Origin of the sequence: Streptomyces celluloflavus (assembly GCA_000720995.1) — a bacterium.
In the GTDB taxonomy this organism is placed as follows: Bacteria; Actinomycetota; Actinomycetes; order Streptomycetales; family Streptomycetaceae; genus Streptomyces; species Streptomyces celluloflavus.
This window is the reverse complement of record JOEL01000004.1, coordinates 227,807-284,345: the sequence shown is the minus strand read 5'-3', so window position 1 is coordinate 284,345 and position 56,539 is coordinate 227,807. Positions and strand designations below refer to the sequence as shown.

Annotated in this window: 54 protein-coding genes and 1 pseudogene (2 of these 55 cut by a window edge); 36 read left to right on the top strand and 19 right to left on the bottom strand. The window is 73.1% G+C overall.

The features are described 5' to 3' along the window. From IH09_RS06345 to IH09_RS06325, 5 genes are all read right to left on the bottom strand, one after another. On the bottom strand, positions 1 to 111 hold the start of the coding sequence (locus IH09_RS06345) for a thioredoxin domain-containing protein (protein WP_052854889.1). It extends 831 nt beyond the left edge of the window; only the first 111 of its 942 coding nucleotides appear in the window; its start codon is at positions 109 to 111; its stop codon lies off the left edge, out of view. Between the two features lie 60 nt (positions 112 to 171). Beyond that, positions 172 to 894 (bottom strand): hypothetical protein, encoded by a 723-nt coding sequence (locus tag IH09_RS06340; RefSeq protein ID WP_172451260.1) that lies wholly within the window; start codon positions 892 to 894, stop codon positions 172 to 174. Between the two features lie 129 nt (positions 895 to 1,023). Beyond that, positions 1,024 to 1,866: a thioredoxin domain-containing protein gene (locus tag IH09_RS06335; RefSeq protein ID WP_052854885.1), complete on the bottom strand. Its 843-nt coding sequence runs from the start codon at positions 1,864 to 1,866 to the stop codon at positions 1,024 to 1,026. 107 nt (positions 1,867 to 1,973) lie between these two features. Beyond that, the gene (locus tag IH09_RS06330; protein ID WP_052854883.1) at positions 1,974 to 2,633 is read right to left on the bottom strand and encodes a hypothetical protein; all 660 of its coding nucleotides are present in this window, start codon (positions 2,631 to 2,633) and stop codon (positions 1,974 to 1,976) included. Positions 2,634 to 2,781: 148 nt separating this feature from the next. Beyond that, entirely contained in the window at positions 2,782 to 4,170 is a 1,389-nt protein-coding gene (locus IH09_RS06325) for a DUF2252 domain-containing protein (RefSeq protein ID WP_052854880.1), read from the bottom strand. 330 nt (positions 4,171 to 4,500) lie between these two features. Between IH09_RS06325 and dnaE the strand changes: the two genes are divergently transcribed. Then, positions 4,501 to 8,049 carry a DNA polymerase III subunit alpha gene (dnaE, locus tag IH09_RS06320; protein WP_052854878.1) on the top strand — a complete coding sequence of 1,183 codons (3,549 nt, stop codon included), beginning with the start codon at positions 4,501 to 4,503 and terminating at the stop codon, positions 8,047 to 8,049. Between the two features lie 255 nt (positions 8,050 to 8,304). Here the strand turns inward: dnaE and IH09_RS06315 are convergent, their stop codons facing one another. Further along, the gene (locus IH09_RS06315; protein WP_172451262.1) at positions 8,305 to 8,478 is read right to left on the bottom strand and encodes a hypothetical protein; all 174 of its coding nucleotides are present in this window, start codon (positions 8,476 to 8,478) and stop codon (positions 8,305 to 8,307) included. Positions 8,479 to 8,751: 273 nt separating this feature from the next. Here IH09_RS06315 and IH09_RS06310 point away from each other — a divergent pair, with 273 nt between their 5' ends. From IH09_RS06310 to IH09_RS06295, 4 genes are all read left to right on the top strand, one after another. Next, positions 8,752 to 10,050, top strand: a complete 1,299-nt coding sequence (locus tag IH09_RS06310; protein WP_052854874.1) for an NYN domain-containing protein — start codon at positions 8,752 to 8,754, stop codon at positions 10,048 to 10,050. Positions 10,051 to 10,281: 231 nt separating this feature from the next. Further along, positions 10,282 to 11,214, top strand: coding sequence for an ABC transporter ATP-binding protein (locus tag IH09_RS06305; protein ID WP_094795683.1), 933 nt, complete (start codon positions 10,282 to 10,284; stop codon positions 11,212 to 11,214). Between the two features lie 124 nt (positions 11,215 to 11,338). Further along, positions 11,339 to 12,151, top strand: coding sequence for an ABC transporter permease (locus tag IH09_RS06300; RefSeq protein WP_052855119.1), 813 nt, complete (start codon positions 11,339 to 11,341; stop codon positions 12,149 to 12,151). Between the two features lie 68 nt (positions 12,152 to 12,219). Beyond that, positions 12,220 to 12,900, top strand: coding sequence for an ABC transporter permease (locus tag IH09_RS06295; RefSeq protein WP_052854869.1), 681 nt, complete (start codon positions 12,220 to 12,222; stop codon positions 12,898 to 12,900). Between the two features lie 394 nt (positions 12,901 to 13,294). On the opposite strand, the gene ybaK is transcribed toward IH09_RS06295, so the two are convergent. The 3 genes from ybaK to IH09_RS06280 all read right to left on the bottom strand — a co-directional run bounded on the left by ybaK (position 13,295) and on the right by IH09_RS06280 (position 16,292). Next, positions 13,295 to 13,819, bottom strand: a complete 525-nt coding sequence (ybaK, locus tag IH09_RS06290) for a Cys-tRNA(Pro) deacylase (protein WP_052854866.1) — start codon at positions 13,817 to 13,819, stop codon at positions 13,295 to 13,297. A gap of 17 nt (positions 13,820 to 13,836) precedes the next feature. After that, positions 13,837 to 14,583, bottom strand: a complete 747-nt coding sequence (locus tag IH09_RS06285) for an LON peptidase substrate-binding domain-containing protein (protein WP_052854864.1) — start codon at positions 14,581 to 14,583, stop codon at positions 13,837 to 13,839. A 107-nt stretch (positions 14,584 to 14,690) separates the two neighbouring features. Next, a complete protein-coding gene (locus IH09_RS06280) occupies positions 14,691 to 16,292 on the bottom strand; it encodes a hypothetical protein (RefSeq protein ID WP_052854862.1) in 1,602 nt (533 codons plus the stop codon). A 230-nt stretch (positions 16,293 to 16,522) separates the two neighbouring features. On the opposite strand from IH09_RS06280, the gene hisD reads away from it, so the two are divergent. Genes hisD through hisF form a run of 8 tightly spaced genes read left to right on the top strand, consistent with a single transcriptional unit; the run spans position 16,523 to position 22,307 of the window. After that, complete coding sequence (hisD, locus tag IH09_RS06275) at positions 16,523 to 17,845, top strand: histidinol dehydrogenase (protein ID WP_052854860.1); 1,323 nt, start codon at positions 16,523 to 16,525, stop codon at positions 17,843 to 17,845. A gap of 8 nt (positions 17,846 to 17,853) precedes the next feature. Next, positions 17,854 to 18,987: a histidinol-phosphate transaminase gene (locus tag IH09_RS06270; protein ID WP_052854858.1), complete on the top strand. Its 1,134-nt coding sequence runs from the start codon at positions 17,854 to 17,856 to the stop codon at positions 18,985 to 18,987. Beyond that, a complete protein-coding gene (gene hisB, locus IH09_RS06265; protein ID WP_052854856.1) occupies positions 18,984 to 19,577 on the top strand; it encodes an imidazoleglycerol-phosphate dehydratase HisB in 594 nt (197 codons plus the stop codon). The genes IH09_RS06270 and hisB overlap by 4 nt, the downstream gene beginning before the upstream one ends. After that, positions 19,574 to 19,738 (top strand): hypothetical protein, encoded by a 165-nt coding sequence (locus IH09_RS38810; RefSeq protein ID WP_052854854.1) that lies wholly within the window; start codon positions 19,574 to 19,576, stop codon positions 19,736 to 19,738. The genes hisB and IH09_RS38810 overlap by 4 nt, the downstream gene beginning before the upstream one ends. Next, positions 19,729 to 20,376, top strand: coding sequence for an imidazole glycerol phosphate synthase subunit HisH (gene hisH, locus IH09_RS06255; protein ID WP_052854853.1), 648 nt, complete (start codon positions 19,729 to 19,731; stop codon positions 20,374 to 20,376). The genes IH09_RS38810 and hisH overlap by 10 nt, the downstream gene beginning before the upstream one ends. After that, complete coding sequence (gene priA, locus IH09_RS06250) at positions 20,376 to 21,098, top strand: bifunctional 1-(5-phosphoribosyl)-5-((5-phosphoribosylamino)methylideneamino)imidazole-4-carboxamide isomerase/phosphoribosylanthranilate isomerase PriA (protein ID WP_052854851.1); 723 nt, start codon at positions 20,376 to 20,378, stop codon at positions 21,096 to 21,098. The genes hisH and priA overlap by 1 nt, the downstream gene beginning before the upstream one ends. 22 nt (positions 21,099 to 21,120) lie before the next feature. Continuing rightward, positions 21,121 to 21,546: a Rid family hydrolase gene (locus tag IH09_RS06245; protein WP_052854849.1), complete on the top strand. Its 426-nt coding sequence runs from the start codon at positions 21,121 to 21,123 to the stop codon at positions 21,544 to 21,546. A gap of 5 nt (positions 21,547 to 21,551) precedes the next feature. Continuing rightward, positions 21,552 to 22,307 (top strand): imidazole glycerol phosphate synthase subunit HisF, encoded by a 756-nt coding sequence (gene hisF, locus IH09_RS06240; protein WP_052854847.1) that lies wholly within the window; start codon positions 21,552 to 21,554, stop codon positions 22,305 to 22,307. Between the two features lie 34 nt (positions 22,308 to 22,341). On the opposite strand, the gene IH09_RS06235 is transcribed toward hisF, so the two are convergent. The 3 genes from IH09_RS06235 to IH09_RS06225 are packed head-to-tail and all read right to left on the bottom strand — an operon-like array spanning position 22,342 to position 25,737. Continuing rightward, complete coding sequence (locus IH09_RS06235) at positions 22,342 to 23,085, bottom strand: succinate dehydrogenase/fumarate reductase iron-sulfur subunit (protein ID WP_052854845.1); 744 nt, start codon at positions 23,083 to 23,085, stop codon at positions 22,342 to 22,344. Beyond that, positions 23,082 to 25,031 (bottom strand): fumarate reductase/succinate dehydrogenase flavoprotein subunit, encoded by a 1,950-nt coding sequence (locus IH09_RS06230; RefSeq protein ID WP_052854843.1) that lies wholly within the window; start codon positions 25,029 to 25,031, stop codon positions 23,082 to 23,084. The genes IH09_RS06235 and IH09_RS06230 overlap by 4 nt, the downstream gene beginning before the upstream one ends. 1 nt (position 25,032) lies before the next feature. Further along, positions 25,033 to 25,737 carry a succinate dehydrogenase cytochrome b subunit gene (locus tag IH09_RS06225; RefSeq protein WP_052854841.1) on the bottom strand — a complete coding sequence of 235 codons (705 nt, stop codon included), beginning with the start codon at positions 25,735 to 25,737 and terminating at the stop codon, positions 25,033 to 25,035. 95 nt (positions 25,738 to 25,832) lie between these two features. On the opposite strand from IH09_RS06225, the gene IH09_RS06220 reads away from it, so the two are divergent. Next, positions 25,833 to 26,729, top strand: coding sequence for a LysR family transcriptional regulator (locus tag IH09_RS06220; RefSeq protein ID WP_052854839.1), 897 nt, complete (start codon positions 25,833 to 25,835; stop codon positions 26,727 to 26,729). A gap of 61 nt (positions 26,730 to 26,790) precedes the next feature. On the opposite strand, the gene IH09_RS06215 is transcribed toward IH09_RS06220, so the two are convergent. Next, positions 26,791 to 27,423 (bottom strand): TIGR03085 family metal-binding protein, encoded by a 633-nt coding sequence (locus tag IH09_RS06215; protein WP_052854837.1) that lies wholly within the window; start codon positions 27,421 to 27,423, stop codon positions 26,791 to 26,793. Between the two features lie 50 nt (positions 27,424 to 27,473). Beyond that, complete coding sequence (locus IH09_RS38805) at positions 27,474 to 27,638, bottom strand: hypothetical protein (RefSeq protein ID WP_172451264.1); 165 nt, start codon at positions 27,636 to 27,638, stop codon at positions 27,474 to 27,476. A gap of 32 nt (positions 27,639 to 27,670) precedes the next feature. Between IH09_RS38805 and hisI the strand changes: the two genes are divergently transcribed. The 11 genes from hisI to lgt all read left to right on the top strand — a co-directional run bounded on the left by hisI (position 27,671) and on the right by lgt (position 37,198). After that, entirely contained in the window at positions 27,671 to 28,084 is a 414-nt protein-coding gene (gene hisI / locus IH09_RS06210) for a phosphoribosyl-AMP cyclohydrolase (RefSeq protein ID WP_052854835.1), read from the top strand. 11 nt (positions 28,085 to 28,095) lie between these two features. Continuing rightward, complete coding sequence (locus IH09_RS06205) at positions 28,096 to 29,649, top strand: anthranilate synthase component I (RefSeq protein WP_052854832.1); 1,554 nt, start codon at positions 28,096 to 28,098, stop codon at positions 29,647 to 29,649. A 124-nt stretch (positions 29,650 to 29,773) separates the two neighbouring features. Continuing rightward, positions 29,774 to 30,421, top strand: a complete 648-nt coding sequence (locus IH09_RS06200) for a TIGR02234 family membrane protein (RefSeq protein WP_052854830.1) — start codon at positions 29,774 to 29,776, stop codon at positions 30,419 to 30,421. Between the two features lie 85 nt (positions 30,422 to 30,506). Beyond that, positions 30,507 to 30,752, top strand: a complete 246-nt coding sequence (locus IH09_RS06195) for an HGxxPAAW family protein (RefSeq protein WP_052854829.1) — start codon at positions 30,507 to 30,509, stop codon at positions 30,750 to 30,752. Between the two features lie 166 nt (positions 30,753 to 30,918). Continuing rightward, entirely contained in the window at positions 30,919 to 31,356 is a 438-nt protein-coding gene (locus IH09_RS06190) for a DUF2752 domain-containing protein (RefSeq protein ID WP_052854827.1), read from the top strand. Between the two features lie 172 nt (positions 31,357 to 31,528). Further along, entirely contained in the window at positions 31,529 to 32,338 is an 810-nt protein-coding gene (gene trpC / locus IH09_RS06185) for an indole-3-glycerol phosphate synthase TrpC (protein ID WP_052854825.1), read from the top strand. Between the two features lie 17 nt (positions 32,339 to 32,355). Continuing rightward, the gene (gene trpM, locus IH09_RS06180) at positions 32,356 to 32,646 is read left to right on the top strand and encodes a tryptophan biosynthesis modulator TrpM (RefSeq protein ID WP_052854823.1); all 291 of its coding nucleotides are present in this window, start codon (positions 32,356 to 32,358) and stop codon (positions 32,644 to 32,646) included. A 285-nt stretch (positions 32,647 to 32,931) separates the two neighbouring features. Further along, complete coding sequence (gene trpB, locus IH09_RS06175) at positions 32,932 to 34,212, top strand: tryptophan synthase subunit beta (protein WP_052854821.1); 1,281 nt, start codon at positions 32,932 to 32,934, stop codon at positions 34,210 to 34,212. Continuing rightward, positions 34,212 to 35,030, top strand: coding sequence for a tryptophan synthase subunit alpha (gene trpA / locus IH09_RS06170; protein ID WP_052854819.1), 819 nt, complete (start codon positions 34,212 to 34,214; stop codon positions 35,028 to 35,030). The genes trpB and trpA overlap by 1 nt, the downstream gene beginning before the upstream one ends. Before the next feature lie 158 nt (positions 35,031 to 35,188). Beyond that, the gene (locus tag IH09_RS06165; protein ID WP_052854817.1) at positions 35,189 to 35,998 is read left to right on the top strand and encodes a thioredoxin domain-containing protein; all 810 of its coding nucleotides are present in this window, start codon (positions 35,189 to 35,191) and stop codon (positions 35,996 to 35,998) included. Between the two features lie 114 nt (positions 35,999 to 36,112). Continuing rightward, entirely contained in the window at positions 36,113 to 37,198 is a 1,086-nt protein-coding gene (gene lgt / locus IH09_RS06160) for a prolipoprotein diacylglyceryl transferase (protein WP_052854815.1), read from the top strand. 100 nt (positions 37,199 to 37,298) lie between these two features. Here lgt and IH09_RS06155 read toward each other — a convergent pair whose 3' ends face one another. Together IH09_RS06155 and IH09_RS06150 are read right to left on the bottom strand one after the other, a co-directional pair. Next, complete coding sequence (locus IH09_RS06155; protein ID WP_318279395.1) at positions 37,299 to 38,417, bottom strand: HpcH/HpaI aldolase/citrate lyase family protein; 1,119 nt, start codon at positions 38,415 to 38,417, stop codon at positions 37,299 to 37,301. Between the two features lie 83 nt (positions 38,418 to 38,500). Further along, positions 38,501 to 38,824 carry a hypothetical protein gene (locus IH09_RS06150; protein ID WP_052854811.1) on the bottom strand — a complete coding sequence of 108 codons (324 nt, stop codon included), beginning with the start codon at positions 38,822 to 38,824 and terminating at the stop codon, positions 38,501 to 38,503. 707 nt (positions 38,825 to 39,531) lie between these two features. Between IH09_RS06150 and IH09_RS06145 the strand changes: the two genes are divergently transcribed. The 3 genes from IH09_RS06145 (at position 39,532) to IH09_RS06135 (ending at position 46,647) form a co-directional block, all read left to right on the top strand. Continuing rightward, the gene (locus IH09_RS06145) at positions 39,532 to 40,263 is read left to right on the top strand and encodes a VIT1/CCC1 transporter family protein (protein WP_052854809.1); all 732 of its coding nucleotides are present in this window, start codon (positions 39,532 to 39,534) and stop codon (positions 40,261 to 40,263) included. A gap of 299 nt (positions 40,264 to 40,562) precedes the next feature. Beyond that, a complete protein-coding gene (gene gltB / locus IH09_RS06140) occupies positions 40,563 to 45,194 on the top strand; it encodes a glutamate synthase large subunit (protein WP_052854808.1) in 4,632 nt (1,543 codons plus the stop codon). Beyond that, on the top strand, positions 45,187 to 46,647 hold the full coding sequence (locus IH09_RS06135; protein ID WP_052854806.1) for a glutamate synthase subunit beta: 1,461 nt from the start codon (positions 45,187 to 45,189) through the stop codon (positions 46,645 to 46,647). The genes gltB and IH09_RS06135 overlap by 8 nt, the downstream gene beginning before the upstream one ends. Before the next feature lie 272 nt (positions 46,648 to 46,919). On the opposite strand, the gene IH09_RS06130 is transcribed toward IH09_RS06135, so the two are convergent. Then, complete coding sequence (locus IH09_RS06130) at positions 46,920 to 47,504, bottom strand: MarR family winged helix-turn-helix transcriptional regulator (RefSeq protein WP_404827236.1); 585 nt, start codon at positions 47,502 to 47,504, stop codon at positions 46,920 to 46,922. Between the two features lie 70 nt (positions 47,505 to 47,574). On the opposite strand from IH09_RS06130, the pseudogene IH09_RS06125 reads away from it, so the two are divergent. Continuing rightward, a pseudogene (locus IH09_RS06125) lies at positions 47,575 to 48,287 on the top strand (SDR family NAD(P)-dependent oxidoreductase). 21 nt (positions 48,288 to 48,308) lie between these two features. Here IH09_RS06125 and IH09_RS06120 read toward each other — a convergent pair. Continuing rightward, positions 48,309 to 48,779: a PPOX class F420-dependent oxidoreductase gene (locus IH09_RS06120; protein ID WP_052854803.1), complete on the bottom strand. Its 471-nt coding sequence runs from the start codon at positions 48,777 to 48,779 to the stop codon at positions 48,309 to 48,311. A gap of 144 nt (positions 48,780 to 48,923) precedes the next feature. Here IH09_RS06120 and IH09_RS06115 point away from each other — a divergent pair, with 144 nt between their 5' ends. Then, on the top strand, positions 48,924 to 49,652 hold the full coding sequence (locus tag IH09_RS06115; RefSeq protein WP_052854801.1) for an MBL fold metallo-hydrolase: 729 nt from the start codon (positions 48,924 to 48,926) through the stop codon (positions 49,650 to 49,652). A 150-nt stretch (positions 49,653 to 49,802) separates the two neighbouring features. Here IH09_RS06115 and IH09_RS06110 read toward each other — a convergent pair whose 3' ends face one another. Beyond that, complete coding sequence (locus tag IH09_RS06110; RefSeq protein ID WP_052854798.1) at positions 49,803 to 50,705, bottom strand: hypothetical protein; 903 nt, start codon at positions 50,703 to 50,705, stop codon at positions 49,803 to 49,805. Between the two features lie 264 nt (positions 50,706 to 50,969). On the opposite strand from IH09_RS06110, the gene IH09_RS06105 reads away from it, so the two are divergent. The 6 genes from IH09_RS06105 to IH09_RS06080 form a co-directional block, all read left to right on the top strand. Beyond that, positions 50,970 to 51,779, top strand: coding sequence for a S1 family peptidase (locus tag IH09_RS06105; protein WP_052854796.1), 810 nt, complete (start codon positions 50,970 to 50,972; stop codon positions 51,777 to 51,779). 319 nt (positions 51,780 to 52,098) lie between these two features. Then, positions 52,099 to 52,362, top strand: a complete 264-nt coding sequence (locus IH09_RS06100) for a hypothetical protein (RefSeq protein ID WP_052854794.1) — start codon at positions 52,099 to 52,101, stop codon at positions 52,360 to 52,362. After that, positions 52,362 to 52,763, top strand: coding sequence for a sortase domain-containing protein (locus IH09_RS06095; protein ID WP_190233213.1), 402 nt, complete (start codon positions 52,362 to 52,364; stop codon positions 52,761 to 52,763). The genes IH09_RS06100 and IH09_RS06095 overlap by 1 nt, the downstream gene beginning before the upstream one ends. Positions 52,764 to 52,908: 145 nt before the next feature. Further along, positions 52,909 to 53,589: a response regulator gene (locus tag IH09_RS06090; RefSeq protein WP_052854789.1), complete on the top strand. Its 681-nt coding sequence runs from the start codon at positions 52,909 to 52,911 to the stop codon at positions 53,587 to 53,589. Further along, complete coding sequence (locus IH09_RS06085) at positions 53,586 to 54,746, top strand: sensor histidine kinase (protein WP_052854788.1); 1,161 nt, start codon at positions 53,586 to 53,588, stop codon at positions 54,744 to 54,746. The genes IH09_RS06090 and IH09_RS06085 overlap by 4 nt, the downstream gene beginning before the upstream one ends. A 196-nt stretch (positions 54,747 to 54,942) precedes the next feature. Then, positions 54,943 to 56,539, top strand: the 5' portion of a protein-coding gene (locus tag IH09_RS06080; protein WP_052854786.1) for an endo-alpha-N-acetylgalactosaminidase family protein. 1,484 nt of this gene lie beyond the right edge of the window; the window shows 1,597 of its 3,081 coding nt (coding positions 1–1,597); the start codon lies at positions 54,943 to 54,945; the stop codon falls past the right edge of the window.

Below are 56,539 nucleotides of genomic sequence, written 5' to 3'. Positions count from 1 at the left end.
CGCCACGACGAGTTGGCGGCGCACCTTCTCCTTCTTCTTCTGCTGCTCGCGCTCGGCGCGCAGCCGCTCGCGCGCTGCCTGCTTGTTGGCCTGGTTGTTGCGGTTGCTCATGGGTGTGTCCCGGTCCCCTCGGTGCTGCGGCGGGCTGACGCCGACTCTCGTACGGACTGCTCAGACGGCGGCGGGGCGGTGGTGGCGCCCCTGCCGTGCGGGCGCGGGGGGCGGGCCGCGGCGCTGTACGCAGTGCACGAGGTGGGGCCGCGGGCGGGCCGGGGCCACGGGGTGCGGGGGCCGGATCCGGCGGCGGGGCGGGGGAGGCGCGGCGGCGTCCGCGCGCGGCAGCGGCCGGAACGCGAACGCGGCCACCGCGCGCAGCAGCCGGTCCAGTGCGGCGTCCCCGCGGTGCAGCCAGGCGGCGGCGAGCAGCCCGACCGCCAGATGCGCGGCGAGCAGCAGCCAGGGGGCGGCCGCCGGTACGGCGGGCGGCAGCGGGCCGCCCGGATGGGCGGCCACCCGGGCCAGCGGAGTGCCCAGCTCACCGCCCCGGCAGAGCAGTTCGACGCCGACCGCGCGCAGCGGGCCGGTGACCGGGCCGCCGGCCGGTCCGTAACAGGTGTGCTGCCCGGCGGTGAAGACGGTGTCGGCGGCCAGCTCCAGCGGTATCAGGAGGGCGGCGATCCGCCCGTAGCCGCGCTCCCGGCCGGCCAGTGCGTACGCCGCGGTGAAGACGGCGGCGCAGCTCGCGGCGACCGTCGCGGGCGGTAACGGGGCGCGCGAGAGCAGGACGTGGGAGGCGGCGGACAGGGTGACGCAGAGCGCGGTGAACAGCGCGGCCCGCACCATCCTGAGGTGCACCGCCGGCCGGGCCATCGGGCGCACTCCCGTCCCCTGCATGCCGGGAGTCTGCCATGAACACGACGGAAGGCCGGGTCAAGATTTGGCATCGGCCGGCGCGCGGATCGCACGCCGGCCGGGAATGCCGCGGTCAGCCGTGCCCGGCGGCCGGCCGGGCACGGCGGGGGGTCAGGACTTCAGGGCCTTGTCGACCATCGAGTTGAAGGCGTCCAGCGTGGCCGGGGCGACCTTGCCCCGTTCGCCGTCGGTGCCCAGCACCGTGCCGTTCATCTTGATCGTCGGGGTGCTGGTGACGTCCTTGACCGCGTTGAACGCGTCGGATATCTCCAGCGCCCACCGGTCGTACGTACCGTCCTTGACGGCCTTCTGGAAGGCGGCGTTGCCCTTGAGGGCCGGGACGGTGTCGGCGACCTTGAGCAGGTAGCTGTTGTCGGCGAACTTGTCCGGGCCGGTCTCCTCCGGGTGGTACTCCTTCGAGTACAGCGCCTCCTTGTACTTCAGGAAGGCGTCCGGGCCGACGTTGAGCGAGGCACCCAGCGCGCTCAGCGCGTCCTTGGAACCGGTGCCCTTGAGCATGCCGTCCAGGAAGGTGCCCACGTGGAAGGACGCCTTGTACTTGCCGTCCTTGACGTCCTTCTGGATCTGCTCCCCGACGTTCTGCTCGAAGTTGGCGCAGCCGGGGCAGCGCGGGTCCTCGAAGACCTCCAGGGTGTTCTTGGCGTCCGCCTTGCCGATGACGACCTCGGTGCCCTTGTCACCGGCGGTGTTGGCGGGCTTGACGAGCGTGGCCTTCGCGGCCTTCGCCCAGGCGTCGCCGCTGCCGCCGGAGCTGTCGTCGCCCGAGTTGGCGACCGCCACGCCGATACCGCCGGCTATCGCGAGGACCGCGACGATCGCGCCGCCGACCGTCAGCTGCCGACGGGTCCGGTCCTTCTTCGCCTGCCGCTCGCGCTCGGCGCGCAGCCGCTCGCGCGCTGCCTGCTTGTTGGCCTGGTTGTTGCGGTTGCTCATGGCTGTACCTGCTCCGTGGGAAATCCGTGGGAAGGGGGTGCGTGCTGTCGGGAGGCGTACGCGCGCCTTACGGGTGCGTGCGTACGCGCGCTGCGCGGGCCGGGGCCTCAGGCAGCGAGCGCGCAGGGCGGTCCACGGCGCACGACACAGTGCACGAGCAGGGGGGCGGTGCCGGTGGCCGGAACGGCCCCCACGGGAGCGGGCACCGGGCGGCGCGGGGCGAGCGCCCGGCCGACGACCGCGACGGCGATCAGCAGCGGCCGGAAGGCGAAACCGGCCACCGCGCCCAGCAGCTGCGCCAGCGCGGCCTCGCCGCGGCGCAGCCAGGCGGCCGCCAGCAGCCCGATGAGCAGATGCGCCACGAGCAGCAGCAGCCAGGTCGAGGCGGGTGCGGCGTCGTTCCCGGACAGCTGGGTCAGCGGGGAGCCGACCGAGCCGCCGCCGCAGAGCAGATCCACGCCCAGCGAGCGCAGCGCGCCGGTGACCGGGCCGCCGGCCGGTCCGTAGCAGGTGTGCTGGCCGATGCTGAAGACGGTGTCGGCGGCCAGCTCCAGGGGGAGCAGCAGCGCGGCGATCCGCCAGTAGCCGCGCTCCCGGCCGGCCAGTGCGTAGGCGAGCGCGTACACGGCGAGGGAGAGGGCGGCGACGGTGGTCACCGGCAGCGGCATACGGGACAGCAGCACATGGGACGCCGAGGACAGCGTCACGCACAGCGCCGTGAAGAGCGCTGCGCGCAGTGCCCGCAGGTGTGCCGCCGAGATGTCCATTGGTGCGAGTGTGCCATGGGCCGGGATAAGTGCCGCCTAAGGGGCTTCGGGGCGGAACATCCCGCGAATCCGCCCGGTGGGACCGGCTACGGTGCCTCGGCCGCGCCGGGGCGCTCCGGGCACACCGGCGCGGCCGAGCGGCGCGGCCTCACACGCCGGGGATCCGGCCGTCGCGGAAGAGGTCCACGAAGATCTCGTGGTCGCGGCGGGCACGCGCGCCGTAGGAGTGCGCGAAGTCCACCAGCACCGTGGCGAAGCCCTCCTCGTCGGCCGCGATGGCCGCGTCGATGGCGCGCTCGGCCGAGAACGGCACCAGCGCGTGGCCGTCGCCGGCCGGCACGGCGTGCAGGGCCGCCGTGACCCGGCCCAGGTCGGCCACCACCGCCGAGATCTCCGCCGGGTCGTCGAGCTCCGACCAGTCCAGACCGACCGCGTACGGGGAGAGCTCGGTGACCAGATGGCCCGCGCCGTCCAGCTCGGTCCAGCCCAGCCACGGGTCGGCGTGCGCCTGCAGCGCACGCTGCGCGACGGCGGTGCGGTGCCCCTCGTGCCGGAAGTGGCCGCGGACCCGGGGGCCGGTGAGGTGCCGCGCGACGGCCGGGGTCCGCGCCTGCCGCAGGGAGATCACCACATCGCTCTCCAGGGCGTCGCTGCCGCCCTCCAGGAGGATGTCGTAGGAGGGAGTTCCGGCCGGGCCGGTGCCGTGCCGGCCCACCACGTCCTTGACGCGGTACGCGTCCGGGTGGGCCAGGCTCGACTCGGGCAGCGTCTCCAGATAGCCGTCGAAGGCCGCCAGGACCTTGTAGCGCGCGGCCGCGTCCAGCTCGATGGTCCCGGCGCCGGCCGAGAACCGCCGCTCGAAGTCGCGGACCTCCGTCACCGTCTCCAGCAGCCCGCCCCGGGTGCGCGCACGGGCCGCGCGCAGCGTGTCCAGCAGCGGGCCCTCGGCGGTGTCGAGGGTGAGCGGCGGCAGCTCGTCGCGGCCGGGGCGCCTCGCGTCGGCGGCCAGCGCGTGGATCCGCTCGCGGTAGGCGGCGGCGTACGTCCGCACCAGGCCGGTGATCTGCGCGTCGCTGAGCGCCTTGGCGTGGCCGAGCAGCGCGACGGAGGCGGCGAACCGCTGGAGGTCCCAGAGGAAGGGCCCGACGTACGCCTCGTCGAAGCCGTCGGCGTGGAAGACCAGCCGGCCCGTGGCGTCCAGGTACGTGCCGAACGCCCCGGCGTGCAGATCGCCGTGGATCCACACCCGGCTGGTCCGCTCGTCCAGATACCGGCCGGGGTACGGGACGGCCGCGGGGACACCGGCCGCCCCCTCCTTCTCGTCCCGCCGCGCTCCGTCCCCGGCCGCCAGATCGCGGTAGAACAGGCAGGCCGTGCCCCGGTAGAAGTCGGCGGCGGAGGCGGCCATCTTCCGGAGCCTGCCCCGCAGGGCCGCGGGGTCGGCGGCGAGCGGCTCCGCGAACGCGGTGTCGAAGACGGCGAGGATCTGCTCGCCGCGCCGCGCGGCGTCCGGTGCCGGGGCGTGCTGGGACGACATCGCTGAGTGCCTCCTGAAGAACGGCAGCGGAGAGGTGGCGGAGACCGGCGCCGGATCGCGGCCCCCGGAGCGGCCGCGGAGGCCGGCCGGGGAGACATATCACCGGGATCCGTCGCCGGGATCCGTCACGGACAACGGGCGGGACCCCGCGGGAGTGCCCCTCCCGGGCCGCTGGTCCGATGTCTCCCGGCGCCCTCCGGCGTCGCCCCGGTGCCGCCTTGGGATCGCCTCGGTTGTCACTGGGGAGTCGTAGACTTCGAAACCGTCTCACCCACCTCCCCCGCCCCGCTGGGAGGTGCCCCGCCGACCGTTTCCCGGAGGTCTTCCGCCGTGGCCAAGCCGCCCTTCACGCACCTGCACGTCCATACCCAGTACTCGCTGCTGGACGGTGCCGCGCGGCTGAAGGACATGTTCAACGCGTGCAACGAAATGGGCATGTCGCATATCGCGATGACCGACCACGGCAACCTCCACGGCGCCTACGACTTCTTCCACCAGGCGAAAAAGGCGGGCGTCACCCCGATCATCGGCATCGAGGCGTATGTCGCCCCCGAGTCCCGCCGCAACAAGCGGCGCATCCAGTGGGGCCAGCCGCACCAGAAGCGCGACGACGTCTCCGGTTCCGGTGGTTACACCCACAAGACGATCTGGGCGGCCAACCGGACCGGTCTGCACAACCTCTTCCGGCTCTCCTCCGACGCGTACGCCGAGGGCTGGCTGACGAAGTGGCCCCGGATGGACAAGGAGACCATCGCCCAGTGGTCGGAGGGGCTGATCGCCTCCACCGGCTGCCCGTCCGGCGAGGTGCAGACCCGGCTGCGGCTCGGCCAGTTCGACGAGGCGGTGCAGGCGGCCTCCGACTACAAGGACATCTTCGGCGAGGGCCGGTACTTCCTGGAGCTGATGGACCACGGCATCGAGATCGAGCGCCGGGTGCGCGACGGTCTGCTGGAGATCGGCAAGAAGCTCGGCATCCCGCCGCTGGTCACCAACGACTCGCACTACACCTACGCGAACGAGTCCACCGCGCACGACGCCCTGCTGTGCATCCAGACCGGCAAGAACCTCTCCGACCCGGACCGCTTCCGCTTCGACGGCACCGGCTACTACCTCAAGTCGACGGACGAGATGTACGCCATCGACTCCTCCGACGCCTGGCAGGAGGGGTGCGCCAACACCCTCCTGGTCGCCCAGCAGATCAACAACGACGGCTGGTTCGACAAGCGCGACCTGATGCCGAAGTTCGAGGTGCCCGAGGGGTTCAGCGAGGTCACCTGGTTCCAGGAGGAGGTCCGGGTCGGCATGGCCCGCCGCTTCCCGAACGGGGTCCCCGAGGACCGCCAGAAGCAGGCCGAGTACGAGATGGACATCATCATCCAGATGGGGTTCCCCGGCTACTTCCTGGTGGTCGCCGACTTCATCATGTGGGCGAAGAACAACGGCATCGCGGTCGGCCCCGGCCGTGGCTCCGCGGCCGGCTCGATCGTCTCGTACGCCATGGGCATCACCGACCTCGACCCCATCGAGCACGGGCTGATCTTCGAGCGGTTCCTCAACCCCGAGCGCATCTCCATGCCCGATGTCGACATCGACTTCGACGAGCGCAGGCGCGTCGAGGTGATCCGGTACGTGACGGAGAAGTACGGCGCCGACAAGGTCGCCATGATCGGCACGTACGGCACCATCAAGGCCAAGAACGCCATCAAGGACTCCGCGCGCGTCCTGGGCTACCCGTACGCGATGGGCGACCGCCTCACCAAGGCGATGCCCGCCGACGTCCTCGGCAAGGGCATCGACCTCAACGGCATCACCGACCCCAAGCACCCGCGCTACAGCGAGGCGGGCGAGATCCGGGGGATGTACGAGAACGAACCGGACGTCAAGAAGGTCATCGACACCGCCAAGGGCGTCGAGGGCCTGGTCCGGCAGATGGGTGTGCACGCGGCCGGCGTGATCATGTCCAGCGAGACCATCACCGACCACGTCCCGGTCTGGGTGCGGCACACCGACGGCGTGACGATCACGCAGTGGGACTACCCCAGCTGTGAGTCGCTCGGCCTGCTGAAGATGGACTTCCTGGGCCTGCGCAACCTCACGATCATGGACGACGCCGTCAAGATGGTGAAGGCCAACAAGGGCGTCGACCTCGACCTCCTCTCCATCCCGCTGGACGACCCCAAGACCTACGAACTGCTCCAGCGCGGCGACACCCTCGGTGTCTTCCAGTTCGACGGCGGCCCGATGCGCTCGCTGCTGCGGCTGATGAAGCCCGACAACTTCGAGGACATTTCCGCCGTCTCGGCCCTGTACCGGCCGGGCCCGATGGGCATGAACTCGCACACCAACTACGCGCTGCGCAAGAACGGCCAGCAGGAGATCACCCCGATCCACCCGGAGCTGGAGGAGCCGCTCAAGGAGGTCCTCGGCCTCACCCACGGCCTGATCGTCTACCAGGAGCAGGTGCAGAAGGCCGCGCAGATCGTCGCCGGCTACACCCTCGGCGAGGCCGACGTGCTGCGCCGCGTCATGGGCAAGAAGAAGAAGGAGGAGCTGGACAAGAACTTCGTGCTCTTCCAGGCCGGCGCGAAGAAGAAGGGCTTCTCGGACGCGGCGATCCAGGCCCTGTGGGACGTCCTGGTCCCCTTCGCCGGCTACGCCTTCAACAAGGCGCACTCCTCCGCGTACGGCCTGGTCACCTACTGGACCGCGTATCTGAAGGCCAACTACCCGGCCGAGTACATGTCCGGACTGCTCACCTCGGTGCGCGACGACAAGGACAAGTCGGCGGTCTATCTGAACGAATGCCGCCGCATGGGCATCAAGGTGCTGCCGCCGAACGTCAACGAGTCGGAGGCGAACTTCGCCGCCCAGGGCGACGATGTGATCCTCTTCGGCCTCACCGCGGTCCGCAACGTCGGCCAGAACGTCGTCGATTCGATCATCCGCTGCCGCAAGTCCAAGGGGAAGTACGCCTCCTTCCCCGACTACCTCGACAAGGTCGACGCGGTCGCCTGCAACAAGCGCACCACCGAATCGCTGATCAAGGCCGGTGCCTTCGACGAGATGGGCCACACCCGCAAGGGGCTGACGGCGCACTACGAGTCGATGATCGACAACGTCGTCCAGGTCAAGCGCAAGGAGGCCGAGGGGCAGTTCGACCTCTTCGGCGGCATGGGCGACGGCTCCGACGACGGCTCCGACGGCCCCGGCTTCGGGCTCGACGTGGAGTTCTCGGACATCGAGTGGGACAAGGCGTACCTCCTCGCCCAGGAGCGCGAGATGCTCGGCCTCTACGTCTCCGACCACCCGCTCTTCGGGCTGGAGCACGTCCTGTCCGACAAGGCGGACGCGGCCATCGCCCAGCTGACCGGCGGCGACTACTCGGACGGCTCCATCGTCACCATCGGCGGCATCATCTCCGGCCTCCAGCGCAAGATGACCAAACAGGGCAACGCCTGGGCCATCGCCACCGTCGAGGACCTCGCCGGCTCCATCGACTGCATGTTCTTCCCGGCGACCTACCAGCTGGTGTCGACCCAACTTGTCGAGGACACCGTGGTGTTCGTCAAGGGACGGCTCGACAAGCGGGAGGACATCCCGCGGCTGGTCGCGATGGAGATGATGGTCCCCGACCTCTCCGAGGCGGGCGCGAACGCGCCGGTCACGATCATCATCCCGACGGTCAAGGTCACCCCGCCGATGGTCGAGAAGCTCGGTGAGGTGCTCAGCAGCCACCGCGGCTCCACGGAGGTGCGGATCAAGCTCCTGGGGGCCCGCAAGACCACCGTGCTCCGGCTGGACCGGCACCGGGTCACGCCCGACCCGTCGCTGTTCGGCGATCTCAAGGTGCTGCTCGGCCCGTCCTGCCTGGCGGGCTGAGCCCCGGCGGCGACGGTTCGGACGCCGCCCGCGCCCCGGCGAGGGTGGCCCCGCTCCGGCGGCGGTGGCCTCGCCCGGCCACGGCGGTGATGTACCCGAACGGGTAACAACCGTGGGGCGCGGCGGCCCCCTGCGCGAACAGCGTGTACAGCGCAACTGAAACTCGTATGAGGGACGGCCGACGGCCGGCCGCGGTGCCCGGACCGAGGGGCGCGCCCGCACCGGGCGCGCCCCTCAACTCGTGGGTGGGATGCGTCAGTTGTGACCGAAGCGCCGCTGGTGCTTGCGGGCGACGTCCGCCGGAGTGCCCTGGGCCGACTGCTGCGGCTGGGATATCGCGTCGAGGGACGATTGCTGGGACTGCTCGTGACCGCGCTCGGCCGGACCGGCCTTCTGCTGCTTATTTCGGTCTTTCTTGTGCTTGGCCATGATCATGCCTCCTGAGGGGGGATCCTGAGATCGGGGCCGGGACCAGACTTACACGCCGGACAAGACGCCGCATTTTGGGCAATTACCGTGGGTGATGCGGGAGGTCACGCAAACCACCCGGGATCCCCGCCGAATCCGCCACGCCGATGATCGAGTTCGGGCAGATAACCCCCGTACGGTCGGGCAGACTCCAAGGAAAGCCGAAGGAAACTCGTGCCACAGGCCGAGCCGGGGGGCGACCGGACTTCAGCACCTCAGGGAAGAGGGTGGAACGTGGATCGCTGCGTCGTCCTGGTGGACGCCGGATATTTGCTCGGCGCCGCCGCGAGTCTGCTCGCCGGAGAGCCTGCCCGGTCCCGGATCACCGTCGATCACGCCGCCCTCATCCAGGGCCTGCGGCAGCGGGCCGAGGCCGATACGGAACGGCCGTTGCTGCGGATCTACTGGTTCGACGGCGCCCCCGACCGCGTCCCGCAGCCCGAGCACCGCCGGCTCCGCGTCATGTCGCGCGTCACCGTCCGGCTCGGCGCCCTGACCCGCAGCGACGGACGCTGGGCGCAGAAGGGCGTGGACGCCGCCATGCACGCCGAGCTGACCGAACTCGCCCGCAACCGCGCCTGCTCCGACATCGTCCTCGTCACCGGCGACGGCGATCTGCTGCCCGGTCTGATGTCGGCGAAGGAGCACGGCGTCGCCGTCCACCTGTGGGCCGTCCAGGCCGCGGACGGCGACTACAACCAGTCCGAGGACCTGGTCGCGGAGGCCGACGAACGGCGGGTGCTGGACCGGGCCTGGATCACCCGGGCGGTACGCGCCAAGGAGATCGGCGGCCCCTGCGCACCGCCCCCCGTACCGCGCCCCGAGATCGCCGCGATCCTCTCCGCGCCGCTGCCGGAGTCCGCGGTCGCCGCCGCGGCCGCCGCCGTCACCGGGGCGGACACCGCCGACCACGGTCACGAACGCCGCAACGGTGCGAACGGTACGGCGCGTCCCGAGAACACCGACGACACCGAGGCGGACGAGAACTCCGGCGCCGCCGGCCCCAGGGTCGTCCCCACGCCCAAGGATCTGGCCGGGCTGAGCCGGACCCACGCCGCGGGTCCGGGAGCGGCCGCCCCGGCGACCGGCGGCCAGCAGGTGCCCGCGCCCAGCGCCACCCTGCGCTGGTCCTCCGACAAGGGGTGGGTCGAGCGCGGTGGCCCGGCGGGCGAACCGTCCGAGACCGCCTCCCTGCCGACCCTCGCCCAGCTGACCAGCGCCGAGCAGCGCTGGGCCGACCGCGAGGAGGACATCACGGCCGTCAGCGGCGATCCCTTCGAGGTCGGCCAGGTCTTCGCCCGGCGCTGGACCGAGCGGCTCTCCGGCACGGCGCATCTCCAGCAGCTCTCCGTGGAGTACCCGCGTATCCCGCACCGCATCGACGGCGAACTGCTCCGCTACGCCGCCCGGTTCGGCCTGCTCGCCCACAAGGACGACCAGATCGACGAGCATGACCGCTATGCGATCCGGGCCGGATTCTGGCGCGAGGTCGACCAGCGCACCGCCGCCGAGCGCACACCGGCCGGGGACTGACGGCCCGCATCCGGCCGCCGGCCGCGCGGGGCGGGCCCGCCGTACCCCGCCCGCGCGCCCTCGTCCGTCCCCTTCCCGCGGCATGCCCCCGGCCCCGTGCCGCCCCTGCCCCGCGGGCCGGGGGCGGTACGGGGCCGCGTACCCTCATAGCTCGTGAGAACGGGCGCAAAACAGGTGGAGCGCGGCGCGACGGTGTGCGCCGTACGGGACCTGGTCAAGACGTACCCCGCGATGCGCGGGCGCCGCGGGGCGGCACAGGCGCCGGCGGTACGCGCCAGCGACGGCATCAGCCTCGAAGTACGGCGCGGCGAGATCTTCGGGCTGCTCGGCCCCAACGGCGCCGGCAAGTCCACCCTGGTGCGCCAGCTGACGGGACTGCTGCGACCGGACTCCGGCAGCGTCTCCGTGCTCGGCCACGACCTGGTGCGCCACCCGGAGCGGGCCGCGCGGCTGCTCGGCTATCTGGGCCAGGAGTCCACCGCGCTGGACGAGATGACCGTCGCGCTCGCCGTGGAGACCACCGGCCGGCTGCGCGGACTGACCGCGCGCGAGGCACGGGACCGGCGGGACGCGGTCGTCGGTGAACTGGGCCTCGCGGACATCGCGGGCCGCGCCCTGAAGAAACTCTCCGGCGGGCAGCGGCGGCTGGCGTGCTTCGCGGCCGTGCTGATCGGCGAGCGGCCGCTGCTGGTACTGGACGAGCCGACCACCGGTATGGATCCCGTCGCGCGGCGCGCGGTGTGGGCCGCGGTGGACCGGCGCCGGGCCGAGCGGGGTACCACCGTGGTGCTGGTGACGCACAACGTGCTGGAGGCCGAGAGCGTGCTGGACCGGGTCGCGGTGATCGACCGGGGACGGGTCATCGCCTGTGACTCACCGGGCGGGCTGAAGGAACTGGTGGGGGAGGAGATCCGGCTGGAACTGGTGTGGCGGGATCGGCCGCCCCTGGACGTCCCCGAGGTCGCCGCCCTCGCCGCCACCGCCCGCGCGGCCGGCCGCCGCTGGACCCTCCGGCTGCCCGCCGGGCAGGCCCGCGCCGCCGTCTCGGCCGTCACCGCGGGCCCCGCCTTCGCCGCCCTGGACGATTTCACCCTCGCCACGCCCAGCCTGGAGGACGTGTATCTGGCGCTCGGCGGGCGCGGGGAAGGGCTGGTCAAGGGGTGAGGCGGGGGAGCGCGGCGGCCGCGGGGGGCGACCGCACGGCGCCGGGCATGGCGGGTACGGGGGCGTACCGAAGACGTACCGAGGAAGGCGTGGTGGCAGCGTGAGTGTGGTTCCCGCGGAGGCGGTGGCCGGGACCGAGGAGGGCACCCCGGATCCCGGGGCGTGGCCCGAGGACGGCCCGGCCGCCCCGCTGGGGCCGCGCGCCCGCCTGTTCCCCGCGCTGGGCGCCGTCTACCGCGCCCAGCTCTCGCGGGCCCGGGTCGCCCGGATCCCCCTGCTCTTCGTCGCCACCTTCCAGTCCGTCGGGATCATGATCCTGATGCGCGGGGTGGTCGACGGCGGCGACGAGGCGCGGGCCGTGGTGTCCGGGGCCAGTGTGCTGGTCGTCGCCTTCGTGGCACTCAACCTGCTGGCGCAGTACTTCGGGCAGCTGCGGGCCGGTGGCGGGCTCGACCATTACGCGACGCTGCCCGTGCCGCCGGCCGCGGTGGTGCTCGGGGCGGCCGGCGCGTACGCCTCGTTCACCGTGCCCGGCACGGTCGTCACCGCCGTCACCGGCTGTCTGCTCTTCCAGCTGCCGATGGCCAACCTGTGGATACTGGCCGCCGTGATCCCGCTGGCCGGTGCGGCGCTCGCCGGCCTCGGCGCCGCCCTCGGACTGCTCGCCCCCCGTCCGGAACTGGCCACTCTCTGTGGCCAGTTGGGCATGTCGGCGGCCCTGCTGCTGGGCGTACTGCCGGCCGGCCGGCTGCCCGCGCCGATCGGTTACGCCCGGGATCTGCTGCCCTCGACGTACGGGGTGGAGGCGCTGGGGCGGAGCTTCGACGCCCGCCCCGACTGGTGGGCGATCGGCGCCGACCTGGGCGTTTGTGCGGCCGTCGGCGTGCTCTCGCTGGCCGTCGCGGCCTGGGCGTACCGCCGGGCGGCGGTCCGGTGACCGGGCCGACAGGCCCGAACGGGCGTCCTGCTGCTGGCGGCACGGCGCCGACCTGGCACGATGACAAGGTGACCGCACCGCTGACGCCACGCGACGACCAACCGCCCGAAGAGCCGCACAACCCCTGGGCCGCGCCCGCCACCGGGGGAGCCACGGCCGACCCCGGCGCGTACGGGGCCGCGGAACACGGCGGCCTCGGCGGCCCCGGATTCCGCCGCGAGCTGATCGAGGGCGCCGTGCTCGCGCTCGTCCTGGCGGTCAGCGGTGTGCTGCTCGGTGTGCTGTGGGCGTGGCTGGCGCCGCATATCCCGCTGATCGCGGACACCCGCAACGTCTACCTCAAGAACGCCGAGGGCGAGGAGGCGATCGGCGCGGACGGCACGTTCGCGCTGCTGTCCCTCGGTCTCGGGGCGCTCAGCACCGCCGTGGTCTTCCTCTTCCGCCGGCGGGGCGGGCTTCCGCTGGTGGCGGCGCTGGTCGTCGGCGGGCTGCTCGCCGCGGTGGTGGGCTGGCTGACGGGCATGTGGCTGGGCCCCACGCCGGATGTCGTCGCCCACGCCAAGGAGGTCGGCACCGGGGTGACGTTCTACGGCCCGCTGCGGCTCCAGAGCAAGGTCCTGCTGCTGGCCTGGCCGACCGCCGCGATGGTGGTGCAGATCGTGCTGACCGGGCTGTTCGGGCCGCGCGACCCGGAGGAGCCGCCCATGGTGCCGGACTGGTCCGGCCACCTGGAACAGCCGGAGCGGTGACGACGGCCGGGCCCGGTGCCCGGTCCGTGACGGCCGGTCCGTAACATCCGGCCGGCGGGTGCCACGGGCCGGAGCCGTCCGGCAGATCCCCGGTGCCTCAGGACGGCCGGCGTCCGTGGTTGGCCCGGCGCTTCCTGATGCGCCACTTCCGCTTGCGGGTCCTCTTCGACATGGCGTACCTCCACCCCGGTCGTAGCCGAGGAGGCGCCCGCCGTAAAGGCTTCGGGCGGGCCCGCGGCCGCCGTACGGCGCCGTTCGCGGCTGTTCTCGGCCAGGCCCGCCCGGCTGCCCGGGGCCCGGCCGCCACGACCGGTCCCGTGACCCGGTCCGAATCCCTGGCCCCGAAACCCCGGCCCCGTGACCCCGGCCCCGTGCCCCGGATCTCGCCCCGGGCTCAGCCGCGGGCGATCGGTGCCAGCCGCGCGCCGGTCAGCGCGACCAGATCGGCGGGGGACAGTTCGACCTCCAGCCCGCGCCGGCCCGCCGAGACGCAGACCGTCGGCCGGCCCTCGGCCGATGCGTCCACCACCGTCCGCAGCCGCTTGCGCTGGCCGAGCGGCGAGATGCCGCCGAGGACGTACCCCGTGCTCCGCTCGGCCGCCGCCGGATCGGCCATCGCGGCCCGCTTGCCGCCCACCGCGGCCGCCAGTGCCTTGAGGTCCAGGGAGCCGGAGACCGGGACCACCGCGACGGTCAGGGTGCCGTCCACCTCCGCCAGCAGGGTCTTGAACACCTGCTCCGGCGCGACGCCGAGCGCCTCGGCGGCCTCCTCGCCGTACGAGGCGGCGGCCGGGTCGTGCTCGTACGCGTGCACCGTGAAAGCGACACCGGAGGCGGTGAGCGCGACGGTCGCCGGGGTGCCGCCGGCGCCGGACCGCGACGGCTCGTGCTTCGCCTGCTTCTTCGACTTCTTCGACAACTCGGGAGCGCCTCGCGTCAGTTGGGGCTGGTCGGCTGCCGGGTCAGATTCACCGCCGGCAGCGACGGGAGCTTACCGAGCAGCGCCGACTCCTGGCGAAGGAGTTTCAGCTCCTGGGTGAGCCGGGCCGCGGTGTCCGCCGCCTCCAGCAGCCGCTGCTTGGCGGGGATGTCCAGCACGGCCGCGGCGGCCACGAGATAGGAGAGCACGGCCGGGTCGGCGGGCAGGTCCTGCCCGGTGGACAGGGTGCGTTCGTTCGCCCAGGCCAGCCGCTTCTGATAGGTGCGGAAGGCCCGTACGACGCCCGCGGCGAGCGCCCCCGCGCCGGCCCCCTCGCCCTCCTCCAGCTCCACCGCCTCGCCCGTCAGATACGGGCCCGAGGTGTCCACCGACAGCAGCCGGAAGCGGCGGGTGCCGGTCGCCAGTACCTCGTAGCCGCTGTCGTCGGCCGACGACTTGGCGCGGATGGTCGCCGCGTCCGCGATGCAGCCCACCGGATGGAAGGCCCGCATCGGGTCGTCGCCGAAGCCCGCCGTGGGGCCTTCGGCGGCGGGCAGGGCGGCGTCCGGCATACCGTGCGCGGTCGGGGCGACCTCATGCCCGTCCCGGATCGCGATCACGCCGAACCGGCGGTCGTCCTCGGGCCTGGCGGCCAGGTCGCGCATCATCGCCCGGTACCGCGCCTCGAAGACGTTCAGCGGGAGCACGAGTCCCGGGAACAGCACCGAGTTCAGCGGGAAGAGCGGCAGGCGCACGGAGGTCACAGTCGGCAAGCCTAGAGCCTGCGGCCCCGGGCGCCCCGCACGGGCCGGTACGCGGAGCGCGAACGGCGGGCCGGGGCCCGCGGCGCTCCGCCCCGGCCCGCCGTCCGCTACTGCCGCCGCAGCAGCCGGGACGCGCCCGCCGCGACCGTCGTGGCCAGCACCCATCCGGCGAGGATCAGCACCGCCGCCACCCACTGGGCGCCGCCGGCCGGCTTCCAGGCGGTGCCCTGGTTGAGATCGACCACCGGCAGCAGCAGATCCAGGGCGTAGAGATACGGGTTCCAGACCGGGGCCTCCTCCGGTTTGAGCGGGGGCGGCGGGGACCCGGCGAAATAGGCCGCGCCGATCGCCCACAGGATGGCCATCCACACCGCGGCCCGGCCGGGGCGGTAGCCGTACGCCACCGTCCAGTCCTGGAGGAAGCCCCACGCCTTCCCCGCCAGAGGGAGCGTCTCGCGGCGGCGGCGCTGCTTGGCCAGCAGCACCTCCCGGGCGTCGGCGTCCTCACCGCTGCGGCGCAGCGCGGCGGCGAGCATCTCGTACGGTTCGGGTGCGTACTCGGGGGTCGCCGCCGCCACCCAGCGCAGCCGCACGGTGAGCGGGAAACGGCCGTGCGGGACCAGCGTCTCGTAGGCGAAACCGGCCATCCACAGCCCGCCGAGCCCCGGCCAGCTCGCCGATCTGTCGACGAGGGTGACCACCCGGGCGCCGGAGAGGACCACCCGGCCGCGCTGCGGGCGCTCGCCGAGGAACCGCAGCTCGGGCGTCTGGATGCGGCGCAGCGACAGCTCCTGGTCGGACTCCATGACGAAGCGGGCGTCCTCCAGGTCGATCGCGTCGCCGAACCGCCCGTCGTCCAGCCGCATCCCGCCCTCGCACTCGAAGCGCTGCATGCGGGTGCCGCGGGAGGGGGTGTGCGCGATGCCGTACGGGGGCGTGACGCCGCTGGAGAACGGGGAGTTCGCCAGGCCCGCGGCCGTCAGATAGAGGGTGCGCTCGACGGTCAGCTGCGGGGCGTTCAGCGCGCGGCGGCCGAACGGGTTGCTCAGCCGGCTGCCGCGCAGGCTGAGCGTGACGCCGACCGTGGCGCCGCGCAGCGACAGCTCGCCGTAGGACTCGATCATCTCGGCCTGGAGGTCCTGGGCGACGGTCATACCGTCCGCCATGATCGACCGGCCCTGCCGGTCCTTGTGCACCACGATCTGGTTGAGCAGCAGGTCCGTGCCTATCTGGGCGTCCGTGAGCCGGACGCCGGACTGCACCACGCAGCGCGGCAGATGCAGATCGCCCTCGGTGTGCAGCCGGGCCGCCTCCACCCGGGGGATCGCGCAGTTCACCAGCCGCAGGGTCGTGAACCGGCTCTCGGGCAGGACCAGCTCCGCCTCGAAGCGGCAGTCGCGCAGCTCCACGAATGGCTTGATCGTGCCGCCCGCGAGGTCGAGGGTGTCCGTGATGTACGCGCCGGTGAGCTTGAGCGCGGCGACCCGGCCCGGCTGGGCGTGCGGGCTTTCGAGCAGCAGCAGGGCCACGACGCGGGCCCGCACCCGGCGCTCCGGCCCCCACAGATGCTGTCCGTGCGGATCGTCCCGGGCCGGATCGCCCACGTGCAGCTCGCAGGTGCTGCCGTTGCGGAACGCCTGCCACATGCTCCATTCCGCCGAGGTCAGCCGCAGGTCCGCGGGCGCGTCGCCGTCCTCGTGCTCGGTCACGTGAGCTCCCCCTTCCCGTCGCCGTACGTCTGTACGGGTGCCATGCCCGGTGGTGACCGTCTGAACACGCGCGGTGAGGGTCAACTCCGGTCAACTTCCGATGGTCCGGACACCTGGCCGGAATTGGCCTGGTCCGGACGGTTCCGGCCGCCGTCCGGACCGGACCGCGCCGCGTACCACTGAGTGATACGGCCGCTCGGGCCCGAGAACCGGTCTGAGACACTGGGACTGTGATCTCCCGAATCGATCTGCGCGGTGACGCCCTCCCCGAGGGCGGCGCCCTGCGCGACCTGCTGCCCCGTGCCGAGTTCGACGTGGAAGCCGCCCTGGAGAAGGTGCGGCCCATCTGCGAGGACGTACGCCATCGCGGCACCGCGGCGCTGATCGACTACGCGCGGCGGTTCGACGGCGTCGACATCGAGCGGGTACGGGTACCGGCCGAGGCGCTCGACCGCGCCCTCCAGGAGCTGGATCCGGCCGTCCGGGCCGCCCTGGAGGAGTCCATCCGGCGCGCCCGGATCGTCCACCGCGAGCAGCGCCGTACGGACACCACCACCCGGGTCGTGCCCGGCGGCACGGTCACCGAGCGCTGGGTGCCCGTCGAGCGGGTCGGCCTGTACGTCCCCGGCGGCCTGGCCGTCTACCCCTCCTCCGTCGTGATGAACGTCGTCCCGGCCCAGGAGGCCGGGGTCGCGGGCATCGCCGTCACCTCCCCGCCGCAGAAGGAGTTCGGCGGTCTGCCGCACCCGACGATCCTCGCCGCCTGCGCCCTCCTCGGCGTCGACGAGGTCTACGCCGCCGGCGGCGCCCAGGCCATCGCGATGTTCGCGTACGGCACCGATGAATGCCCGCCGGTCAATCTCGTCACCGGCCCCGGCAACATCTTCGTCGCCTCCGCCAAGCGCCTGCTCAAGGGCCGGATCGGCATCGACGCCGAGGCCGGGCCCACCGAGATCGCGATCCTCGCGGACGCCACCGCCGACCCCGAGCACGTCGCCGCCGACCTGATCAGCCAGGCCGAGCACGACACCCTCGCCGCGGCCGTCCTGGTCACCGACTCCACCGAGCTCGCCGAGGCCACCGAGGCCGCGCTGAAGCGGCAGGCCGACGCCACCAAGCACACCGAACGCATCACCACGGCGCTGGCCGGCCGGCAGTCCGCGATCGTCCTCGTCGACGGCGTCGACGCGGGCCTGAAGGTCGTGGACGCCTACGGCGCCGAACACCTGGAGATCCAGACCGCCGACGCCGCCGCCGTCGCCGCCCGGGTCCGCAACGCCGGCGCGGTCTTCGTCGGCCCGTACGCCCCCGTCTCGCTCGGCGACTACTGCGCCGGCTCCAACCACGTCCTGCCGACCGGCGGCTGCGCCTGCCACTCCTCGGGCCTGTCCGTGCAGTCCTTCCTGCGCGGCATCCATGTCGTGGACTACTCCCGCGACGCGCTGGCCGAGGTCGCCCACCATGTGGTGACCCTCGCCGAGGCCGAGGATCTGCCGGCCCATGGCGCCGCGCTGAAGGCCAGGTTCGACTGGAAGGTCCCGCAGAGCAAGTGAGCAGGCACGTGACCGGCATCGACGATCTCCCCATCCGCGACGAGCTCCGCGGCAAGTCCCCGTACGGCGCCCCGCAGCTCGACGTCCCCGTACGGCTGAACACCAACGAGAACCCCTACCCGCTGCCCGAACCGCTGGTGCGGCGGATCGCCGAGCGGGTCACCGAGGCCGCCCGGCACCTCAACCGCTACCCCGACCGGGACGCCGTCGAGCTGCGCACCGCGCTCGCCGCGTACCTCACCCGCACCGGCGGCCACCCCGTCACCGCCACCCAGGTCTGGGCCGCCAACGGCTCCAACGAGATCATCCAGCAGCTGCTCCAGACCTTCGGCGGCCCCGGCCGCACGGCCCTCGGCTTCGAACCGTCGTACTCCATGCACGCGCTGATCTCGCGCGGTACGGGCACCGGCTGGATCTCCGGACCGCGCGGCGACGACTTCACGATCGACGTGGCGGCGGCCACCGCCGAGATCGCCGCGCACCGGCCCGACGTGGTCTTCGTCTGCTCGCCGAACAACCCCACCGGCACCGCCGTCGAGGCCGACACCGTCCTCGCGCTGTACGAGGCGGCGCAGGCCGCCCGTGCCGACGGCGCCGGGGCGCTGGTCGTCGTGGACGAGGCGTACGGCGAGTTCAGCCACCGCCCCTCACTGCTGCCGCTGATCGAGGGCCGGCCGAATCTGGTCGTCTCCCGGACCATGTCCAAGGCGTTCGGCGCCGCCGGGCTGCGGCTCGGCTATCTGGCCGCCGACCCCGCGGTGGTCGACGCCGTCCAGCTCGTCCGGCTCCCGTACCACCTCTCGTCCGTCACCCAGGCCACCGCGCTCGCCGCCCTGGAGCACACCGACACCCTGCTGAAGTACGTCGAACAGCTCAAGGCCGAACGGGACCGCCTGGTCACCGAGCTGCGCGCCATCGGCTGCGAGGTCGTCACCTCCGACGCCAACTTCGTCCAGTTCGGCCGCTTCGACGACGCGCACGCCGCCTGGCAGGCGATCCTCGACCACGGCGTGCTGGTCCGGGACAACGGCGTACCGGGCTGGCTGCGGGTCACCGCGGGCACCCCGGCCGAGAACGACGCGTTCCTCGACGCGGTGCGCACGCTCTTCAAAGAACGCAGCCTGAAGGAGAACAAGCGATGACCCGCGTTGGGCGCGTGGAGCGCACCACCAAGGAGACGGCGGTGCTGGTCGAGATCGACCTCGACGGCACCGGACAGGTCGATGTGTCGACCGGGGTCGGCTTCTACGACCACATGCTCGACCAGCTCGGCCGGCACGGCCTCTTCGACCTGCGGGTCAAGACCGACGGCGATCTGCACATCGACACCCACCACACCATCGAGGACACCGCCCTCGCGCTCGGCGCCGCCTTCAAGCAGGCCCTCGGCGACAAGGTCGGCATCTACCGCTTCGGCAACTGCACCGTTCCGCTGGACGAGTCGCTCGCCCAGGTCACGGTGGACCTCTCCGGCCGCCCGTACCTGGTGCACACCGAGCCGGAGTCGATGGCGCCGATGATCGGCAGCTACGACACGACGATGACCCGGCACATCTTCGAGTCCTTCGTCGCGCAGGCCCAGATCGCCCTGCACATCCACGTGCCGTACGGCCGCAACGCCCACCACATCGTGGAGTGCCAGTTCAAGGCGCTGGCCCGTGCCCTGCGCTACGCCAGCGAACGCGACCCGCGCGCGGCCGGTATCCTCCCCTCCACGAAGGGCGCGCTGTGAACGGCCTGTCGACCGTCTTCATCCTCGTCGGCCTCTTCCTCCTCGGCGGCGTCTACTCCTTCTGGAAGCAGAAGCTGCCCAAGAGCGTGGTCGTGCTGCTCGCCATCGGCTCCGCGATGTGCCTGACCGCCGGTGTGCTGCGGCTGGAGGTATGGAATTGACCGCCGCGAAGAAGGTCGTCGTCCTCGACTACGGCTTCGGCAACATCCGCTCCGCCGAGCGCGCCCTCGACCGCGTCGGCGCCGAGGTGGAGATCACCCGGGACTACGACCGGGCGATGAACGCCGACGGCCTGCTGGTCCCCGGCGTGGGCGCGTTCGCCGCCTGTATGCGGGGGCTGCGGGACGTCCGTGGTGACTGGATCGTGGGGCGCCGGCTCTCCGGCGGCCGCCCCGTCATGGGCATCTGCGTCGGCATGCAGATCCTCTTCGGCCGTGGTATCGAGCACGGCGTGGAGACCGAGGGCCTGGACGAGTGGCCCGGCACGGTCGGCCCGCTCAAGGCCGACGTCGTCCCGCACATGGGCTGGAACACCGTCGAGGCCCCCGCGGACTCGCGGCTCTTCGCCGGGCTGGACGCCGACGCCCGCTACTACTTCGTGCACTCCTACGCGGTGCACGACTGGGAGCTGGAGACCGGCAACCGGAACATGACCGCGCCGAAGGTCACCTGGGCCACGCACGGCGAGCCGTTCGTGGCCGCGGTCGAGAACGGCCCGCTGTGGGCCACCCAGTTCCACCCCGAGAAGTCCGGCGACGCCGGTGCCCAGCTGCTGACGAACTGGATTGAGACGCTCTGATGACGAAGCTCGAACTGCTCCCCGCCGTGGACGTCCGCGAGGGCCAGGCCGTCCGCCTCGTCCACGGCGAGTCCGGATCCGAGACGTCCTACGGCGACCCGCTCCAGGCGGCCCTGGCCTGGCAGCGCGCGGGCGCCGAATGGCTGCACCTGGTGGACCTCGACGCGGCCTTCGGCACCGGCGACAACCGGGCGCGGATCGCCGAGGTCGCCGCCTCCATGGACATCAAGGTCGAGCTGTCCGGCGGTATCCGCGACGACGCGTCGCTGGCCGCGGCGCTCGCCACCGGCTGCCGCCGGGTCAACCTCGGCACCGCGGCGCTGGAGACCCCCGAGTGGGTCGCCAAGGTCATCGCCGAACACGGCGACAAGATCGCGGTCGGCCTGGACGTCCGCGGCACCACCCTGCGCGGCCGCGGCTGGACCCGCGACGGCGGCGACCTCTACGAGACGCTGACCCGCCTGGACGCCGAGGGCTGCGCCCGCTACGTCGTCACCGACATCAACAAGGACGGCACCCTCCAGGGCCCCAACCTGGAGCTGCTCAGGAACGTCTGCGCGGCCACCGACCGGCCCGTCGTCGCCTCCGGCGGCGTCTCCTCGCTTGACGATCTCCGGGCGCTTGCGACCCTGGTACCGGAGGGTGTCGAAGGCGCGATCGTCGGCAAGGCGCTGTACGCGAAGGCGTTCACCCTGGAAGAGGCGCTGGCGGCAGTGTCGTAGGGCGTAACCGAAAGGCGGCGTGATGACCATCGAGCGCGTACGGACCGACAGTCCCTGGGAAGAGGCCATCGGCTTCGCACGCGCCGTGGCGGCCGGCGACCGGGTCCTGGTCGCCGGCACGATGCCGCTGGTAGACGGCGTCCTGCACGGCGACGGCGACCCCTACGAACAGACCAGGGCCGCCTTCGCCAACGCGCTGGCGGCGATCGAACCGTTCGGCCTGGGCGCCGACGCCGTCCTGCGCACCCGGATGTACCTGACCCACCTGCGCGATGTGGACGCGGTCAGCCGCGCCCACCGGGAACTCTTCGAGGCCGTCCGCCCGGCCGCGACCCTGGTCGTGGTCTCCGGCTTCGTCGACTCCCGTGTACTGGTCGAAGTAGAGCTCGAAGCCTTCCGAGGCTGCCATTCCCCGGGGGGCGACCCCCGCACCCCCGAAGGAGTCTGATCCGCATGACCCTGGCGGTCCGAGTCATCCCCTGCCTGGACGTGGACAACGGCCGGGTCGTCAAGGGCGTGAACTTCCAGAACCTGCGCGATGCGGGCGACCCCGTCGAGATGGCCAAGATCTACGGCGAGGAGGGCGCGGACGAGCTGACCTTCCTCGACATCACCGCCTCCTCCGGCGACCGCGAGACCACCTACGACGTGGTCCGCCGCACCGCCGAGCAGGTCTTCATCCCGCTGACCGTCGGCGGCGGCGTGCGCACCCCCGAGGACGTCGACAAGCTCCTGCGGGCCGGCGCCGACAAGGTGGGCGTCAACACCGCCGCCCTCGCCCGGCCCGACCTGATCCGCGAGATCGCCGAACGCTTCGGCAGCCAGGTGCTGGTGCTGTCCGTCGACGCCCGCCGCACCGCGAACGGCTCCTTCGAGGTCACCACCCACGGCGGCCGCCGCTCCGCCGGTGTCGACGCCGTCGAATGGGCGCACCGGGCGGCCGAGCTGGGCGCCGGCGAGATCCTGCTGAACTCCATGGACGCGGACGGCACCAAGGACGGCTACGACGTCGAGATGATCGAGGCGGTCCGCTCCCACGTCAGCGTCCCGGTCATCGCCTCCGGCGGCGCGGGCCGCCTGGACCACTTCGCCCCCGCCGTCGCCGCGGGCGCCGACGCGGTCCTGGCCGCCTCCGTCTTCCACTTCGGCGACCTGCGCATCGGCCAGGTCAAGGACGCCCTGCGGGAGGCGGGGCACCCGGTGCGCTGAACCGCGCCGCCCGGGTGCCCCCGCCACCGGGCCGTCAGCCGCGCTTGCGGGCGGCCCGGACGAACTCCCGGTTCATCTTCGCGATGCTGAACAGCGGGATGCCCTTGGGGCAGGCCGTCGCGCACGCACCGGTGTTCGTGCAGCCGCCGAACCCCTCCGCGTCCATCTGCCCGACCATCTCCAGCACCCGGCTCTCCCGCTCCGGGGCGCCCTGCGGCAGGGAGTTGAGGTGGACGACCTTGGCGGCGGTGAACAGCATCGCCGAGCCGTTGGGGCAGGCCGCCACGCAGGCGCCGCAGCCGATGCACTCGGCGTGCTCGAAGGCGGTGTCGGCGACCGGTTTGGGGACGGCGGTGGCGTGCGCCTCGGGCGCGGCGCCGGTCGGCGCGGTGATGTAGCCGCCGGACTGGATGACGCGGTCGAACGCGGACCGGTCCACGACCAGGTCCTTGACGACGGGGAAGGCGGCGGCCCGCCACGGCTCCACGTCGATGGTGTCGCCGTCCTGGAAGGACCGCATGTGCAGCTGGCAGGTGGTGGTGCGCTCCGGGCCGTGGGCGTCGCCGTTGATGACCAGGCTGCACGCGCCGCAGATGCCCTCGCGGCAGTCGTGGTCGAAGGCGACCGGCTCGTCACCGCCGAGGATCAGCTCCTCGTTGAGGGTGTCGAGCATCTCCAGGAACGACATGTCCTGGGAGATGCCGTCCACCTCGTAGGTGGCCATGGCTCCGGGGGAGTCGGGGTTGCGCTGGCGCCAGACGCGCAGGGTGAGCTTCATGCGTAGCTCCGCTGAGTGGGGTGGACGTACTCGAAGACAAGGTCTTCCTTGTGCAGGACGGGGGCTTCGCCGGTGCCGGTGAATTCCCAGGCGGCGGCGTAGCCGAACTCCTCGTCGCGGCGGGCGGCCTCGCCGTCCGGGGTCTGCGATTCCTCGCGGAAGTGCCCGCCGCAGGACTCGGCGCGGTGCAGCGCGTCAAGGCACATCAGCTCGGCGAGCTCCAGATAGTCGACGATGCGGTTGGCCTTCTCCAGCGACTGGTTGAACTCCTCGCCGGTGCCGGGCACCTTGATGCGGCGCCAGAACTCCGCGCGGATGTGCGGAATCCGGTCGAGGGCCTTGCGCAGCCCCGCGTCGGTGCGGGCCATCCCGCAGTACTCCCACATGAGTTCGCCGATCTCCCGGTGGAAGGAGTCGGGCGTACGGTCACCGTCGACGGCCAGCAGTTTCGCCAGCCGCTCCGTGGTCTCCGCGACGACCTGCACGGCCGCCGGATGCGTCGCGTCGACCGCATCGTCCAGCGGATGGCGCGCCAGATAGTCGTTGATCGTCGACGGCAGCACGAAATAGCCGTCCGCGAGGCCCTGCATCAGCGCGGAGGCCCCCAGCCGGTTGGCGCCATGGTCGGAGAAGTTGGCCTCCCCGATGGCGAACAGGCCCGGCACGGTGGTCTGCAGGTCGTAGTCGACCCACAGCCCGCCCATCGTGTAGTGCACGGCGGGATAGATCCGCATCGGCACCTCGTACGGGTTCTCCGCGGTGATCCGCTCGTACATGTCGAAGAGGTTGCCGTACTTCTCCTCGACCCCGGCCCGGCCCAGCCGCCCGATGGCGTCCGCGAAGTCCAGGTAGACACCCTGCCCGCCCGGTCCCACGCCGCGCCCCTCGTCGCAGACGTTCTTCGCCGCCCGGGACGCGATATCGCGCGGTACGAGATTGCCGAACGCCGGATAGATCCGCTCCAGGTAGTAGTCGCGCTCGTCCTCGGGAATCTCGTTCGGCGGCCGGGTGTCGCCCTTCGCCAGCGGCACCCAGATACGTCCGTCGTTGCGGAGCGACTCGCTCATCAGCGTCAGCTTCGACTGGTGGTCGCCGGTGCGCGGAATACAGGTCGGATGGATCTGCGTGAAACAGGGATTGGCGAAATAGGCGCCCCGCCGGTGCGCCCGCCAGATCGCCGTGGCATTGGAATTCATCGCATTGGTCGACAGGTAGAAGACGTTCCCGTAACCGCCGCTCGCCAGGACGACCGCATCCGCGAAATACGTGGTGATCCGCCCGGTGACCAGATCCCGCGCGACGATGCCCCGGGCCCGCCCGTCGACGACGATCACATCGAGCATCTCGGTACGGGCGTGGAGCGTCACGTTCCCGGCCGCTATCTGCCGGGAGAGCGCCTGATAGGCCCCCAGCAGCAGCTGCTGCCCCGTCTGGCCGCGCGCGTAGAACGTCCGGGACACCTGGACACCGCCGAACGACCGGGTGTCCAGCAGACCGCCGTACTCCCGCGCGAACGGCACGCCCTGGGCCACGCACTGGTCGATGATCTCCACCGAGATCTGGGCCAGCCGGTGCACATTCGACTCCCGCGCGCGGAAATCGCCGCCCTTCACCGTGTCGTAGAACAGCCGGTGAATGGAGTCCCCGTCGTTGCGGTAGTTCTTCGCGGCGTTGATACCGCCCTGCGCGGCGATGGAATGCGCCCGGCGCGGTGAGTCCTGATAGCAGAACTGCTCGACGTGATAGCCCTGTTCGGCCAGGGTCGCGCCGGCCGCGCCGCCCGCGAGCCCGGTGCCGACGACGATGACGGTGTGCTTGCGCCGGTTGGCCGGATTGACCAGCTTCGCCTCGAACCGCCGCCGGTCCCACCGCTCGGCGATCGGCCCCTCGGGGGCGGTACGGTCGGCGACCGGCTCACCGGTCGCGTAATCGTGGTACGAGGTCATCTCAACTCACTACTCCGGTCAGCACGGAGACGGGGACGGCGATGAAGCCGAGGGTCAGGAGGGCGGCGAGGCCGTTCGCCAGGCCCTTGAGCGGCCGGTCGAGGCCGGGCCGGTTGGCACCCAGCGTCTGCGCGGCACTCCAGAAGCCGTGCCGGATGTGCAGGCCCAGGGCGAGCATCGCGACGAGGTAGAGCGTGGCGCTGTACCAGGTGGAGAAGCTCGCCACGGCGTTCTCGTAAGGATGGCCGCTCTCGGCGCGCGGATTCACCGTCAGCGTCGTCAGATCCAGGATGTGCCACACGATGAACAGGCCGAGGATGACACCGCCCCAGCGCATGGTCCGGGTGGCGTAGCTGGCGCGGCGGCGCCGGTGCGAGTACGCCGTGGGACGGGCGGCTGTGTCGCGACGGCTGAGCTGGTACGCGGCCACGGCGTGCGTCACCACCGCGACGACCAGCACCACCCGGACGATCCACAGGAACCATTCGTGATGCAGAAACGGCTCACCGATGGTGCGCAGCCAGGCGGCGTAACCGTTGAAATCCAGCGCCCCGAAGAAGATCTTGAGGTTGCCCAGCATATGGGCGACCAGATACAGCAGCATCACGATGCCGCTGACGGCCATCGCCGTCTTCTTGCCGACGGTCGAGCGCCACAGAACGCCTGCGAAGGACGGCCGTCGGTCCGTCCGTGTGTCCAGTGCCATGAGTCCTGACGTTAAGGACCGACAGTCCTATCAGTCCAAGACATGGACCGGCTCATCTCCATAGCCAGAACCTATCGCCGCTTTACGATGCCCCCATGCAGCTCCAACAGCTCCGCTATTTCACCGCCGTGGCGGACACCCGCCACTTCACCCGCGCCGCCGAACGCGAACACGTCGCCCAGCCCTCCCTCTCCCAGCAGATCCGCTCGCTCGAAAAGGAGCTGGGCGCCGACCTCTTCCACCGCGCCCGCGGCCACATCACCCTCACCGACGCCGGCGAAACCCTCCTGCCGCTGGCCCGCCGCATCCTCGCCGACGCCGAGACCGCCCGCCGTGAAGTCCAGGAAGTCGCCCAGCTCCGCCGCGGCCGGCTGCGCCTCGGCGCCCCGCCCAGCCTCTGCGCCAGCCTCGTCCCCGACGTACTGAGCGCCTTCCACGCCGGCTACCCCGGCGTCGAACTCATCGTCCACGAGGACGGCTCCCAGGACCTCGTACGGGCACTGGCGGACGGCGAGATGGACCTCGCCCTGATCATCACGCCGCTCCCCGTCCAGGCCCCCGCGCTGATCACCTCCGAGCTGCTGCGCGAGGAACTGGTGGTGGTGTCCGCCCCCGACCGCCCCGCCCCGGTGGGCCGCCGCACCCGCATCCACGTGGCGGACCTGCGCGACCGCCCCTTCGCGATGTTCCGGCGCGGCTACGACCTGCGGGAATTCACCATCGCGGCCTGCCGGGCGGCCGGCTTCGAACCGGCCTTCACCGTCGAGGGCGGCGAGATGGACGCGGTCCTCGGCTTCGTCCGCGCGGGCCTGGGCATCGCCGTCGTCCCCAGCATGGTCGCCGAACGCTCCGGTCTGCGCATCACCCGCTTCGCCACCCCCGGCATGCACCGCGTCGTCTCCGTGGCCCACCGGGCCGACGTCTCGCCCCCGCGCGCGGCCCGCGAACTGGAACGCATCCTGCGGGAACACCTGGACCTGGGGAAGCCCTGACGGCCCTGGTCGGAGCGGCGTACGGGGAGGAGTCCGGTCGCGGACCCGCCCCGGACCCCCGTCACACCCCCAGCTTCGCCTCCATCACCTGGGCGATCGCTTCCTTGTCACCGTCCAGCTCCACATCCGCCACCGCCTGGCGCCCGAACGCGAACAGCGTCAGCTCGCCGGGCTCCCCGACCACCGTGACCACCGGCGCCCCCCGGTGCGCCACCACCGTCCGGCCGTCCGGCCGCCGCAGCACCAGCCCGACCGGCGACTTCCGCCCCAGCACCCGGGCCGCCCGCTCCAGCCGCGCCCACAGCGCATCCGCGAAGACGGGATCCAGCTCCCGCGCCGCCCAGTCCGGCTGGGCCCGCCGCACGTCCTCGGCATGGACATAGAACTCGACCGTGTTCGACGCCTCGTCGATCTGCTTGAGCGAGAACGGCGACATCCGCGGCGGCCCGGTCCTGATGAGCTGGATCAGCTCCTCGTACGGCTTCTCCGCGAACTCCGCCTGGACCCGCTCCAGCCGCGCGGCCAGCGGCTTGACGAGGATCCCGCCCGCCGCGTCGGCACGCCGCTCGCGCACCACCACATGCGCGGCCAGATCCCGCGCCGTCCAGTTCTCGCACAACGTCGGCGCCTCCGGGCCGGCGCTCTCCAACAGGTCGGCGAGAAGAAGCCGTTCGCGCTTCGCATGGGTCGACATACCGCCAGCCTACGACCGCGACCCGGCCCCTGCCACGGCACCGCCCGCCCTCAGCGCCACACCACCAGCACCACCGCCACGGCCACCGCCGCCACGAACACCGCCCCCAGCACCCGCACCGCGACCCGCGCGGCCCGGTCCGGGTCCCGCTCCGGCCCCTGGCCCCGGTGCGGGCCCGGCTCCGGCGGCGGGACGGGCGGACGCTGCTGATACATGCCAGCAGGATGCCGCACGGCACAATGGACCCATGACCAGCCGCGCCACCACAGCAGAGACCGCCGCAGCCACCGCGGACCGGGCCGCCGGATCCACCGGGACCGCGCTGGACCCCGCCATCGCCGCCCGCCTCAAGCGGGACGCCGACGGTCTGGTCCCCGCCATCGCCCAGCAGTACGACACCGGCGAGGTACTGATGCTCGGCTGGATGGACGACGAGGCGCTGCACCGCACGCTCACCACCGGCCGCTGCACGTACTGGTCCCGCAGCCGCCAGGAGTACTGGGTCAAGGGCGACACCTCCGGCCACGTCCAGCACGTCAGGTCCGTGGCGCTGGACTGCGACGCCGACACGCTCCTGGTCCGGGTCGACCAGGTCGGCGCGGCCTGCCACACCGGCGACCGCACCTGCTTCGATGCGGATGTGCTGATCACGGACCAGTAGGCTCCGCTGCCATGACCACGGGAACCACCGGTACCGCCACTCCGGACCTCGACACGTTCCGTACGCTCGCCCACGACCGCCGGGTCATCCCCGTCACCAGGCGCCTGCTCGTGGACAGCGACACCCCGGTGGGGCTCTACCGCAAACTCGCCGCCGAGCGGCCCGGCACCTTCCTCCTGGAATCCGCCGACGCGGGCGCCTCCACCGGGTCCGGCGGCGGGGGAGACCGCAGCTGGTCGCGGTTCTCGTTCATCGGCGTCCGCAGCGCCGCCACCCTGACCGCCCGCGACGGCCGGACGCACTGGCTCGGCACCCCGCCCGTCGGCGTCCCCACCGACGGCGACCCGCTCGCCGCCCTGCGCGCCACCATCGAGGCGCTGCACACCCCCCGGGACCTGATCGAGGGCGCCGGACTGCCGCCCTTCACCGGCGGCATGGTCGGCTATCTCGGCTACGACATCGTGCGGCGGCTGGAGAAGATCGGCGAGCGGGCCGCCGACGAGCTCCGGCTGCCGGAGCTGACCATGCTCCTCACCTCCGACCTCGCGGTCCTCGACCACTGGGACGGCACGGTCCTGCTGATCGCCAACGCGATCAACCACAACGACCTCGACACCGGCGTCGACGAGGCGTACGCGGACGCGGTGGCCCGCCTCGACACGATGGCCGACGACCTCGCCCGCCCCGCGCCGGCCGGCGCCGCGGCGCTGCCGCCCTCCGAGCTGCCGCCGTACACCGCGGAGTGGGGCGGCGCCGCCTACCAGCGGGCCGTCGAGGACGTCAAGGAGCGCATCCGGGCCGGTGAGGCGTTCCAGGTGGTGCCCTCCCAGCGCTTCGAAACCCCCTGTACGGCGAGCGCGTTGGACGTGTACCGGGTGCTGCGGGCCACCAACCCCAGCCCGTACATGTACCTCTTCCGCTTCGAGGGCGGCGTGGACGTCGTCGGCTCCAGCCCCGAGGCGCTGGTCAAGGTCGAGGCCGGCCGGGCGATGGTGCACCCCATCGCCGGCACCCGCCCGCGCGGCGCCACCCTCCCGGAGGACCAGGCCCTCGCCGCCGAGCTGCTGGCCGACCCGAAGGAGCGCGCCGAGCATCTGATGCTCGTCGACCTGGGCCGCAACGATCTGGGGCGGGTCTGCGAGCCGGGCAGCGTCGAGGTCGTCGACTTCATGTCGGTGGAGCGCTACAGCCACGTCATGCACATCGTCTCGACCGTCACCGGACGGGTCGCCGCGGGCCGCACCGCCTTCGACGTCCTCACCGCCTGCTTCCCCGCCGGCACCCTCTCCGGCGCCCCCAAACCGCGCGCCATGCAGATCATCGAGGAACTGGAGCCGACCCGGCGCGGGCTGTACGGCGGCTGCGTGGGCTATCTCGACTTCGCCGGCGACTCCGACACCGCCATCGCGATCCGTACCGCCCTGCTGCGGAACGGCACCGCCTACGTCCAGGCGGGCGCCGGTGTCGTCGCCGACTCCGACCCGGTCGCCGAGGACACCGAATGCCGCAACAAGGCGGCCGCGGTGCTGCGCGCGGTGCACACCGCGAACCGGCTGGGCACCTGACGGACCGGCCGGGCGGACGGACGGGCCGGGCTCCCGGCGCGGCCACGCCCCGCACCGGCCTGCCCGCACGGGTACGGCACCCCGGGCGCCGGACCCCACCCGCCCGTACGCGATAGTGGGGCATGTGAGTGCCGCACCCGAGCCCCGTACCGACGCCGCGCCCCCGAAGGCCGCCGCGCCCCGCAGTGCCACGCGCACTCTCGCCCTCGCGCTGCTGTCCGGCGCGGCCGGCGCCGGCCTCGCGCTGCTCGCCTCCGGCCGCACCTGGGCCGAGGGCTCCGCGACGCTCGCGCAGGGCGAGCTGCCCAGCAGCGTCACCGGCGCCGATGTGACGGGCGTGCCCGGCGCGCTCGCCATCGTCGGCCTGGCCGCGCTGGTCGCCGTCTTCGCGGTGCGCCGGGCCGGCCGGATCGCCGTCGCCGCGCTGCTGGCGCTCAGCGGCCTGGGCACCGCCGTCGCCGCGGTCCTCGGCCGCTCCGACACCTCGGCGCTCAAAGAGAAGGCGGCCCTCGCGGTCGGCCTGAGCGGCACCGATGTGCATCACGTCACACATTCCGGCTGGCCGTGGGTGGCCGCCGCCGGCGGTCTGCTGCTGCTGGTCGCCGGTGCGCTCGCACTGCTCCACGGCCGCTACTGGCCTGCGATGTCCGGGCGTTACGAGCGCACGCCGGACGGCGCCCGCGGTCCGCGCCGCGCCGCGGCCGCGCCGGACCTGGCCCGCCCGGAAGAGATCTGGAAGTCCCTGGACCGGGGCGAGGACCCCACCCGGTAGCCGGGCTTCACCGGCCATCGGGGACAATGGCGAAGAGGTATCACCGCGGCCGGACCCCGGCGCGAAAGATCAACGAGGAGCACTCATGTCGAGCAGTGGCCACGGACACACTCCCGCCGCATGGACCGGCGTCATCATCTCGTTCATCGGCTTCTGTGTCGCCGGCCTGTTCATGGTGGCGGCGAACGTCCCCGGATTCTGGGCGGGCATGGTCCTGATCGTCCTCGGTGCCGTGGTCGGCGGCCTGATGCGGCTGGCCGGGCTGGGCTCGACCCCGAAGCGGTCGGCGCAGGCCCCCGTACCGGCGGGCGTGCAGCCGCAGGAGGGCTGACCTCCGCTCCCGTGGCGCCGGATACCGGCGCCACACCGGCAGCACCCCACGCAGGCGCCGCTTCCCGGCCCGTACGCACCCCCGGTGCCGTACCCGCCGTCCGTGCCCACCCCGGACGGCGGCCGAGAAGCTGCGCCTTCGCGCGTCCGGCGGCACCATCGGCACCGTGAACGCTCCCGTGGCCCCGCCGACGACCCGCCGCCGCGGTCCGGTCCGCAGGCTGGCGGCGCCCCTCGGCGTCCTGGCGGCCGGCGCCGCCGCCTTCGCGTACGTCGGCGCCGTCGACCCGCGCCACCCCGGCCACTATCCGGTCTGCCCGCTGCTCCACCTCACCGGCCTCTACTGCCCGGCCTGCGGCGGACTGCGCAGCGCGTACGCCGTCGCGCACGGCGACCTCGGCGCCGCGCTGGGCGCCAACGCCCTCGCGGTCGCCGCCTACGCCGCCTGCGCGGTCTTCTGGGTGGTCTGGACCGTCCGGGCGGCGAGCGGCCGCCGTACACCGGGCCCGCAGCCCCGGGCCGTCCACTGGTGGGCGCTGGGCGCTCTGCTGCTGGTCTTCACGGTGGTCCGCAACCTCCCCTTCGGCGCCGCCCTCGTCCCGTGACCGCCCGCCCGCGCACACCGCCGTAATGGCCACAGATGTCCAGGTAGTGGGACTGATGTCCACCGGGTGCGTGACCTGTGCCCCCCGCCGGATACCATCGAAGTGTCTGGGGGACGGCACCTCGCCCCGCGGGCACTGTCCACCTCCACCGCTGAAGAAGGAGGCCGCTCGCGTGAGTGTGCTCGACGAGATCATCGACGGAGTCCGCGCCGACCTCGCCGAGCGGCAGGCGCGCGTCGGCATCGACGAGCTCAAGGAACGGGCCCGCAAGGCACGCCCCGCCAAGGACGGTGTCGCCGCCCTCAAGGGCGAGAGCGTCACGGTGATCTGCGAGGTCAAGCGCTCCAGCCCGTCCAAGGGCGCGCTCGCCGCGATCGCCGACCCCGCCGGACTCGCCGCCGACTACGAGGCGGGCGGCGCCGCGGTCATCTCCGTCCTCACCGAACAGCGCCGCTTCGGCGGTTCGCTGGCCGACCTCGAAGCCGTCCGCGCCAAGGTGGACATCCCGGTCCTGCGCAAGGACTTCATCGTCACCGCCTACCAGCTGTGGGAGGCCCGCGCGTACGGCGCCGACCTGGCGCTGCTGATCGTCGCCGCGCTGGAGCAGGAGGCCCTGGTCTCGCTCATCGAGCGGGCCGAGTCGATCGGGCTGACGCCGCTGGTCGAGGTGCACGACGAGGACGAGGTGGCCCGCGCGGTCGACGCCGGCGCCAGGATCATCGGCGTCAACGCGCGGAACCTCAAGACGCTGGAGGTCGACCGCGGCAACTTCGCCCGGGTCGCCCCCGAGATCCCGGACCATATCGTCAAGATCGCCGAGTCCGGGGTGCGCGGGCCGCACGACCTGATCGCGTACGCCAACGACGGCGCGGACGCCGTGCTCGTCGGCGAATCCCTCGTCACCGGCAAGGACCCCAGGACCGCGGTCGCCGACCTGGTCGCCGCGGGCTCCCACCCGGCCATCCGCCACGGCCGGTCCTGAGCGGCCGGGACCCTGATATGACCGCCTCCGCCGCCGGCCTCCGCCGCCCCGCCCCGGGTACGCACCCGGGCCGGGCGGGCGCGGGTGCCGCGGCGGGCGCCGCCCGGCTGCCGCACCCGGCGCCGGGCCACGGCCACCGGCCGCCCCGCAACCGCCGCCCCGAGCCCAAGCGCTCCGCGCTGCCCTCCTGGCACCGCGGCTGCCGGGCGCCCGCCCGTCGGGTGCTCGGCCGGCGGGTCAGGTATCACATCGGCGCCGAGCCGGGACAGGTCAACGGCAGGAGATGGCCGGCGGGGTCCGCGCGCTGACGCGCCGGCCCCGCGCCGGCGCAGGGGTACCCAGGGGCACGGCGGTCATCCGACCGCTGCGCCACGGCCCCCGCCGTCCGTCGGCCATCCGCCGGCGGCGGCGCCCCGCGCGGTGACCGCGCCGGTCCGGCCTCCCGAGGGCGCCGGACGGCCCGTCCACGGAACCGGTACGAGCCGCTTCCGCGACCACCGCGACCCGGCACAGCGCGCACCGCACGGCGTGATGCCCGTATTCCGACCTACCCAGACTTCCGGGGCGGCTGCCCCGGCCTAGGAGTGCGTCAGATGTCCTCCGAGTTCTTCATTCCCGACCCCGACGGTCAGGTCCCCAGCGCCCAGGGCTACTTCGGTGCCTTCGGCGGCAAGTTCATCCCCGAGGCGCTGGTCGCCGCGGTCGACGAGGTCGCCGCCGAGTACGAGAAGGCCAAGGCGGACCCCGCCTTCGCGGCCGAGCTCGACGACCTCATGGTCCACTACACCGGGCGCCCCAGCGCGCTCACCGAGGTGCCGCGGTTCGCCGAACACGCGGGCGGCGCCCGGGTGTTCCTCAAGCGCGAGGATCTCAACCACACCGGCTCCCACAAGATCAACAATGTGCTGGGGCAGGCACTGCTCACCAAGCGGATGGGCAAGACGCGGGTCATCGCGGAGACCGGCGCCGGCCAGCACGGCGTGGCCACCGCGACCGCCTGTGCCCTCTTCGGCCTCGACTGCACCATCTACATGGGCGAGGTCGACACCCGGCGACAGGCCCTCAACGTCGCCCGGATGCGGATGCTCGGCGCCGAGGTCGTCTCCGTGACGTCCGGCAGCCGCACCCTCAAGGACGCCATCAACGAGGCGTTCCGCGACTGGGTCGCCAACGTCGACCGCACCCACTACCTCTTCGGCACGGTCGCCGGACCGCACCCCTTCCCGGTGCTGGTCCGCGACTTCCACCGGGTCATCGGTGTCGAGGCCAGGCGGCAGATCCTGGAGCGCGCCGGCCGCCTCCCGGACGCGGCGCTGGCCTGCGTCGGCGGCGGCTCCAACGCCATCGGCCTCTTCCACGCCTTCCTCCCCGACGAGACGGTCCGCCTGATCGGCTGCGAGCCGGGCGGGCACGGCGTCGAGACCGGCGAGCACGCGGCCACCCTCACCGAGGGCACCCCGGGCATCCTGCACGGTTCGCGCTCCTACGTTCTCCAGGACGAGGACGGCCAGATCACCGAGCCGTACTCGATCTCCGCCGGACTGGACTACCCGGGCATCGGCCCGGAGCACTCCTACCTCAAGGACACCGGCCGCGCCGAGTACCGCGCGGTCACCGACGACGCGGCGATGCAGGCGCTGCGGCTGCTGTCGCGGACCGAGGGCATCATCCCGGCCATCGAGAGCGCGCACGCGCTGGCCGGCGCCCTGGAGGTCGGCCGCGAGCTGGGCCCGGACGGCCTGCTGCTGGTCAACCTCTCCGGCCGGGGCGACAAGGACATGGACACCGCGGCCCGCTACTTCGGCCTGTACGACGACGAGGGCCGCGGCGCCGCCCGCGGCGAGGACCGGCCGGCAGACCAGGAGGAGAAGTGATGTCGGGCAACGTGGAACTGCTGACCTCGGTGCTGGCCACCGCCCGCGCCGAGAACCGGGCCGCGCTCGTCGGCTACCTCCCGGCCGGTTTCCCGACCGTGGACGGCGGCGTGGCGGCGATGACCGCGATGCTGGCGGGCGGCTGCGACATCGTCGAGGTCGGACTGCCGCACAGCGACCCGGTCCTGGACGGGCCGGTGATCCAGACCGCCGACGACATCGCGCTGCGCGGCGGGGTGAAGATCGTCGACGTGCTCCGCACGGTCGGTGAGGTGCACGCCGCCACCGGCGCGCCGGTGCTCTGCATGACGTACTGGAACCCCGTCGACCGCTACGGCGTCGAGCGGTTCGCGGCCGAGCTGGCCGCGGCGGGCGGCGCCGGCTGCATCCTGCCCGACCTGCCGGTCGAGGAGTCCGAGGGGTGGCGCAAGGCCGCCGAACAGCACGGCCTGGCCACCGTCTTCGTGGTCGCGCCGAGCAGCCGGGACGAGCGGCTCGCCAAGATCACCGCGGCCGGCACCGGCTTCGTCTACGCCGCCTCCCTGATGGGGGTCACCGGCACCCGCGAATCGGTCGGCCGCGAGGCGCAGGACCTGGTGCGCCGCACCCGCGCCACCACGGACCTGCCGGTGTGCGTCGGGCTCGGCGTCTCCAATCCCGAACAGGCCGCGGAGGTCGCCCAGTTCGCGGACGGCGTGATCGTCGGCTCGGCGTTCGTCAAGCGCCTGCTGGCGGCGGACGGCGATCCGGCGGCCGGTCTCGCCGGGGTACGCGCCCTGGCGGGCGAGCTGGCCGCGGGCGTGCGCAGCCGCGGATAGCGCCGCGGGGCACCGCGCGCGGCTCGGGGCCCGGTCGCGCGCGAGCTGGGCCGGACCGGGTACGTGTGTACGGCGGCCCGGCGGGCGCCGTCCCCCGATAGGGCGAACATCGGTGCGGAGGGGTGCGACGGCACCCCTCCGCTTCGTTGTCCAGGGGCGTGAGCCAGAAGAATCATGACGGTAAGAGCAGCGCCCGCGAGCGGCTGCAAGCACAGCGCGAGAAGGAGAGGGCACGGTCCCGGCGCGGCCGGCAGGCGATCGTCGCCGGAGCGGTGGTGGCGGTGCTGGCCATCGCGGGCGGCGTCGCCGTCTGGGTCTCGTCCGACGCGGGCGAGGAGAGCGGCAGCACGGAAGCGGCGCTCCCCAAGGGGACGACCGACGGCGACAAACCGGCCGTCCCGGTGGGCCTGCGCGGCGCCCCGTCCACCCTCACGGTCTGGGAGGACTTCCGCTGCCCCGCCTGCCGGCAGTTCGAGACCGGCTTCCGCCCGGTCATCCACGAACTGGAGGACTCCGGCGAGCTCCGGTCCGAGTACCACCTCGCGACGATCATCGACGGCAACGCCGGCGGCCGGGGATCCCTCAACGCCGCCAACGCCGCGCTCTGCGCCCAGCAGGCCGGCCGGTTCCGCGAGTACCACGACGTGCTCTACACCCACCAACCCCCCGAGCAGCAGGACAAGTTCGCCGGCAAGAAGTACCTCCTGGAACTGGCCGGCAAGGTGCAGGGGCTGGTGACGGAGTCCTTCACCCGGTGCGTCGACGACGGGACGTACGACGCCTTCGTGCAGAAGTCCAACGCCGCCTTCACCAGCTCCGGATACCGCGGTACGCCGACCGTGCTGCTCAACGGCAAGGACCTGGCGACGGTGAAGAACGGGCAGTTCACCCCCGCGGAGTTCAAGAAGATGGTGCGGGACGCCAACAAGGGCAAACAGCCGGGCCGCAGCGCCGCCCCCGCCTCGTAGCGGCCGGCCGCGCCGGACACCCCGCGCCACGGCGCGGCCCGGCGGGGTCGTTACGCAGCCGTTGCCGGGCGGGTTGCCGCCGAACCGGCCCGGCGCGGTAGCGTCGACCCTGCCATGGACCTCGCATTCATTCCCAGCCCGTCGGTCGGCGTCGTACATCTCGGCCCGATCCCGCTGCGCGGCTACGCGTTCTGCATCATCGTCGGCGTCTTCGTCGGCGTCTGGCTCGGCAACAAACGCTGGGTGCAGCGCGGCGGCCGCTCCGGCACCGTCGCGGACATCGCCGTATGGGCCGTGCCCTTCGGACTCGTCGGCGGACGTCTCTACCACGTCATCACGACGTACGAGCCGTACTTCGGCAAGGACGGCCATCCGCTCGACGCCTTCAAGGTGTGGGAGGGCGGCCTCGGCATCTGGGGCGCGGTCGCGCTCGGCGCGGTGGGTGCCTGGATCGGCTGCCGCCGGCGCGGTATCGCGCTCCCGGCGTACACCGACGCGCTGGCGCCGGGACTCGCGCTAGGGCAGGCCATCGGGCGCTGGGGCAACTGGTTCAACCAGGAGCTCTACGGCCGGGCGACCGATGTGCCGTGGGCCCTGGAGATCAGCTCCGACCCGGCCGTCGGACGGGTCGGCGGCACCTACCACCCGACCTTCCTCTACGAGTCCCTGTGGTGCGTCGGCGTCGCGGTCCTGGTGATCTGGGCGGACAAGCGCTTCCGGCTCGGCCACGGGCGGGTCTTCGCGCTCTATGTCGCCGCGTACTGCGCGGGCCGCGCCTGGATCGAGTACATGCGCGTCGACGAGGCGCACCACATCCTGGGCATGCGGCTGAACGTCTGGACCGCCCTCATCGTCTTCCTGCTGGCCGTCGCCTATCTGGTGATCTCCGCGAAGAAGGCGCCGGGCCGCGAGGCGATCGTCGAGCCCGGTGCGCAGGAGGAGGCGGCCGCGGCCGCGGGCGGGGCGGACGCCGAGAGCGCCAAGAGCGCCAAGTCCGGTAAGGCCGATGAGACCGCCAAGTCCGGTAAGGCCGACGCGACCGCCACGAGCGACGAGAGTGACGAGGGCCGGCCGGACCGGTCGGGCGCCAAGGTCTCCGTGACGAAGAGCGCCGGTGGCGAGGGCGCCGGGGACGCCGTTCCGGGCGACGGGGCGGCTGCCGCGGCGGATACCGCCGGGGGCGGCGCGAAGACGTCCTGACGCGGCGCGTACCGCGGCCGGTCTCCGCAGAGCGCCGGGTGGACCCGATACACCGGGTCCGCCCGGCGCTTCGTTGTGCGGGGGCCTCCGGCGGGCGGGCTCAGCGGTAGCGGTAGGCGAGGGCCAGTACCCGGCGGGCGCCGGCGACCACGGCCGGGTCCACGAACCGGCCGTCCGAGAGGGCCACCGCCCCGGCGTCCGACGTGGCGGCCCGCACGATCTCCTCCGCCGCCTCGATCTCCTGGGCGCAGGGCCGGTGGGCCGCCTCGATGACCGGGAGCTGGCGGGGGTGGATCGCGGCCCGGCCCAGGAAGCCCAGCGCCCGGCCGTCCGCACAGGACCGGGCCAGACCGTCCAGATCGCGCGCGTCCGGATAGACCGACTGCGGCGGCGGGGGCAGACCGGCGGCGCGGGCGGCGACCACCGCCCGGCTGCGCGGCCAGGCCAGCCCCGCCTCCTCCCGCAGCCCCAGTTCCGCGCGGAGATCGGCCTCACCGAGGGCGATACCGCGCAGCGCGGGGTGTGCGGTGGCGATGGCGAAGGCGTGCTCGATGCCGAGCGCGGATTCGAGGAGGGCGTAGAGGTGCGGGACGCGGGCGGGGGCGTCCGGGCGCTTGGGCGGGGCCGATGCGGTGGGTGCGGGTGCGGGTGTGGGTGCGGGTGCGGATGTCGCGGTGGGGGCGGGCGTGGGCGTGGGTGCGGGCGGGGGAGTCAGGGAGGTCGGGGCCGGGGCACTGCCGGCGGGTCGGACGGCAGCTTCTGCGCGGGGGGTGGCGGTGGGCGTGAGCGTGACCGGGGTCATGAAGGGCGGCGCCATGAGGGGTGCGGTGTGCGGGGTGCACGGGTCGTACGGGAGCTGTGCGGCGTACGGGCGGTCCGGGGCGGCCGGGCGGTCCGGTGCGGGCCGGGGCGCGGCGGTGGCCCAGGCGGCGGCGCGGTGGATGTCGGCGGGGTGGTGGACCTTGGGCAGCCGCAGTCCGGCGAGGCCCGGGAGGGCGCTGAGGGTGCGGATCTCGGTCTCGGCGAGCGGGCCGTCCAGGGCGTTGACGCGGACGTGCACCGGGGCGGGGCCGGGGGACGCCTCGGCCAGCAGCTCGGCGGTGGCGCGCAGCGCGTACTCCTTGCGGTACGGGGCGACCGCGTCCGCCAGGTCCACGAGGACCACATCGGCGCCGCAGCCGAGCGCCTTGGCGACCGCGTTCGGGCGGTCACCGGGCACATACAGCCAGGTCAGCGGCGTCGGGTACGGGTCCGGGCAGGGGCCGGGGGGCCGCAGTGGGGCGGGCGGCGGCCCGACGGCGGTCACCGTGCGCCCGCCGCGGACGGCCCGGCGATCCCGGGACCGGCCGGACCGGGGGCGGTCGGCCCCTCGTCACCGTCCGCGCCGTGCGGGCGGCCCGTCCGCCGGATCGCGCCCGGGGCCCCGGCGAGTTGGCGGGGAACGTGCCGCGTCCGCGCCGCACCCGGCTCGCCGTCCGGGACCTCGGTGATCGAGCCGGGGGCCCGGTCCCGCTTGTCCGCAGGCAGCGCGCGGATGGTGTGGACGACGGGGAGGACGGGGCCGACGGGGGCGGCGCGGACGGTGTGGACGGTGTGGGCGCCGGCCGGGACGCCGGTGGCACTCATCCGCACCCCACCCCCGTCCCGGTGTCCGCGCACCTCACCCCCGTCCCAGTGCCCGCGCGCACCGCTCCCGCCTCGGCCCCCGCGCGTACCACTCCCGTCCCGGTCGCCGCTCGTCCCGTGCCCGTCCGGAGGCCCGGCCCCGCCATGTTCGCGTCGGCGCCCGCCCCGGCCGCCACACCCACCGCCCCGGCCCTGCCTCCCACAGCGCCCGCCCCCGCCCCGTCCGGCGAGGCCCCCATGTGCGGCGTCCCCCGCGAGGCCGCCCGCAGGACCGGGTCCGGAACCGGCCGACCGGTAGGCGGGCCGGGGCGTCGCGGGCGGGCGCTGCGGTGCGCTCATGGTGCGTGCCCTTCTGTCGTGCGGGGCGGATCCGCCGTGCGGGGCGGACCGCCGCGTTGTCACGGGCGCGGCGCCGCGTCGGGCGCCGCGGTGTATCCGTCCCACGCCGCGGCCCGGCTCTCCTGCCTCGGGCGGCAGGGTCACCCGGTCGAATCCCCTCGGGACGCCCGCCGCGGCGCCCTCGACCGGTGCCCGAAGCGGTCCGTGATCGGGATCTCACCCTCGACGGCTCGGTAAAACCGCAGGTCAGAGCGGTAAGTTTGGCCTTCCTTGCTAGCGGCGGAGGGTGATTCGCGCATAGCTTCGAGATGTTGCAGGGGGAAGTGCCGCTATCGGCCCACACCTCGTGGAAGGGAGCAGGTCCCGCTATGTCAGTTATGGATGCCTCGGCGCCGACCCATATCGCGCATCGTGACAACCACACCCACCGCGATGTGAACGGCGGCTGGCTGCGTCCCGCCGTCTTCGGCGCGATGGACGGCCTGGTCTCCAACCTCGCCCTGATGACGGGTGTCGCGGGCGGTGCCGTGGCGCAGCAGACGATCATCCTCACCGGCCTCGCGGGGCTGGCCGCCGGTGCCTTCTCGATGGCGGCGGGGGAGTACACCTCGGTCGCCTCGCAGCGGGAGCTGGTCCTCGCCGAGCTGGATGTCGAGCGGGCCGAACTCCGCAAGCACCCCAAGGACGAGCTGGACGAGCTGGCCGCGCTCTACGAGTCGCGCGGCGTCGAGCCGGAGCTCGCCCGGAAGGTCGCCGAACAGCTCTCCGCGGACCCCGAGCAGGCGCTGGAGATCCACGCCCGCGAGGAACTGGGCATCGATCCGTCCGACCTTCCTTCGCCCACCGTCGCCGCCGTCTCTTCCTTCGGATCGTTTGCGCTGGGTGCGCTGCTGCCTCTCCTTCCTTATCTGCTGGGGGCTTCCGCGCTGTGGCCCGCGGTGCTGCTGGCGCTGGTGGGACTCTTCGGCTGCGGGGCGGTCGTGGCCCGGGTGACCGCGCGCTCCTGGTGGTTCAGCGGACTGCGCCAGCTGGCCCTCGGTGGTGCGGCCGCGGGTGTGACGTACCTCCTGGGAGCACTCTTCGGAACCGTCGTAGGGTGACGTTTCATGCGGATGGCCGCATAATTAACGTAGTGCGGGGCGGTTTCGTGCGATGGACCGCCGGGCATAAGGCCGAGGCGTCGTGGGCAATGTCGCCCGTCGAGCGCCGCACTCCCGGACGACGAGACATCCGTCCATTCCGTCCATGACCTTGCTCCACCGCACTCGCGGTGTCCGCATGCTGGAAGCCCGTATCCGCTTTTTGAGAAGCGGGTCATCCTGTAACCTGCACGAAATTTAGCGGAGGGCCAACGTCGTCCCTCGGCAATGTCATTGCCACGACGACGTTGGGAGAGCCGATGCGTTCCGCGTCCACGCACTCCGCGACCACCGGCAGCGCCCGCGCCGCCTGGTCGCCCATGGACGGGCGCCCCGCCCAGCAGGGGATGTACGACCCGCGCGAGGAACACGACGCCTGTGGCGTCGGCTTCGTGGCGACCCTCACCGGCGAGGCCGGCCACGCGCTGGTCGAGCAGGCGCTCACCGTTCTGCGGAACCTTGAGCACCGCGGTGCCACCGGCTCCGAACCGGACTCCGGTGACGGCGCCGGCATCCTGCTCCAGGTGCCCGACGCGTTCCTGCGCGAGAGCGTCACCTTCGAGCTCCCCGAAGCCGGCGCGTACGCCGTCGGCATCGCCTTCCTGCCGTCCGGCGCCCGGGATGCGGCCGCCGCCGTCTCGCAGATCGAGACGATCGCCGCCGAGGAGGGCCTCGACGTCCTCGGCTGGCGCGTCGTCCCGGTCGCCCCGCAGCTGCTCGGCAACGGCGCCCGCGCCACCATGCCGGCCTTCTCCCAGCTGTTCGTCGCCGACCGGCCCGACGGCGCCCGGGGCGGCGCGGCCACCGGACTGGCCCTGGACCGCAAGGCGTTCGCGCTGCGCAAGCGCGCCGAGCGCGAGGCGGGCGTCTACTTCCCCTCGCTCTCCGCCCGGACCATCGTCTACAAGGGCATGCTGACCACCGGCCAGCTGGAGCCCTTCTTCCCGGACCTGTCGGACCGCCGCTTCGCCACCGCCATCGCGCTGGTCCACTCGCGGTTCTCCACCAACACCTTCCCGAGCTGGCCGCTGGCCCACCCGTACCGCTTCGTCGCGCACAACGGCGAGATCAACACGGTCCGGGGCAACCGCAACTGGATGCGGGCCCGGGAGTCCCAGCTCGCCTCGGAGCTCTTCGGCGAGCAGGACCTGAAGCGGATCTTCCCGGTCTGCACACCGGACGCCTCCGACTCCGCCTCCTTCGACGAGGTCCTGGAGCTGCTCCACCTCGGCGGCCGCTCGCTGCCGCACTCGGTGCTCATGATGGTCCCCGAGGCGTGGGAGAACTCCCCGGCCATGGACCCGGCCCGCCGCGCCTTCTACCAGTACCACTCCACGATGATGGAGCCCTGGGACGGACCGGCCTGCGTTACCTTCACCGACGGCACCCAGGTCGGCGCGGTCCTCGACCGCAACGGTCTGCGCCCCGGCCGCTACTGGGTCACCGACGACGGCCTGGTCGTGCTCTCCTCCGAGGTCGGCGTCCTCGACATCGACCCCGCCAGGGTCGTCCGCAAGGGCCGCCTCCAGCCCGGCCGGATGTTCCTCGTGGACACCGCCGAGGGCCGGATCATCGAGGACGACGAGATCAAGGCGCAGCTCGCCGCCGAGCACCCGTACCAGGAGTGGCTGGACGCCGGTCTGATCGGCCTCGCCGACCTGCCCGAGCGCGAGCACATCGTGCACACCCACGCCTCGGTCACCCGCCGCCAGCAGACCTTCGGCTACACCGAGGAGGAACTGCGGGTCATCCTCGCGCCGATGGCGAAGGCCGGCGCCGAACCCATCGGCTCGATGGGCACCGACGCGCCGATCGCCGCGCTCTCCGAGCGCCCCCGGCTGCTCTTCGACTACTTCACCCAGCTCTTCGCGCAGGTCACCAACCCGCCGCTGGACGCCATCCGCGAGGAACTGGTCACCTCGCTGATCTCCTCGCTCGGCCCCCAGGGCAACCTCCTGGAGCCGTCCGCGTCCTCCTGCCGCAGCGTCACCCTGCCCTTCCCGGTCATCGACAACGACGAACTGGCCAAGCTCGTCCACATCAACGCCGACGGCGATATGCCGGGGATGAAGGCCGTCACCCTCTCCGGCCTCTACCGGGTCTCCGGCGGCGGCGAGTCGCTGGCCGCCCGGATCGCCGAGATCTGCGCCGAGGCGGACGCCGCCATCGACGACGGCGCCCGGCTGATCGTCCTCTCCGACCGCCACTCGGACGCCGAGCACGCGCCGATCCCCTCGCTGCTGCTCACCTCCGCCGTCCACCACCACCTCATCGGCACCAAGGCGCGCACCCAGGTCGGCCTGCTGGTCGAGGCGGGCGATGTGCGCGAGGTGCACCACGTCGCGCTGCTCATCGGCTTCGGCGCCGCGGCGGTCAACCCGTACCTGGCCATGGAGTCCGTCGAGGACCTCGTACGGGCCGGCACCTACTTCCGTGAGCTGCCCGGTCTCGACACCGACACCGCCATCAGGAACCTGATCAAGGCGCTCGGCAAGGGCGTGCTGAAGGTCATGTCCAAGATGGGCATCTCGACCGTCGCCTCCTACCGCGGCGCCCAGGTCTTCGAGGCCATCGGCCTGGACGAGAAGTTCGTGGCCGAGTACTTCCACGGCACCACGACCAAGATCGGCGGCGCCGGTCTCGACGTCATCGCCCAGGAGGTCGCCGCCCGGCACGCCAAGGCGTACCCGGCGACCGGTATCGCCGCCACCCACCGCGCGCTGGAGATCGGCGGCGAGTACCAGTGGCGCCGCGAGGGCGAGCCGCACCTCTTCGACCCGGACACCGTCTTCCGGCTCCAGCACGCCACCCGCTCGCGCCGCTACGACATCTTCAAGCAGTACACGGAGCGGGTGAACGAGCAGTCCCAGCGCCTGATGACGCTGCGCGGTCTCTTCTCCTTCGCCTCCGGCCGGCCCGCGGTCCCGCTTGCCGAGGTCGAGCCGGCGTCCGCCATCGTCCGGCGCTTCTCCACCGGCGCGATGTCCTACGGTTCGATCTCCCGCGAGGCCCACGAGACCCTCGCCATCGCCATGAACCAGCTGGGCGCCAAGTCCAACACCGGTGAGGGCGGCGAGGACCCGGACCGCCTCTACGACCCGGCGCGGCGCTCGGCCATCAAGCAGGTCGCCTCCGGCCGGTTCGGTGTCACGAGCGAATACCTGGTCAACTCCGACGACATCCAGATCAAGATGGCGCAGGGCGCCAAGCCCGGCGAGGGCGGCCAGCTGCCCGGCCACAAGGTCTACCCCTGGGTCGCCACCACCCGGCACTCCACCCCGGGCGTCGGCCTGATCTCACCGCCGCCGCACCACGACATCTACTCCATCGAGGACCTCGCCCAGCTCATCCACGACCTGAAGAACGCCAACCCCCGGGCGCGTATCCACGTCAAGCTGGTCAGCGAGGTCGGCGTCGGCACCGTCGCCGCCGGTGTCTCCAAGGCACATGCGGACGTCGTCCTGATCTCCGGCCACGACGGCGGTACGGGCGCCTCGCCGCTGACCTCCCTCAAGCACGCCGGCGGCCCCTGGGAACTGGGCCTCGCCGAGACCCAGCAGACACTGCTGCTCAACGGCCTGCGCGACCGCATCGTCGTGCAGACCGACGGGCAGCTCAAGACCGGCCGCGATGTCGTCATCGCCGCCCTGCTGGGCGCCGAGGAGTTCGGCTTCGCGACCGCCCCGCTGGTCGTCTCCGGCTGCGTCATGATGCGCGTCTGCCACCTGGACACCTGCCCGGTCGGCATCGCCACCCAGAACCCGGTGCTGCGCGAGCGGTTCAGCGGCAAGGCCGAATACCTCGTCAACTTCTTCGAGTTCATCGCGGAAGAGGTCCGCGAGCTCCTCGCCGAGCTGGGCTTCCGCACCCTCGACGAGGCGATCGGCCACGCCGAGATCCTCAACACCGCGCGGGCCGTCAACCACTGGAAGGCGCAGGGCCTGGACCTGGCCCCGCTGCTGTACGTCCCCGAACTGCCCGAGGGCGCCGTCCGCCACCAGGTCACCGTCCAGGACCACGGCCTGGCGAAGGCGCTCGACAACGAGCTGATCGAGCTCGCCGCCGACGCGCTGGCCGCGGACACCGCCGAGGCCGCGCAGCCGGTCCGGGCCCAGGTCGCGATCCGGAACATCAACCGGACCGTCGGCACCATGCTCGGCCACGAGGTCACCAAGAAGTTCGGCGGCGCGGGCCTGCCCGACGACACCATCGACCTCACCTTCACCGGCTCCGCCGGCCAGTCCTTCGGCGCGTTCCTGCCGCGCGGCATCACGCTGCGCCTGGAGGGCGACGCCAACGACTACGTCGGCAAGGGCCTGTCCGGCGGCCGCGTCGTGGTCCGCCCGGACCGCGGCGCCGAGCACCTCGCGGAGTACTCCACCATCGCGGGCAACACCCTCGCCTACGGCGCGACCGGCGGCGAACTGTTCCTGCGGGGCCGGGTCGGCGAGCGGTTCTGCGTCCGCAACTCCGGGGCGACCGTGGTGTCCGAGGGCGTGGGCGACCACGGCTGCGAGTACATGACCGGCGGCCACGCCGTCATCCTGGGCGAGACCGGCCGCAACCTCGCGGCGGGCATGTCCGGCGGCAGCGCGTACGTCATCGACCTCGACCCGGACAACGTCAACCGCGAGCTGGCCGGTGCGGTCGGCGCGCTGACGGAGGCCGACAAGCGGTGGCTGCACGATGTCGTGCGCCGCCACCAGGAGGAGACCGGCTCCACCGTCGCCGCCAGGCTCCTCACCGACTGGGACGCGGCGGCCGCCCGTTTCAGCAAGATCGTCCCGGCCACCTACCAGGCAGTGCTCGCCGCCAAGGACGCCGCCGAGCGAGCCGGACTCACCGAGTCCGAGACCCACGAGAAGATGATGGAGGCGGCGACTCATGGCTGACCCGAAAGGCTTCCTGACCACCGGCCGCGAGGTCGCCAGGACCCGCCCCGCCGGCGAGCGCGTCCAGGACTGGAACGAGGTCTACGTTCCCGGCTCGCTGCTGCCGATCATCAGCAAGCAGGCCGGCCGCTGCATGGACTGCGGCATCCCCTTCTGCCACAACGGCTGCCCGCTCGGCAACCTCATCCCCGAGTGGAACGACTACGCCTACCGCGAGGACTGGAGCGCCGCCAGCGAGCGGCTGCACGCCACCAACAACTTCCCGGAGTTCACCGGGCGGCTCTGTCCGGCCCCCTGCGAGTCGGCGTGCGTGCTCGGCATCAACCAGCCGGCCGTCACCATCAAGAACGTCGAAGTCACCATCATCGACAAGGCGTGGGACAGCGGCGACGTCACCCCGCAGCCCCCGGAGCGGCTGTCCGGCAAGACCGTCGCCGTCATCGGCTCGGGACCGGCGGGCCTCGCCGCCGCCCAGCAGCTGACCCGGGCCGGCCACACCGTCGCCGTCTACGAGCGCGCCGACCGCATCGGCGGCCTGCTGCGCTACGGCATCCCCGAGTTCAAGATGGAGAAGCGCCACATCAACCGCCGCATCGAGCAGATGCGCGCGGAGGGCACCAAGTTCCGTACGGAGGTGGAGATCGGCCGCGACATCGACGCCCGGAAGCTGCGCAAGCGCTACGACGCCGTCGTCATCGCCGCCGGCGCCACCGTCTCCCGCGATCTGCCGGTGCCCGGCCGCGCGCTGGCCGGCATCCACTTCGCGATGGAGTACCTCCCGCTCGCCAACAAGGTGCAGGAGGGGGACCTGACGGTCGCCCCGATCAGCGCGGCGGGCAAGCACGTCGTCGTCATCGGCGGCGGTGACACCGGTGCGGACTGCGTCGGCACCGCCCACCGCCAGGGCGCGGCCTCCGTCACCCAGCTGGAGATCATGGGCCGGCCGGGCGAGGAGCGGAACGCGAACCAGCCCTGGCCGACCTTCCCGATGCTCTACAAGGTCACCTCCGCGCACGAGGAGGGCGGCGAGCGGATCTACTCCGTCTCCACCACCCACTTCGAGGGCGACGAGGACGGCAATGTCCAGTTCCTGCACCTGGTCGAGGTGGACTTCAAGGACGGCAGGCCGGAGCCGCGGCCCGGCACCGAGCGGCGGATCCCGGCCCAGCTGGTCACCCTCGCCATGGGCTTCACCGGCACCGATCAGGAGAACGGCCTGGTCACCCAGTTCGGACTGGAGCTGGACGCCCGAGGTAATATCGCCCGGGACGCGGACTTCGCCACCAATGTCCCCGGCGTGTACGTCGCCGGTGACGCCGGGCGCGGTCAGTCGCTGATCGTCTGGGCCATCGCCGAGGGCCGCTCGGCCGCCCGGGGCGTGGACCGCTTCCTGACCGGCGCGAGCGCCCTGCCGGCCCCGATCGGGCCGACGGACCGCGCGCTGACCGTGTGACCGCCCCACCGGGGCCCTGACTGTCCCGTACAACGTCGTGCGGAACACACCGCGGCGCCTGCCCCACTCCCCGACCGGAGCGCAGGCGCCGCGGACTTTGCCTGCACGCATCGCCCGGGACCAGCCGGGCCCGGCCCCACTCACATCCTCGCCGCCACCGGACGCGCGGCGTTCCGCGGGCACCCGGGGCTGCCCGACGGCGTCCTCTCCCCGTCCCCGGCGCCGCTCCCGCCGCGGCCCTGAAGGTGGCGTGGCGCTCCGGGCCGGCGGTCTCATTCCTGGCCGACGTGCGTGATCCGGTCGTCGCCGAGCCGGCGCCGGGTGTCCTGGAGCAGGATCCGCAGCAGGCCGGTGAGCTGCTCCTGCTGCTCACCGGTCAGGCCGCTGATCAGCTCCGCCTCGCGGTGCAGGACCTGATCCACGGTGGCCTCTACCAGCTCGTGACCGGCCGCGGTCAGTTCGACGAGGACCGTACGGGGCCGCCCCGCGCCGGGTCTGCGGGTGACCAGGCCCTCGCGTTCGGCGCGGGCGACCCGCTGGGAGACGGCCCCGGCGCTGACCAGTGAGCGCCGGCCGAGTTCGCGGGTGGTCAGGGTGTAGGGGGCGCCGGCCCGGCGCAGCACGCTGAGCAGGTCGAGGGTGGCCGCGTCCACCCCGGCGCGGGCCAGCACCCGGCGCCGGTCGTCGCCCAGGAGCTTGGCCAGCTGCCAGATCGGCGTCACGATCCCGATGGAGGAGACCGGGGTACCGGGCCGTTCGCGCTCCCAGGCGGCGGCGATGTCCTGGACGGGACAGCTGCCGCCGCCCTCGTCCGCCGGGTGTCCGTCGCCGCTTTCCGGCAGCGCTTCTCTTGCCACGGGCCCTCCGCCGAATGCTATGTTCAGGTCTAAATTTAGACCTGAACGAGGATGATCCGGAGCTGAGCATATGTCACGCACCATCCTGGTCACCGGCGGCGGTACGGGTATCGGCCGTGCCTGCGCCCACCACTTCGCCGCACAGGGGGAGCAGGTCATCGTCACCGGCCGCCGCCCCGGCCCGCTCGCCGAAGCGGCGGCGCACGACGGTGTCCGCGCCCTGGAGTGCGACCACACCGACCCGGCGGCGCTCACCCGGCTGCTCGCCGCACTGCCCGAGCGCATCGACGTCCTGGTCAACAACGCGGGCGGCAACACCGACTTCGACGCCGACGGCGAGCAGGACCTGGCCGCCTACGCCCGGGACTTCCGCGCCAACCTCGACGCGAACCTGGTCGGCGCCGCGCTCACCACCAGGGCCCTGGACGGCAGGCGGGCGGCGCGGTGGTGCACATCGGCTCCATCGCCGCCGACCGGGGAGCCGGCTCCTACGGTGCGGCCAAGGCCGGGCTCGCCGCCTGGAACACCGACCTGGCGGCCGCGCTGGGCCCGCGCGATGTGACCGCCAATGTCGTCTCGCCCGGCTATGTCGCCGGCACGGAGTTCTTCCGCGACCGGCTCTCCGCGGACCGGCGCACCGGTCTGGTCGCCGCCACCGCGCTCGGCCGGGCGGGCGTCCCGGCGGACGTCGCCGGGGCCGTCGCGTTCCTGGCGTCCCCGGCGGCCCGGCACATCACCGGTCAGGTACTGAACGTCAACGGGGGCGCCCACCACACCCGTTGAGCTGCCGCGGTCGGCGGGCGGTCACTCCGGCCGGGTCAGGTGGGCCGGGAAGCCGCCCGTCGCGACCGGGCCCCAGCGCAGCGGTGTGACCCGGATCAGCGACTTGCCCTGCTCGCGCATCGCCGTACGGTACTCGTCCCAGTCCGGGTGCTCACCGGCGATGTTGCGGTAGTACTCGACGAGCGGTTCGACCGAATCCGGTGCGTCGATGACCTCGGCCTCGCCGTCCACCTGCACCCACGGCCCGTGCCACTCGTCGGACAGGACGATGACACTGACCGACGAGACCCGCCGCGCGTTGCGGACCTTGGCGCGCTCCGGATAGGTCGCCATGACCAGCCGCCCGGCATCGTCCACCCCGCAGGTCAGCGGCGATCCCTGCGGGGTGCCGTCGGACCGGCGGGTGAGCAGGATCGCGCGGTGGCGGGGGCGGACGAACTCCAGCAGTCCGGGCAGCTCGACACGGGTGCTGGTGGCGATGGAAGGGCTCATGCGGGCGAGCCTACGGCGTACGGCGCGCTGCGGCGGGCAGGCCGACCGGCGGCCTCCGGCCGCGCGAGCCGTTCGCCGTCCGCTCAATCCGCCGCCGGCGCAAAGGGGGTGAGCGGAGCGCGCGCGGCGGTTAGCGTCCGCGTCATGGACGAACTCACCCAGCTCACCCCCACCATCTGGCAACTCCCGTTCCCCGTCGGGCATGTGTATGCCGTCGCCCTGCCGGACGGCGGGTACGCGGTGGTCGACACCGGCGTCCCCGGGTCCGCCCCCGCCATCCTCGACGCGCTCACCCGGCTCGGCGGCCGGCCGGGCGAACTGCGGCAGATCGTGCTGACGCACTCGCACCTCGACCACATGGGGTCGGCCGCCGATCTGGTCGCCGCCACCGGCGCCCGCGTACTGGCCGGCGCGGCGGACGCCCCGTACATCCGTGGCACCGCCCCCGAGCCGCCGCCCGTGTTCACCCCGCGCGAACGGGAGGTGCACGCACAGGTCACGGCCGGTCTCGTCGCCGCCAACATCCCGCCGGTGCGCCATGTCGGCGTGGACCGCGAACTGCACGAGGGGGACACCCTGGACGGCTGGTCCGAACCGGTCCGGGTGCTGCACGTCCCGGGGCACACACCGGGCAGCATCGCGCTGTACCTCCCGGAGAGCGGGGTGCTCTTCCCCGGCGACACCATCGCCACGGTGGACGGCCGGGTGGTCCTCGGCCCGTTCAACGTCGACCGGGAGAGGGCCATCGCGTCCTTCCGCCGGCTCGCCGCCCTCGACGGCCTCGACACGGTGTGCGTCCCGCACGGCGACCCGGTCCGCGGCGGCGCGCGGGCCGCCCTGGCGGCGGCGACGCCGGAGCGGGACTGGCTGTGAGCGGGGAACGGCCGCGGACGGTGTGCCCGGTCCGGCGGCGCTGACCGTACGGAGAACCGGCCCCTGCGGGTCCGCCGTCCGGGGCGGCGGGGGAGGCGCGCGGCGCGGCGCCGCGTCCCGGGCCGGGTGTCCCTACCCGTCCCGGGTCCGTCAGGTCTCGCAGTCCAGCAGGGTGTGGCAGAGCGCGCAGCGGGCCTGGAGCCGGCCGCGGACCGGGACCCGGATCCGCTGATGGCAGGCGGGGCACGGGAACGTCACCCGCAGCGGCGCCGGGCCCTCGAAGACATAGCTGTCGCCGGGGCCGCGCACCACGGACCCGGCCGCGCCCTGTGCCGCCCGGCGGTCCCTGGCGTAGCGGTGCCGGGCGGTCCACCCGGCACCGGCCAGCGGCGGCCGGTGGCCGTCCTGGCGGGCCCGCGCCCGCCCCGCCGTATAGGCGTCGTACGCCTGCGGGCTGGTGAACCACGGCGACGGGTCCTCGTCGAAGAACAGCGCCCGCTTGGCGAGGACGTAGCCGAACTCCTCCGGCGTCAGATAGCCGAGCTTCTGGGAGAACGGGCCGTGCTCGCGGTAGGCGTCCAGCAGCAGCCAGCCCGCGCCGAGATAGGCGGTGGCGGTGTCGGTGAGGATCTCGTTGTCGCGGGTGCCGGGGAAGGACAGGTCCAGGCGGTGCAGATAGACGTGCATCACCTCATGGGCCAGCGCGGCGCCGATGTCCTTGCGGTGCGTGGCGAAGCGGGTGTTGAGCTCGATGAAGTACTCGGGCCCCGCGGTGAGTTCGACGTTCGCGGCATGCTCCATCTCGCGGAAGGACACCACCATCCGGGCGTCCGGCAGGCGCAGATGGCGGACCAGGACGCGGGCGACCCGCTGCGCCCCCAGGTGCAGGTCCTCCGTGTCGTCGAAGGCGACCTCGACCGGCAGCACGCTCGTGCCGAAGGTGCTCACCGTGTCGTACGACAGGCGTTTGTAGAGCGCCGTGACGGCCGACCGGACCGTGTCGAGGTGGGGATATCCGCGTCTGATCTCAGCCCCAGGGCTTCCCGCTGCCATCCGGCCACTGTACGGGTGACCGGGATCGACCGGTATGGGCTGAACGGTGCCGGTGGGACAGGGGAGTTGGCCGGATGTGCACTCTTGTCACTCTGATCTCCCGGTCCACATAATCACAGGGCGCTTCACGGGCTCATCCCCCACTGGGTCCGGACGCCTCGCGGTGTGCCGACGTCCGCCGCGGGCGTCCTTGACGGCCGCGTCCGGCTCCAGTGTTGGCATGAGCTCGTCATGTGCAGGTATCCCCCCACGGAAGGAAGTCCGTTGCGCACCTACCTGAAGCACATCAAGAGAGCCACCGCCGCCGGCGCCGTCATACTGGCCGCCGCCAGCCTCCAGCCCGCGTCCGCCTTCGCCGCCCCCGCGCCGCAGCCCACCGGCTCCCCGCAGACCAGGGTCGTCGGCGGCACCAGGGCCGCCCAGGGCGAATTCCCCTTCATGGTCCGGCTGTCGATGGGCTGCGGCGGCGCCCTCTACACCAAGGACGTCGTGCTCACCGCGGCGCACTGCGTCGACGGCAGCGGCCCGAACACCTCCGTCACCGCCACCGGCGGCGCCGTGGACCTCCAGGACTCCAAGGCGGTCACCGTCAAGTCCACCGAGATCCTCCAGGCCCCCGGCTACAACGGCAAGGGCAAGGACTGGGCGCTGATCAAGCTCGCCAAGCCCATCGACCAGCCGACGCTGAAGATCGCCGAGAACGACACGTTCAACAACGGGGACTTCCAGATAGCGGGCTGGGGCGCCGGCAAGGAAGGCGGCGCCCAGCAGCGCTACCTCCTCAAGGCGACCGTCCCGTTCGTCGACGACGCCACCTGCCGGCAGGCGTACGGCAGCTCGCTGACGCCCGGTGAGGAGATCTGCGCGGGCAAGCTGACGACCGGCGGTGTCGACACCTGCCAGGGCGACTCCGGCGGCCCGATGTTCCGCAAGGACGACGCCGGTGCCTGGCTCCAGGTCGGCATCGTCTCCTGGGGCGAGGGCTGCGCCCGGCCCGGCAAGCCCGGCGTCTACACCGAGGTGAGCACCTTCGCCGCGGACATCAAGAAGGCCGCGGCCGGACTGGGCGGCTGACCCGCCGCCGCCGTCCCGGGCCCGGGGACGCCCTCCCCGGGCCCGTCACGCCGACGGGCCGCTCCTCCGGGCCCGCGCGCCGCGCCCCCGGGCCGGGACTTTGGTCCGTCCCGCACCGGGACCTCCCTCGTCCTTTCGGCCGGGCCGCGCCCCGCCACAGATGGCCGGACAGCCGATAGGCGGACCGGCGGCGGCTCCGTAGCGTGAGCGCCGTGACCACCGAGCCGCACCACCGTGCCCCGCTGCCGCCCGTGCCCGCCCCCGCCGCCCCCGCGTCCGGTGCCCGCGCGACGGACCGCGGCCCGGCCTGAGGCGCGCGATGGAGAACCCCGCCACCCGCCGCCGGCTGCGCGGCAAACCGGTGCGCGTCCTGGGGGAGCGGCCCCCGGGCCGCCCCTCGCCCCGCGCCGACCGCCGGGTGAACATCATCGCCGCGCTGCTCCTCGCCGGTTCCGCGGCCACCCTCGCCTGGACCCTGCTGAGCGGCCACGACACCGTACGGGCGGTCGTCATGGCCGGGACCGCCGGCGGCCACACGCCCGTCGCCCTCGACATCCCCAAGGCCGGGTGCACGCCCCGCTGATGCGGCTCGGCCGGAACGCCGACGGCACGGTGCAGACCCCGGACACCGACCAGGGCGCCTACGCCGGCTGGTACGACCGGAGCGCGCCGCCCGGCGACAACGGCACCGCGGTCATCGTCGGCCACCACGCCACCCGCTACGGCCACGCCGTCTTCCACGACCTGCGCGCACTGGGCCGGGGTGATCTCATCGACGTCACCCGCGCCGACGGCAGCCACCGCACCTTCGCCGTCCAGCGCAAGGAACAGGTGGCCGGGTCCGCCCTCCCCGGGGAGCGCGGCTATGTGAACAGCCGCGGCCCCACCCTGCGGCTGATCACCTGCGCCGGGGTGCCGGACGCGGCCCGCCACCCGGCCGGCGACCTCATCGTCTACGCGGTCCCCGGCGGGGCGAGACGCTGACCGGACCGGCCGGACCGACCGGACCGCCCGCCGGGGTCGGTCCGGCCGGCACTGCGGTTGCGGCCCCCGGCCCCCGCCGGTCAGATGGAGACACGCGGGCCCGGACCCCCGCGGCCGGCGGCCCGAGCACGGAGACAGGGAAGAGATGCCGATCAGCGTGGTCATCGCGGACGACCAGGAGATGGTCCGGACGGGATTCCGGATGATCCTGGAGAGCCGGCCCGACATCGAGGTCCTCGACGACGTCGTGGACGGTGAGGCCGCCCTCGACGCCGTGGAGCGGCTCCGCCCCGACGTGCTGCTGCTGGACATCCGGATGCCCGGCATCGACGGCCTGGAGGTCACCCGCCGGCTGGCCGAACGCGCCGCCGCCCACCCCGAGTACCAGGAGAAACCGCGGATCGTCATCGTCACCACCTTCGACCTGGACGCCTATGTGCACGCCGCGCTGCGCGGCGGCGCCTCCGGGTTCCTCCTCAAGGACGCCAGCCCCGCGATGCTGGTGGAGGCGGTACGGGCCGCCGCCGTCGGCGACTCGCTCGTCTCACCCGCCATCACCGTCCGGCTGCTGCGCGAACTGGCCCCCGCCACCGGCCGCGGCGCCACCGCCCGCACCCCCTCCGAACCGCTCACCGAACGCGAACAGGACGTCGTCCGGGCCCTGGCGAGCGGCCGGACCAACGCCGAGATCGCCGCCGAGCTGTACGTCTCGCTGTCCACCGTCAAGACCCACCTCGCCCGTGTGCAGACCAAACTGGCCGCCCGCAACCGGGTCGAGATCGCCGCCTGGGCCTGGGAGAGCGGCCTGGCCGCGGGCGGCACATGAGCCCGGTGTCCGGCTGGGCCCACGCCCACCCCCGCGGGTCCGCCGTGGCCAAGGCCGCGCTCGCGGCGGTACTGCTCCTCCTGGTCGGGTTCGAGTCCGTGGCGCTGGCCCGGCAGCCCACCCGGCCGCACGCCATCGTGGTGGCCACCGCCGTCGTGGTGTGCCTGTGCGCGGTGCCGTACTCCTGGATCCCGCTGAACGTCCGGGCATGGACGGCGGCCGCCGCGTCCCTGGCCGGTTCCGTGGTGCTGATCGCCGGCCGGCACGCCCTCCAGGTGTGGGGCCTTGGCGAGGGCATCGCCCTGCTCGTCCTGCTCACCGCCGTCGTCCACCGCGCCCCCGGCCGCACCGCCGCCGTCCTCGGCCCGATGCTGGGCCTGGCCTGCGTGCTCGCGCCGATGCGGGACATCCGGCTGGGCGTCTTCACCGTCGTCTACGGTGTGCTGACGGTGGTCGTCACCGCCTACTCGCTGATCCTGCGCTGGCAGGAGGCCCAGCGGATGCGCGATCTGGCGGCGGTACGGTCCGCCGAACGCCTGGAACTCGCCCGGGAACTCCACGACGTGATCGCCCACCACGTCACCGGCATCGTGGTGCAGGCCCGCGCCGCCCGCTTCACCGCCGTCGACGCCGAACGTGCCGACGCCACCTTCGCCCGGATCGAGACCGCCGGCGGCGAGGCGCTCGGCGCGATGCGCCGGCTGGTGCGGGTGCTGCGCGAGGGCGCGGCCGGCACCCAGCCGCTCGCCGGACTCGCCGAGGTGCGCACGATGGCCGACGCGTTCGCCCGCAACGGCCCGCCGGTCGTCCTCACCATCGGCCGGGGCCTGGCCGAGGCGCTGCCCGCCGAGGTCGCCGCGGGCGTCCACCGCATCGTGCGGGAGGCGCTGACCAACGTCCGCAAGCACGCGGCGGACGCGACGGCGGTGCGGATCACCCTGCGGTCCGTCCCCGAGGGGGTGGAACTGCGGATCGCCGACGACGGCCGGGTCCGCGCCCCCCTCTCCGAACAGGCCCGCGGCGGCGGCTTCGGCCTGGCCGGGCTCACCGAGCGCGCCGAGGCGATGGGCGGCCGGCTCACCGCGGGCCCCGCCCCGGAGGGCGGCTGGGAGGTCACCGCGGTCCTGCCGCTGGAGGGCGGCGGACCGTGCAGCTGACCCCGGCCGCCCCGCCGCCGGGTCCCGCGGCCGCCCCGTCCACCGGGGCGGCCCCCGTACGCGCCGTCGGGCCCGCCCCGCACCCGCTGTCCCGTTAGTCCAACACCTGTCCCTCCTTTGTCCATAGGCGCCCGCCGCGCGCGGGGCGCACGCTGTCCGGCGACAAGCAGTGCCGGTGCGAAGGAGGACAGCGCGCGTGAACGAACAGCCAGATGCCCGACGCGGGCCCAGCCGCAGAAAGGTCGTCGCCGCCGGCGCGCTCGCCGGGGCCGCCACCGCCCTCCCGCTCGGCGCCGGCGCCGCCACGGCCGCGCCCCGGGCCGGCGAGGCGGTACTGCGGTCCGGCGCCCTGGAGGTCCGCGTCGACACCGCCTTCCCGCGCATCGTCGCCTACACCGACCGCGGCACCGGCGCCGTCCTGTACGGCCAGGACACCCCCGTCACCCAGGTCCTCCTCGACGGCACCGCGCACACCCCGAAGGTCACCCACCGGGCCCGCGCCGACCGCGCCTCCTACACCCTCGCCTTCGACGGCGGCACCGAGATCGCCGTCCGGATATCCGTCCGGGACCGGCAGGTCACCTGGCAGGTCACCCGCATCACCGACACCGCCGCGCGGCCCGTCGGCACGCTCCAGATCCCCGGCCTCGCGCTGCTGAGCGTGCGCAGCGACCAGCCGGACGCCGCGCTGCTCGCCGCCCGCATCGAACTGGACAAGGCCGGCAGCGGCGACACCCTGGTGCGGGTCACCGCCGACACCCCCGCCGACGCCGCGCCCACCGGATGCGCGTACGCGGTGGTCGCCACCGGCGAACTGGCCGCCGCCGTCGAGACCAACACCGTCTACGACAAGCCCGCGGCCGGCACCACCTGGGAGAACGGCCGGCTGTGGCGGCAGACCGTGCACAGCGGCGGCCTGGTGCAGGCGCGGCTGTCCTGCGGCCAGTGGACGTACCGGGCGGCCGGCCAGCCGACGGCCGCCACCGACCCGTTGCCGTACGCCACGGTCATCGTCACCCGCGACCGCAACGGCGACGGCACCGCCGACTGGCAGGACGGCGCCATCGCGATGCGCGACATCATGGTGACGCCCCTGGGCGCCGGCGAACAGCATCTGCGGGTCGTCCCGCACATCCCGTTCAACTTCGCCAGCCAGGCCACCAACCCGTTCCTCGACACCCTCGACAACATCAAACGGATCGCCCTGGCCACCGACGGACTGCGGCAGTTCACCCTCCTCAAGGGCTACCAGTCCGAGGGCCACGACTCCGCCCACCCGGACTACGGCGGCAACTACAACGAACGGGCCGGCGGGCTGCGGGACCTCAACACGCTGCTGCGGGCCGGAAAGAAGTGGCAGAGCGACTTCGCGGTCCATGTGAACGCCACCGAGTCCTACCCGGTCGCGCACGCCTTCTCCGACACGCTCGTCAACCGCAACGACAAGCAGTGGGACTGGCTGGACCAGTCCTACCGCATCGACCCCCGCCGCGACCTCGTCTCCGGCGACATCGCCCGGCGCTTCCGGCAACTGCGCGAGGAGACCGACCCGGCACTGAACACCGTCTATATCGACGTCTTCCGCGAATCCGGCTGGAACTCCGACCGGCTCCAGCGCCATCTGCGCGACCAGGGCTGGCAGGTGGCCACCGAATGGGGCCACGGCCTGGAACGGTCCGCGCTGTGGTCGCACTGGGCGAACGAGACGGACTACGGCGGCGACACCTCCCGCGGCGTCAACTCCCGCCTCATCCGCTTCCTGCGCAACCACCACAAGGACGTCTTCGCCGACA

Excerpts from the sequence above, each read along its gene's own strand:
- gltB (WP_052854808.1), top strand. The coding sequence starts at position 40,563 with ATGCGTTCCGCGTCCACGCACTCCGCGACCACCGGCAGCGCCCGCGCC.
- IH09_RS06245 (WP_052854849.1), top strand. The coding sequence starts at position 21,121 with ATGACCATCGAGCGCGTACGGACCGACAGTCCCTGGGAAGAGGCCATC.
- IH09_RS06340 (WP_172451260.1), bottom strand. The coding sequence starts at position 894 with ATGCAGGGGACGGGAGTGCGCCCGATGGCCCGGCCGGCGGTGCACCTC.
- hisF (WP_052854847.1), top strand. The coding sequence starts at position 21,552 with ATGACCCTGGCGGTCCGAGTCATCCCCTGCCTGGACGTGGACAACGGC.
- IH09_RS06090 (WP_052854789.1), top strand. The coding sequence starts at position 52,909 with ATGCCGATCAGCGTGGTCATCGCGGACGACCAGGAGATGGTCCGGACG.
- IH09_RS06335 (WP_052854885.1), bottom strand. The coding sequence starts at position 1,866 with ATGAGCAACCGCAACAACCAGGCCAACAAGCAGGCAGCGCGCGAGCGG.
- IH09_RS38805 (WP_172451264.1), bottom strand. The coding sequence starts at position 27,638 with ATGTATCAGCAGCGTCCGCCCGTCCCGCCGCCGGAGCCGGGCCCGCAC.
- IH09_RS06315 (WP_172451262.1), bottom strand. The coding sequence starts at position 8,478 with ATGGCCAAGCACAAGAAAGACCGAAATAAGCAGCAGAAGGCCGGTCCG.
- IH09_RS06085 (WP_052854788.1), top strand. The coding sequence starts at position 53,586 with ATGAGCCCGGTGTCCGGCTGGGCCCACGCCCACCCCCGCGGGTCCGCC.
- IH09_RS06230 (WP_052854843.1), bottom strand. The coding sequence starts at position 25,031 with ATGACCTCGTACCACGATTACGCGACCGGTGAGCCGGTCGCCGACCGT.
- IH09_RS06235 (WP_052854845.1), bottom strand. The coding sequence starts at position 23,085 with ATGAAGCTCACCCTGCGCGTCTGGCGCCAGCGCAACCCCGACTCCCCC.
- trpA (WP_052854819.1), top strand. The coding sequence starts at position 34,212 with ATGTCGGGCAACGTGGAACTGCTGACCTCGGTGCTGGCCACCGCCCGC.
- priA (WP_052854851.1), top strand. The coding sequence starts at position 20,376 with ATGACGAAGCTCGAACTGCTCCCCGCCGTGGACGTCCGCGAGGGCCAG.
- IH09_RS06145 (WP_052854809.1), top strand. The coding sequence starts at position 39,532 with ATGTCAGTTATGGATGCCTCGGCGCCGACCCATATCGCGCATCGTGAC.
- hisI (WP_052854835.1), top strand. The coding sequence starts at position 27,671 with ATGACCAGCCGCGCCACCACAGCAGAGACCGCCGCAGCCACCGCGGAC.
- IH09_RS06195 (WP_052854829.1), top strand. The coding sequence starts at position 30,507 with ATGTCGAGCAGTGGCCACGGACACACTCCCGCCGCATGGACCGGCGTC.
- hisB (WP_052854856.1), top strand. The coding sequence starts at position 18,984 with ATGACCCGCGTTGGGCGCGTGGAGCGCACCACCAAGGAGACGGCGGTG.
- hisH (WP_052854853.1), top strand. The coding sequence starts at position 19,729 with ATGGAATTGACCGCCGCGAAGAAGGTCGTCGTCCTCGACTACGGCTTC.
- IH09_RS06100 (WP_052854794.1), top strand. The coding sequence starts at position 52,099 with ATGGAGAACCCCGCCACCCGCCGCCGGCTGCGCGGCAAACCGGTGCGC.
- IH09_RS06330 (WP_052854883.1), bottom strand. The coding sequence starts at position 2,633 with ATGGACATCTCGGCGGCACACCTGCGGGCACTGCGCGCAGCGCTCTTC.
- IH09_RS06220 (WP_052854839.1), top strand. The coding sequence starts at position 25,833 with ATGCAGCTCCAACAGCTCCGCTATTTCACCGCCGTGGCGGACACCCGC.
- IH09_RS06325 (WP_052854880.1), bottom strand. The coding sequence starts at position 4,170 with ATGTCGTCCCAGCACGCCCCGGCACCGGACGCCGCGCGGCGCGGCGAG.
- IH09_RS06305 (WP_094795683.1), top strand. The coding sequence starts at position 10,282 with ATGCGCGGGCGCCGCGGGGCGGCACAGGCGCCGGCGGTACGCGCCAGC.
- IH09_RS06215 (WP_052854837.1), bottom strand. The coding sequence starts at position 27,423 with ATGTCGACCCATGCGAAGCGCGAACGGCTTCTTCTCGCCGACCTGTTG.
- trpB (WP_052854821.1), top strand. The coding sequence starts at position 32,932 with ATGTCCTCCGAGTTCTTCATTCCCGACCCCGACGGTCAGGTCCCCAGC.
- IH09_RS06225 (WP_052854841.1), bottom strand. The coding sequence starts at position 25,737 with ATGGCACTGGACACACGGACGGACCGACGGCCGTCCTTCGCAGGCGTT.
- trpM (WP_052854823.1), top strand. The coding sequence starts at position 32,356 with ATGACCGCCTCCGCCGCCGGCCTCCGCCGCCCCGCCCCGGGTACGCAC.
- IH09_RS06095 (WP_190233213.1), top strand. The coding sequence starts at position 52,362 with ATGCGGCTCGGCCGGAACGCCGACGGCACGGTGCAGACCCCGGACACC.
- IH09_RS06115 (WP_052854801.1), top strand. The coding sequence starts at position 48,924 with ATGGACGAACTCACCCAGCTCACCCCCACCATCTGGCAACTCCCGTTC.
- IH09_RS06120 (WP_052854803.1), bottom strand. The coding sequence starts at position 48,779 with ATGAGCCCTTCCATCGCCACCAGCACCCGTGTCGAGCTGCCCGGACTG.
- IH09_RS06110 (WP_052854798.1), bottom strand. The coding sequence starts at position 50,705 with ATGGCAGCGGGAAGCCCTGGGGCTGAGATCAGACGCGGATATCCCCAC.
- IH09_RS06135 (WP_052854806.1), top strand. The coding sequence starts at position 45,187 with ATGGCTGACCCGAAAGGCTTCCTGACCACCGGCCGCGAGGTCGCCAGG.
- IH09_RS06150 (WP_052854811.1), bottom strand. The coding sequence starts at position 38,824 with ATGAGTGCCACCGGCGTCCCGGCCGGCGCCCACACCGTCCACACCGTC.
- lgt (WP_052854815.1), top strand. The coding sequence starts at position 36,113 with ATGGACCTCGCATTCATTCCCAGCCCGTCGGTCGGCGTCGTACATCTC.
- IH09_RS06205 (WP_052854832.1), top strand. The coding sequence starts at position 28,096 with ATGACCACGGGAACCACCGGTACCGCCACTCCGGACCTCGACACGTTC.